Source organism: Bradyrhizobium sp. Y36 (assembly GCF_002531575.1).
Classification (GTDB): domain Bacteria; phylum Pseudomonadota; class Alphaproteobacteria; order Rhizobiales; family Xanthobacteraceae; genus Bradyrhizobium.
Genome location: NZ_NWTI01000010.1, coordinates 57,672 through 115,342 on the forward strand (window position 1 = coordinate 57,672; position 57,671 = coordinate 115,342).

A 57,671-nucleotide genomic window follows, 5' to 3' on the forward strand; every position below is an offset into this window, starting at 1 on the left:
TGGTCGCCGTCATGGTGATGTGCGCGGCGCCGTCGTCGACCGATACGTCATAGATGAAGCCGAGATCGACGATGTTGTGGCCGAGCTCGGGATCGATCACGACCTTTAGCGCCTGCGTGATCCGGGCAACGAGATCCTCATCATCGATCGTCATGCCGGCACCCTCACCGTCAGCTGATAGGAGTCCTTCTGCGGTGTGAAGCCGCCACGCCATTGATGGCCGCGCCGGGTCAGCTCCCGAAACAGGAAGACCGGCTCCCGGCTGAGCAAGGCGTGCAGCGTCTGGCCCGGCGCGAGCTGCTCCAGCGCAGCCAGAATCCGAACCATCGGTTCCGGCGGATCGAGGTCGCGATTGTCGAGGCGAACCACAGGCTCCGGCCAATCGCCGTCGCTCCGTGCAGCCGGAGCCGGCTCGGCCGCCCCGAGCGAGACATTCTCCGGCATGAAGCGGATCTCCCATTCGCCGCCCTCCAGCTCGGCTTCGCGATGCGCAAAGCCCTTGCTCGCCATGACGTCGAACAGAGGAACCGGCTTGAAGGGCGCGTAGAGCCGCAGCCCTTCCCCGGGCGCGAGCCGCGCGAGCGCGGCCATGATGATCGAGAACGGCTCGCCGCCTGCGCGCAGGATCGGCCGGACATCGACGTCGACGAATGCGGTCATTGCAGTCTCCCTTTTCAGTTCCGCGTGACCAGGAGATGGGGCAAGGCAGCTCCCGTCGGCAGGCGCAGCGGCTCGGCCACGTCCGCAAGCCGCCGGGCCCTGATGAATTCCTCGCTCAAGCCAAGCGTCGCAAACGTCACGACAGCGACGGCGAGGCGGAAGCCGAGCGCCGCGTCGATCAGGAGCATCAAGGTCGCCATTCCGCTTCCGGCAAAGAACAGCACGAACCATTTCAACGCGCGGCGCTCGGCAACGAGATCCTGCACGCGCGGCGTCGGCACCCTGCCCATCACCGGACCGTAGGTCTCGAGCCAGGTCAGGAACGGCACGATCTTGTAGAGATTGGCGAGCACAAGGCCTGAGAGCCAGCCGAACGCGACGAGAAAGGCCAGCGCTCCGACATGGGGCAGGAAAGAGCCGGCCGCAACGAACGCGGCACTGAGGATTGCAGCGACGACGAGGTTCGCCAGCGCAACGAGGCTCATGCGGGTGTTGAGCTCGAGCGCACGGCGCTTGCGGGCTCTGTAGAGGCCGAGCACGTCACGGCCGTAGGCGGCCAGCGACAGCAGCGCCGCTGCGGCCGCCAGCAGAAACGACAGATCGAGCCCCGTCATGCGCCAGGGCGCGAGCACGCCGCCGACGAGGCCAACGGCCAGCGCAATGACGCCGGCCATCCAGGCAAACCGGCCGAGGCGCGCATCGCTATCGGGCGCGAGCATGAACATCGCGAGCAGGCGATAGCTGACGCCCATGGCCGTGAATGTCAGCCAACCGCCAAGCCCCGCGAGCGCATGGATCGGCACGCCCGAGACCAGCAGGTCCGGCCATTGCGCACCGACGGCGGTTCCGGACAGCACCAGCGAGAACAGACCGCCGAAACTCGCCGTGACACAGATGCAGGCAAGCCCGGCGGCGACGAACCGCGCCGGCGCCGGCAAGGGACGCGCCGACCACAGCGTCATGCCGAGATTGGCAACGACCAGCGCGAAGCCGGCAATCAGCAGGCCGGCTCCGACGGGAAGCAGCCAGCGCGGCCCGTTCAAATGTCCGCCAAGCGCGAGAAAGCCTGCGAGCAGAACCGTCAGGCCAAGCGTCAGCAGCACCAGAGCCGGCAGCGTCCAGCGCTCCGCATAGAGCGGCCTTGCAACCAGCACCGGCACGAACTGGAGCAGCGCGCCGCACAGGACCGTGCTCAGCCAGCCGATGGTCACGATGTGAACGACGACGAGCGTGTCCGGACCGTCGATGTCGTGGTTCGGAAAACCGAAGCCGGCGACGATCAACACCTCGGCGAGCAGCAGCCACGCGATCGCGACCGCGAAGTAGCTGATGGCCCATCTAAAGAGACTGGTTCCGATCACGGCCTGCTTCCCATCGCCCGCGCACAACGCTTCATGCCGGCACGCGACAACGGTAAGTGGCTGCAGTCACAACCACTTTGTCGAGGCGCAAACTCCGGCGCCTTTCACGACAATGGGATCGGCGCCGGCGCGGAGGCCCTGGAAGCATTGATGCAGCGCAAGAGAACAGCCCGCGGCGCTGATATTCAAGACGTGCAATTGACAGGGAATTGTCGGATGACGCTGAAGAATTGGTGTGCGGTGCTGGCGTTTCCGGCGATCGCGGCGACGTCCGCCATGGCCCAGTCCAACGCTCCGCCGTCTTCAAACGCGAAACAGGATGCGCCCCGTCTCGTCGAGGTCATGAGTCTGGCGCAAATTCAGCACCTCAAGCTTTGGTATGCCGGCAAGGCGAAGAACTGGGACCTCGCCGCGCACGAGTTGCGGCAGTTGACCAACAGCCTGGCGCAGGCGGCGATCTTCTACCCGTCCATTCCCATCAGCAACGTGACCACGATGAAGGAGCCGCTGCTCTCGGTCGCCGACGCGATCGCGGCGGGAGATGATCGCAAGTTCGCCGCGTCGATGCGCGGACTGAGCGATGGCTGCAACGCCTGTCACAGCTCGATGGACCGCAGCTTCATTGTCATCGGCGTTCCGAGCGGCGGGCAGCCGCCCGCCAATCAGATCTTTGCGCCGTCCGGACACGGCCGGAAAAAGTGATGCGGCCTGCGCCTGACGACTATTAAGCATTGCGCCTCGCCACCACCTGACCACGCCGGGTGAGACTGGATTGAGTTGCATCAATCCAGGGAGCGAGCCGCCGCGTACCTTGGCCTCGCCTCCAGTGTCAGCGATCGCCGAGCCCTTGCATGATCGAACAATCCATCCCGGCCAAGGCTTTGGCCGCGGCGTTCTGGCAAATGCCAAAGGACGACCTTTATCGCGCGCTCGGCTCCGGCCCGGAAGGCCTGTCGCAGGGCGAAGCCGTCAGGCGACTGGGGATCCACGGGGCCAACCGCGCCGACGCCTCGCAGAGCCGATCGGCCTGGCGCAAGCTCGGCCAGCGCCTGTGGAATCCGCTGATCGCGATGCTGCTGGCGGCGGCGATCGTATCCGGACTGAGCGGCGACATCGGCAGCTTTGCCATCATCGCAACCGTGCTGTCGCTGTCCATCACGCTCGATATCGTCCAGGAGCATCGCGCCGAGCTCACCGCCGACGCGTTGCGGGAATCGGTCGCCATCCAGGCCGACGTCGTCAGGGACGGCAAGGACATGACGATCTCGGTGACGACTCTCGTCCCGGGCGACGTCGTGAAGCTCCGCATCGGCGATCTGATACCGGCCGATGGCATCGTGCTCGATGCGCAGGAATTGCAGATCAATGAAGCCCTGATGACGGGCGAGCCGTTTCCGGCCTTCAAGACCGACCGTCCCTGCTCCGCGGCCTTGCCGGCGGATGCCACCAACGCTCTGTTCGCGGGAACCAGCACGGTCGGCGGAAGCGGCCGGATGCTGGTGGTGACGACCGGAGGCCGGACGCGCTTTGGCGCGATCGCCTCCGCGATGGCGGCCAACGCACCGCCGACGGCTCTCGAACAAGGTGTCCGGAAGCTCGGCCTGCTGATCCTTCGGCTGACGCTGTTCCTCACGCTTTTCGTGCTGATGGCGCATCTCGTCGCGCAGCGCAACGCGATGGAATCCTTCCTGTTCGCGATCGCGCTCGCCGTCGGCCTGACGCCCGAGCTGCTGCCCATGGTGATGACGGTGACGCTCGCCCGCGGCGCCCTGCGCATGGCGAAGCGAAAGGTCATCGTCAAGCGGTTGTCGGCGATTCACGATCTCGGGGCGATGGACACACTCTGCGTCGACAAGACCGGCACGCTCACCGAAGCCAGGATCACGCTGGCGGCTCACATCGCGCCGCAGGGGCAACCCAGCGACCGCGTTCTCAGTCTGGCGCGCCTGAACAGCACGTTCCAGGCCGGCGTCCGAAGCCCGCTCGACGACGCGATCCTGTCGGCGAGCCATGACGGTCCGGGCGGCTGGGTTCGGCTTGCGGAAGTGCCGTTCGACTTCGAACGGCGATGCCTGTCGGTTCTGGCGGTCCGCGACGGCGAACACATGCTGATTGCCAAGGGCGCACCGGAATCCATCCTGTCGCGCTGCGTGGCCGTGGAGATCGATGGCCTCGCCCATCCGCTCGACGCCGCCTGGCAACAGAAGATGGCCGAGATCCAGATCCGCTATGCCCGCGACGGCTTCCGGCTCCTTGCCGTCGCCATCAGGTCCATTCCGGCGGGGCAACAGACCATTACCGTCGGCGACGAGGCCAATCTGACCATGGTCGGCTTTTGCGTGTTCGCCGATCCGCCGAAGCAGGACGCGGCCGCGGCCATCGGCGCGCTAAGCTCGCTCGGTGTGACCATCAAGATCATTTCGGGTGACCATGACGCCGTGGTCGCCCATGTCGCGCGTTCCGTCGGCCTGAAGGCGGACCGGATCATGACCGGCGCCGAGATCTCCGAGCTGACCGATGCCGCGCTCATCGCCCGGGTCGAGCACGTCGACCTGTTTGCCCGGATCGATCCCGACCAGAAGCGGCGGATCATTGCCGCGCTCCGCCATCGCAATCACGTGGTCGGCTTCATGGGAGACGGCGTCAACGATGCGCCGGCGCTCCACGCCGCGCATGTCGGCATCTCCGTCACCGGCGCGACCGAGGTCGCCCGCGCGGCCGCCGACATGATCCTGCTGGCGCCGGACCTGTCCGTGCTCGCGGCCGGCGTGCGCGAGGGCCGCAGGACCTTTGCCAATATCCTGAAATATGTCCGGATGGGAACCAGCTCGAATTTCGGCAACATGCTGTCGATGGCGCTCGCCTCGATCGTCCTTCCATTCCTGCCATTGCTGCCGCTGCAGATCCTCTTGAACAATCTGATCTACGATCTCTCCGAGATCGGCATTCCCTTCGACGACGTCGATCGCGAAGACATTGCCCGGCCCGAGGCCTGGAACATGGCGAGCATCCTTCGCTTCACCATCGTCATGGGGATCGTCTCGTCGCTGTTCGACGCCATCACCTTTGCCGTTCTCATCAAGCTGTTCGACGCGGATGCGGCACTGTTTCAAACCGGCTGGTTCGTGGAATCGATCGCGACCCAGATCCTGGTGATCTTCGTGATCCGGTCGCGGAAATTGCCGTGGCGCGCGAACCGCCCGCCCAACATCCTGATCGCGACGTCGTTCGGGGCCCTGCTTGCGGGCGTGGCGCTTGCGCTTCTTCCGTGGCGAGGCGCGTTCGGCTTTACCGTGCTGCCTGCGGGACTGCTCGCGACGATCGTCGCCATCGCCGCGGCCTATCTGATCTCGGCGACCATCGCGAAGCGGCTGGCGATCTCGGATCCATGATGTCCGGGACCGGAGCCGAGTTCATGGAAGCACGCAGGCCAATGCTCAGGTCGCGTTCGGATAGATCGGCTCGCGGTGGATTTCCCGGCCGCTTTCGTCGAGCACGACGATGCGGAGGTCCGGATGGCCTTTCGGCTTCTCCCTGCGCACCTTCTCGGCCAGATCCTTGCTGTACGCGATGGCGGCGCCGTCGCTCACGAGCTCCAGTCCGGATTTGTCCCGGACGGGCACGCCGTCCTTGAGGTCGAAATAATAGGTGCGCATGGATTCATTCCCGCGGTCTCGCGCGGCTCGGTTGAAACTATCATCCCGGAAAACGAGGGGCCGAAGCGGGGGATGATCCGCGGCGACGTCGGGACCTGCATCTTAAGGAGGCAGGGGATTCGAACTCTTGACCCGGATCAAACGCGGGATAATCCGGCAAGTTTCCGACAAGCGGGCTACCCATGTCGTCTGACGACGGGGACCGGGCTTAACGCGCCCGGCGCCGTCATGCGGCGGCCGGCTCGCTTCCACCACCGCGCTTGCCGATCAGTGGCGCGAACTGCTCGGCCGTAACCGTTTCGTTCGCGATCAACATCTCAACACCGGCGTCGAGGTCTCCACGCCTTCGCTGCAGGATCTCGCGGGCGCGGCGGTCGCCCTCCTCGATCAAATTGCGCACCGCGAGGTCGATCTCGCGGCCGGTTGCCTCGGCCGCCGCGACGATCTTGTCCTGCGCCGCCACGAGAAACGCCTGCGGCTTGGCCGCATAGGTGCGTTGTCCCACCGTCTCGTCCATGCCGTATCTGGTCACCATCTCGATGGCGATCTCGGTCGCGCGTTGCAGATCATCGGCCGCGCCGGTCGAGATCGCACCGTCGAAGATCAGATGCTCCGACGCGCGTCCGCCCATCAGCACCGCGATGCGGTTCTTCAGCTCCTCGACTGTCAGCAGAAACCTGTCCTCGGTCGGGCGCTGGATGGTGTACCCGAGCGCACCGATCCCGCGCGGAACGATCGACACTTTCTGCACGGGATCGACGCCCGGCAGGCTGGCGGCGACGAGGGCATGGCCCATCTCGTGATAGGCGACCCGGCGCCGTTCGTCCTTGCCGAGCACCCTGCTCTTCTTCTCGATGCCGGCCACGATCCGCTCGATCGCGCTGACGAAATCGTCGAACGTGACCTCCTCGCCGCTTCGCCTGGTCGCAGCGATCGCGGCTTCGTTGATGAGGTTTGCAAGGTCGGCCCCGGTAAAGCCGGTCGTGAGACCCGCCACCTTGTCGAGGTCGACGTCCTTGCGCATCCGGATCTTGGGGGCGTGCACCTTCAGGATTGCAACGCGCCCGATCTTGTCCGGCCGGTCCACCAGCACTTGCCGGTCGAAGCGACCCGCGCGCAGCAGCGCGGGGTCCAGCACTTCAGGGCGGTTGGTGGCCGCCAGCAGAATGACGCCGGCGCTGGGGTCGAAGCCGTCGAGCTCGGACAGGAGCTGATTGAGCGTCTGCTCCTTCTCGTCATAGCCGCCGAACGATTGCGGCCCGCGGCTGCGTCCGAGCGCATCGAGCTCGTCGACGAAGATGATGCAGGGCGCCGCCTTGCGGGCCTGATCGAACAGGTCCCGAACCCGCGCGGCGCCGACGCCGACGAACATCTCCACGAATTCCGAGCCCGAGATCGAGAAGAAGGGAACGCCGGCCTCTCCCGCCACGGCGCGAGCCAGCAGGGTCTTTCCCGTTCCGGGCGGTCCGACCAGCAGGATTCCCTTGGGAACGTGCGCACCGAGGCGGCCATAGCTCTTGGGATCCCTGAGGAACGACACCACCTCCTGGAGCTCGAACTTCGCTTCGTCCACGCCGGCGACGTCGGCGAAGGTGACCTTGATGTCCTTCTCGACGTAAACCTTCGCGCGGGATTTGCCGATCGACATCAGCCCGCCCAAGCCCTGGCCGCCTCCGATGCCGCGGCCGAGCCAGAACCAGATCAGGAAAAAGGCGATGACCGGGAAGATCCAGGACAGCAAGGTCTGCAGCGCGCCACCGCTGGGAACGCCGGTCACGCTCACGCCCTTCGTCGCGAGTTTCTCGGCCAGAGCCATATCGACTCGGGCCGTGATGAAGGCGGACTTGCCGCCCGGAAGCGGCTCTTTCAATTTCCCCTGAATCGTGTCCGTGCCGACCGAGACCTCGGTGATCTTGTCCTGGGCGAGCAGCTGCTCGAACTGGCTGTAGGGAATGGTTTCGGTCGAACTGTAGGTGGCAAGGCCGAACTGCAGCATGACGAGCAGCAAGCCACCCGCGAAGATCGCAGCCATCGCGAGGCCCGGCTTCCGTGAACCTTGATCGGACTCCAACTTGGCTTCTCCCATCACCATCAGCGCCAAGCCGAATGGTAATGAGGAACAGGCGGCATCTGCTTGATTCAGCTCAACCGCGGCCGGCTCATATACGCGCGAGCGAAACGGGGGCAAAGCCACGGCCCTGCCCCAATTTCCTCCGAAATCGCCATTCGGCGCGGCAGGCCGGTGGCGTCAGGCGAAATAGTCCATCGGATGCGTCGCCGCGTCCTTGCGCCAGGTGAGGTCTGCGGCGCCCGCATTGGTGCCGAACGCGGACATCTCCTGCCGCATCAGCGCGAGCAGCGCCGGAGCCTGGTCCGTCCCCACGCCGTTCGCGACCTGTCCCACCCAACTGTCCGCGTCTCCGCCAAGGTGCGACGGACCGGCGGCGCCCGCCGCTGCGTCCGGCCCCGTCATCGCATCCATCGCGCGCCAGAACTGCTCGCCGATCGAGGGCGCGGGATCTGCGGACAGGATTGCGAGTGCCGAGGCCAGCGTTTGCGCCGAGCTCGCGGCGTTCGCGTCGGCGGCGGCGAGCGGTTGCGGCGCCGTCGCCTGCGTCAATACGGCATCGGCATAGTCCATCGTGCGCCCGTCGGCCCGGGTGTAGCTGCCGCGATTGACGATCACGGTGCTGCCGAACTCCCAGGATCCTTCCGTCGCCGATGCCGCCAGATCGATCGAGCGCACCCCTGCCGCGGCCAGCGACAGGATCTCGCCGTCCTCAACTGTGCCGTCAGCATTGCGGTCCTGCCACAGATTGAAGTCGGAGAAGCGAATGTCGCCGGCCGACAGCATTCCGTCGCGATTGCTGTCGAAGGCGCGCAGCCCTTCAAGATCGGAACGGGCACCTGCCACGTCGTCGGCGAAGCTCAGCTCCGAGATGCCGCTCACGGTTCCGTTGCGGTCGCGATCGAGGAACAGGAAGGCTTCCGTGGTCCCGATCCAGCTGGTGTCGTCGGCGGTGCCGGTGCCATCGATGTCGAACCGCGCCGAGGACTGGCTGGCCGTCGTGGTCTCCACACCCCGCCCGTCGAGATCGAGGATGATTGGCGCTGCCAGTGTAACGGTCTCGCCGTTGCGGAAGATGAGCCTTTCGATGCTGGTGAGCGTGTCGACGCCGTCGCTGCCATTCGCCGTGGAATTGTCGGTGACCTGAACCGACCCCGCCGACGTGACGATCGAATAAGTCGACATCACACCGTTGTAGTAGGCGGTGTCGGTGCCGTTGCCGCCGTTGATCGTGTCGTTGCCGGCCATGCCCCAGAACGAGTCATCGCCGTCATTGCCGTTGAGCGTGTCGGTGCCGATGCCGCCGGCCAGACGGTCCGCGGCAGCGCCGCCGGTGATGACGTCGTTTCCACCGGCGCCATAGATGCTGTTCGGAGCAACCGCGTCACCGGTCAGCGTCTCGGAGCTGGCGGTCCCCACCACCCAACCCTCGAAGGCATTCGTGATGGTGAGGCTGACGGTGGCGGTCGCCGTCGCGACGCCATCGCTGATCGTATAGGTGAAGCTGTCGGCCCCCTCGTAACCGAAATCGGGTGTATAGCTGACGCCTTGCCCGTCGATGACAACGGTGCCCTTGGGCGGCGCGCCGACCGAGACGATGGTCAGATTGTCGCCGTCGATATCCGTGTCGTTGGCGAGCAGGCTTGCGCGCGCGATGGCGAGCGTGTCGCCATGAGTGACCGAGAACGGACCGTCATTGGCCGCGACCGGCTTGTCGTTGACGGGTGTGATCGTCAGGGTGAACACGTCGCTGGCCGTGAGCGAGCCGTCGCTGGCGGTGACCTTGATGTCGATCGCCCCATTGAAGTTGAGCGGCGGGGTGCCGGCGAACCTGGTGCCGGTTAGCGTCAGCCAGGACGGCAGCGGGCTGCCATCCGCCAGCGTAGCGGTATAGGTGAGCGCATTGCCGTCGGGATCGGTGAAACGGCCGGCCGGGATCGTGTAGGAGATCGCGGTATCCTCCGCCGAATTGACGTCGGATAGCGGCACCGAAACCACGGGCGCATCATTCACCGGCGTGACGGTCAGCGTAAAGATATCGCTCGCGGTCAGCGCGCCGTCGCGGGCGGTGACCTTGATGCTGACCGTGCCGTTGTAGTTCGCCGGCGGCGTGCCGGTGAAAGTGGTGCCGTCGAAGGAGAGCCAGGCCGGCAGCGCGGCGCCGGTGGACAGAGTCGCGGTATAGGTCAGCGTATCGCCGTCGACATCGGTGAAGCTGCCGGGCGGGATCGCAATCGCCAGCGGCGTATCCTCCGGCGACGTCACGTCAGGCAGCGGCACGGACAGCACCGGCGCGTCGTTCTTCGGCGTGATGTTGAGGGTGAAGACGTCGCTGGCCGAGAGCGAGCCGTCGCTCGCGGTGACCCGGATGTCGATGGCGCCGTTGAAGTTGAGCGGCGGGGTGCCGGTGAACTTGGTGCCGGTCAGCGTCAGCCAGGACGGCAGCGGGCTGCCATCCGCCAATGTCGCCGAATAGGTCAACGTGTTGCCGTCGGGATCGGTGAAGCGGCCGGCCGGGATCGTGTAGGAGATCGCGGTATCCTCCGCCGAATTGACGTCGGACAGCGGCACCGCGACCACCGGCGCGTCGTTCACCGGCGTGATGGTCAGCGCAAAGGTGTCGCTGACCGCCAGCGCGCCGTCACGCGCCGTGACCTTGATGTTGAGCGTACCGTTGTAGTTCGCCGGCGGCGTGCCGGTGAAAGTGGTGCCGTCGAAGCTAAGCCAGGCCGGCAGCGCAGCGCCGGTCGAGAGCGTCGCGGCGTAGGTCAGCATATCGCCGTCGACATCGGTGAAGCTGCCGGCGGGAAGCGCGATCGACAGCGGCGTATCTTCCGGCGACGTCACGTCAGGCAGCGGCACGGACAGCACCGGCGCATCGTTCTTCGGTGTGATGTTGAGGGTGAAGACGTCGCTGGCCGAGAGCGACCCGTCGCTCGCGGTGACCCGGATGTCGATGGAACCGTTGAAGTTCAGCGGCGGCGTGCCGGCGAACTTGGTGCCGGTCAGCGTCAGCCAGGACGGCAGCGGGCTGCCGTCGGCCAAGGTCGCCGAATAGGTCAGCGCGTTGCCGTCGACGTCGGTGAAACGCCCGGTGGGGATGGTGTAGGACACCGCGGCATCTTCGGCCGAGCTGACGTCGGACAGCGGCACCGACAGCACCGGCGCGTCGTTCACCGGCGTGATCGTCAGCACGAAGATGTCGCTGGCCGACAGCGCACCGTCGCTGGCCGTGACCTTGATGCTGACCGTGCCGTTGAAATTCGCCGGCGGCGTGCCGGTGAAGTTCGTGCCGTCGAAGGCAAGCCAGGTCGGCAACGCAGCGCCGCTGGAGAGCACCGCCGTATAGGTCAGCCGGTTGCCGTTGGCGTCGGTGAAGCTGCCGGCCGGGATTGCGACCGAGACGGCGGTATCTTCCGGCGAGGAAACGTCGGGCAGCGGGATCGAGACCACCGGCGCGTTGTTCACCGACGGGATCGTCAGGCGGAACACGTCGCTCACCGTGAGCGACCCGTCGCTCGCCGTGACCTTGATGTCGATCGCACCGGTGTAGTTGGTCGGCGGCGTGCCGGTGAGGGTGGCGCCGTCGAAGGCGAGCCAAGACGGCAGCGCGCTGCCGTCGGACAGCGTTGCCGTCAGGGTCAGCGCGTCGCCGTCGAGATCGGTGAAGCTGCCAGCCGGGACCGGGATGGTGACACGGACGTTCTTCGGCGAGACGATATCGGCCAGCGGCTGCGCCAGCGCCGGTGCGTCGTTCACCGGCGAGATGGTCAGGCGGAACACATCGCTCACGCTGAGCGTGCCGTCGCTGGCGACGACCTTGATGTCGATCGCGCCGCTATAATTCGACGGCGGGGTACCCGTGAATGTCGTGCCGTCGAAACTGAGCCAGGTCGGCAGCGCACTGCCGTCGGCGAGCGTCGCGGCATAGGTCAGCGCGTCGCCGTCGACATCCGCAAAGCTGCCGGCCGGGATCGTGATCGACACCGGAGTATCCTCCGGCGACGACACATCCGCCAGCGCCTGCGCCACGACCGGCGCATCGTTCACCGGCGTGATGGTCACGCGGAAGACGTCGCTTGCTGCGCGCGCGCCGTCGCTGGCTGTGACCAGGATATCGAAGCTGCCGTTGAAGTTCGCCGGCGGCGTGCCGGTGAAATTCGTGCCGTCGAAGGCGAGCCAGGACGGCAGCGCACTGCCGTCGGATAGCGTCGCCGAATAGGTCAACGGATCGCCATTGGGATCGGTGAAGCTGCCGGCGGGGATCGCGATCGCGAGCGGCGCGTCCTCGGACGAGGACACATCGGCCAGCGGCACCGACAGTTCCGGCGCCTGGTTGACCGGGGCGATCGACACCAGCAGCTCCCGCACGGTCTGCACCGTGCCGTCGGTCGCTGCGATCTCGAGCTGGATCGTGCCGTTGAAATTGGCGGGCGGATCGCCGCTCAGCAGCCGCGCCTGCGGATCGTATTGCAGCCAGGCCGGCAGCGCCGTGCCACCCTTGCCGCGGATCTCGACCAGCAGCGCGTCGCCGTCGACGTCACTGACGAAGCCGGCCGGCAGAGTCACGCTGAAGCGCTGATCCTCGATGCCCTTGAGTACGGGAACCGCGGAGATGACCGGCGCGTCGTTGACCGCCGCCACGTTGATGTTGACCCGCGTCGTCGCGCTCAGGCCGGTCGAATCCTCGATCTCGTAATCGAACCACGCCGGTCCGTTGAAATCGGCATTCGGCGTGATCCGGAGCTGGCCGAAGCCGAGATCGGTGACCGCCACGCCCGAGGTCGCGACGATCCGGGTCAGCACGAACGCCTGCTGGTCGGCATCGCTGTCATTGGCCAGGAGCTGGCTCGCAAACAGCGTCAGCGGCGAATCCTCACGCATGTCGAGCGTATCAGGGCGCGCGACCGGGGCATCGGCGACCGGCAGCACGTTGATCGTGACAGTGGTCGAGACCGCGAAATCCTGCTCGTTCTTGACCGAATAGTGCAGCACCAGCTCGCCGTTGAAGTTGGTGGCCGGCGTCACGCGATACTTGCCGTTCGCGAGCAGTTCGGCGCCTTCGAGCCCGACGAAGGTCAGGGTCGATCCCTCGGGCGTGACGTCGTTCGCCATCAGCGCGGCGGGGTCGATGTCGATGAAGCCATCCTCGAGCACCTCGAAGCCGGCATCCGACACCGGGATCGGCAGCGGCACGTCGGGCGCGACCAGCAGCGTCACGAAGCCGACGCTGGAGGCGCCATGGCTGTCGGTGACGCGGTAGTGGAAGCCGGCATCGCCGATATAGCCGGCATTCGGCGTGAAGACCGCGGTCGAACCGACACGAACCACCGTGCCCTGGTCGCCGTCGAACACCTCGACGATCTCGAAGCTGTCGCCTTCGACGTCGCGGTCGTTGGCGATCAGCGCGGCGAAGTCGATGGTGATGGCCTGGTCCTGGGTAGTCCTGAACACACCCAGGGGATCGTTGGCCGTCCCGGCTCCGTCCGGATTGGCGATCGGCGCATCGTCCACGGCAGCGACGTTGAACGTCACGGTCCCGGTCGAGGTCTTGCGTCCGTCGGAGATCGTGTAGCTGAAATTGACCGCACCGCTGATGTTCTCGTTCGGCACGAACTGCCAGCGTCCGTCGGGGAGCTCGACGATGCGGCCGTTGCCGGCGCTGCGCGAGAGCGACTGGAACGTGATGGTGTCGCCGTCGGCGTCGCTGTCGTTGCCAAGCAGATCGGCGGTCGTGAACTCGAACGGCGTGTCCTCGACCGTCTCGAACACGTCGGTCGCGGCGATCGGCGCGTGGTTGGTTGAGGCGACGTTGACCTTGACCTTGCCCGTGCTCGATCCGTTGGTGTCGTCGGTCACGATGTACTCGAACGTCGCCACGCCCTCGAAATTGTGGTCGGGCGTGAACACGATACGGGTGCCGTCGAAGCTGACGGTGCCATGCGAGGCGTTGGCAACGTCGACGAAGCGGATCGGGTTGTTGTCGACGTCGTAGTCGTTGGCGAGCAACGTCGCCGGATCGATCAGCAGCGGCGTGTCCTCGATCGCCGCGACAGTGTCCTCGACCGTGGTCGGCGGATCGTTGACGGCGGCGACGTGCACGATGGCCGAGCCGGTCGAAGGACCTTCGTGGTCGTCGGTCACGACATAGCTGAAGCCGTCATCGCCGGAGAAGGCATCCGCCGGCGTGTAGACGACGAAGGCCCCGGAATTGCCGTCGAGACGCTGGCTCAACGTCGCGCTCTGGCTGTCGCCACCGAGCGACCGCGTGAAGCGGATGTCGAGATTCGCAGCGAACGCCAGCGGCACGTCGCCCGAGAGCGCGCCGGTTGCGCTGTCGATCGTGAGCCAGCCCGGCAGCGCCGAGCCGTCCGCGAGCGTCGCGCTCCAGACCGCACCTTCGAGCTGGCCGAGGCCGGCCGGCGGCGCGATATTGGCATGGGCGAGCTCGATGACGAGCGAGCCGTTGGCCGGCTGCCCCAGCGACAGGATGCGCAGCGCATCGCGGTCGCGGTCGAAATCGTTGTGCAGCAGGTCGGTCACCGCAAAGCGCGTGGACTGACCCTCGCGTCCCGTCAGATTGTCGACCGCTGTGTCCGGCCGCTCGCGCGTCGGCTTCACGTCGTAGAAGATCAGCGCCGGAGTACCGGACACGCCGCCCTTCTCGTCGGTGGCGTCATAGCTCAGCACCACCGTGCCGTTGAAGTCGGTGGGAACGGTGACGTTGATCTGCCCGGGCGAGACGACCGTCGAGGCCGGGAACGGCGCGATCTTGAAGGTGTCGTCGACCACGGCCTCGGTGATGATCGACATCGCCGGATGGCCGTTGCCGGCGGCGATATCGAGGCGCACCGGCACGGCGCCGACCCAGTTGGCCGGCGGCATGCCGGAGAAGCTGAAGGTGGCGGGGTCGAAACTCAGCCAGTCCGGGAGCGGCGCGCCGCTCTCGCGGGTCGCGGTGATGGCACCGGCGCCCTTCAGGTCGAGCGCGAACAGGCCCTGGCCGGCGAAATAGGAATCGCCTTCCAGCGCGTGGTTGATCGCCGTCATCTGGCTTGCGAGGTCGCCGTGCGGGTCGACCACGAACTCCAGCGTGAAGCCGCGATTGCTCGACGCATAGGTCCCGTCGGGAAGCACGCGTGGCGCCGGCGTGAACACGACCTGCAGCCGTGCCAGCTGCGCATCCGCATCCGGCGCGAAACCGCTCAGGCTGACCGTGCGCGTCGCGGCGTCGAAGGACAGCCAGTCCGGCAACGGACGGCCGCCGATGATCGAGGCCGAAACCGTCCCGCTCCTGGTGTCGAGCAGCGCGAGCTGGCTGTCATAGGTGACGCCGGCCGGCAGCGCCGCCGGATCCAGCGTCATGCTGTCGGTGAAGGTCCTGGGATTGCCGCCGCCTGCGGCCGGATGAGAGAAGGTGAGCTGGACGCTGATCGGATCCGTCGTCCCCTCGGGCGGCGTTCCCGTGAACTGCAGCGTCTGGGCGTTGAAGCTGAGCCAGGACGGCAGCACGGAGCCATCGGCGAGCTTCGCCGTGACGGTCGTGTCCGCATCGAGATCGGAGGCATCGAATTCGTAATCGACCGCAAAGGCAGAGCGGATCTCGTAGCCCTTGAGGACGTCGGTCCTGGCATCGAAGCCACCCGAGATTTCGCCTGCCGTCAGCTCGAACCGGGTGTTGAAGATCCGTCCATTGGAGGGATCGCGCAGCCAGACGTCGACGGAGAGCGGGTCCATTCCGGCCGGCGGCGATCCTGCGAACCGCATGGTGGCGGGATCGAACTGCAGCCAGGCCGGCAGCGCCGAGCCGTCGGCCAGGGCCGCGCTGACCTCGTAACCAGCCGACAGATAGCGATGGTCGACCACGCCGAGCACGGTGGAGCGCTTGAAGAACAGCACGTCGCCGTCCGCGTCGATGTCGTTGCCGAACGCCTCGCCGGGGATCACGAACAGCGGACCGTCTTCCAGGCCGCTGACATAATCGTTGCGCAGGATCGGAGCTTCGTTGCGCGGCAGCACCGTGATCGCGACATAGGCGGTCGAGGTGCCGCCATGGCCGTCGCTGATCGTGTACTGGAAGCCGGCGGCGCCGTTGTAGTCCGGCGTCGGACGGAACTCGATCATGCCGTCGTCGCGCAGGCGCACCTTACCGCCATCGGCGAACCGGGCGATGCTGTCGAGCACCAGCGTGTCACCGTTCTCGTCGGTGTCGTTGGCCAGGATCGTCGCCGGGTCGATCACGAGGATCTGGTCCTCGAGCGTCCGGTAGCCGTAGTCGTTATAGGCCTTCGGCGGGTCGTTGAGCGGCTTGACCTTGAAGTCATAGGTCAGCGTCGCCGCCGCGCCGCGCGCATCGATCACGTCGTATTCAATGCTCGCCTGTCCGAGGGAGGCCGGCGTGAAGGTGATGGTGCCGGTCGCCTGGTCGAACACCAGGGTGCCATTGTTGGCGGGGTTGTCGTCGAGACCGCCGTGCAGACCGACGAAGGTGAAGCCGTCGCCCTCGATGTCGTAGGTGTTGGCCAAGAGGTCGGCGACCGTGACGGTGGTATCCTGGCCGAGGCGGATCCAGCGATAGGTGTCGCGATCGCGCGGTGCGTCGTTGACCGGGGAGATCGAGATCTCGACCTTGGCGGTCGAGGTCGCGCCGCTGGCGTCGGCCAGCGTGTAGACGAACCCAGCCGCGCCGAAATAGTCCGGACGCAGCTTGAACTGGATATAGTCGCCATCCAGCCGCGCGCTCACGTTGCTGGCTTCGAACTGGTAGTCGTTGTCCTTGTAGCCGTCGATCGCATGCCCGGAAATGTTGGTCAGCGGCGCAATCGAAACGATGTGCAAGCCTTCGAGACCCGCATCGCCATCGACGTCGAAATCGTTGGCGAGCAGCGTGTCGATCCGGATCCGCAGGATCTGGTCCTCGACGGCATAGACCAGCGGATCATCCACCGCCGTCGGCGCGTCGTTGACCGGCGCGAGATCGACCTCGACCCGGGCCGTGGACTCGCGGCCGAACTGGTCGCGGACGGTGTAGTTGAAGAAGGCATCGCCGTTGTAGTTCGGCGTGCCCAGGAATTCGATCTTGCCGTCCTCGCGCACGCGCACGGTGCCGTTCACGGCATTGCCGACGCCGGCGAGCGTCAGGTTGACCGCGCTGTCGGCGTCGTTGGCGAACAGGGTCGCCGGATCGATCACCACCGGCTCGTCCTCGACGCCGAGATGCACGATGTCGTCGGCGGCATTGAAGCGGCCGAGCTGCTGCAGCTGGTCGATGCGGTCGCGATTCCAGACCGTGCCGTTGGCGAACACGACCTCCTCGATGCCGCTCTGGGCGCCGAGGAAGTGGTCGGTCACGCGCACGGTGTCGATCAGGAAGCCGTCCTGCCGCTCGAATTCGAGCAGGAGGTCGTTGCCCTCGCGGATGACGGAGACGTCCTTCGGCGCGATCGCCGACGACAGCACCAGGCGGTCGGTATCGGTCTCTGCGCCCTGCTCGGCGATGACGTCCTGGCCGTCGTCGAAGCCGAAAACATAGGTATCCGAGCCGGCCCCGCCGGCGATGGCGTCGTTGCCGCGCAGGCCCTGGAACCGATCGTCGCCGGCGCCGCCGGTGAACTGGTCGTTCCAAAGCGACCCGACCAGCATCTCGATCGAGGTGAGCTGATCTCCGGCCGCCTCGCCGGCGGTGCCGAGGCCCGTCGCCAGATTGACCGCGACGCCCTCGTCGGCACGGCTGTAATCGGCGATGTCGAAGCCGCCGCGTCCGTCGATGATGTCGGCGCCACGGCCGCCCCTGATACGGTTGTCGCCGCCGTCACCCCTGATCGTGTCGTCCTGATACGAGCCCTGGACGATCTCGATTCCAGAGAAGGTATCGCCGAGCGCATCGCCGCCGCCGGCGGCGCCGTTGGCCATGTCGACGGTGACACCTTCGGTCGACAGCGTGTAGTCGGCCGTGTCAATGCCATCGCCGCCGATCAGCTGATCCGCACCGCGACCGCCGATCAGGGTGTCGTCGCCGGCATTGCCGATCAGAATGTCGTTGCCGCGGCCGCCCGACAGGATGTTGGCGAGCAGATCGCCTTCCAGCGTGTCGTCGGCATCGCTGCCGGTCAGGTTCTGGATATTGGTCAGCACATCGCCTTCGGCGTCGCCGCCATGGGCGGTGGCTGACGCCAGCGAGATCGACACGCCGGTCGCGCCAAAACTGTAGTCGGCCGTGTTGTTGCCGAGGCCGCCGTCGAGCACATCGGCTCCCGCCCCGCCGGTCAGGACGTCGTCGCCCGCGCCGCCGAGCAGGATGTCGTTGCCGCCGCGGCCCTCCAGGATGTCGTTGCCGTCACGGCCTTCGAGCCGGTTGTCGCCGGCATCGCCGCCGAGCTGATCGGCATATTGCGAGCCGATCAGCGCCTCGACGCCGATATAGACGTCGCCTTGGGCATAGCCGCCCTGGCCGACGCGCGACTCGAGGTCGGCGCGCACCAGGAAGTCGGAGTTCTCGAAGCTGACGGTGTCGTAGCCGTCGCCGCCCGTGATGCGGTCGGCGCCGTCGCCGGCGTCGATCCAGTCGTCGCCGGCTCCTGCATCGATCTGATCGTCGCCGCTGCCGGCCTCGATCCGGTCGTTGCCGCCGCCACCCAGCACGAAGTCGTTGCCGCCGAGCGCCTGGATCAGGTCCGCGCCCTCGGTGCCGACGAGGTAGTCGGCCTTCGCCGTCCCGCGCAGCAGACCGTTATAGCTGTCGGCCACCGACGCCATCGCAAAGCCGGTGTCGGTCGCGCCATCGGTATCGGCGATCCGGTATTCGACCGCGACCTGGCCGGTGAAGCCGGCCGCGAAGTGCACGACGATGAACTTCTCGCCGTTCCAGTCGACCACCTCCGCGGTGCCGCGCGGCACGCGCTGGCCGAGCGCGAGCGCATCCGCGTCATAGACGCCGTCGACGCCGACGAAGGTCGGGCGGGCGCGGTTCGGATTGTCAAGATCGTCGTCGATCACGCCGTCGCCGTCGTGGTCGGCCTGCTCGATGTCGTAGTCGTTCTTCAAGAGATCGGTGACGCGCAGCACCAGCGGTGCGTCGAGCGGCGTGACGAAGCCCTCGTCCTGGCCGACGGTCGGATCGTCGTTGCTCGGGACGATGATGATGTCGACATAGCCTTCCGCCGAGCCGTCGGCGTCGTCTGTCACCCCGTAGACGAAGCCTGAGCTCTGGCTCGCGTCCCGGTTCGGCGTGAACACGAGGTTGCCGTCGGCATCGAACTCGATGGTGCCGTTCAGCTTCTGGCCGGCATCGCCGCCGAACACCAGCGCATCCAGCGTCGTCGACAGCCGCCAGCCCAGGAAGCGCAGCGGGTCGCGGTCCACGTCCGTGTCGTTGGCGAGCAGTGCCGAAATCGGAATGACGGTCGGGATATCCTCGTTGACATAGATGACGTCGCGATGCGCGACCGGCGGCGCGTCGCCGACGTTCTCGAACCACATCGTGACGGTGGCGCCGTCGACCGCGCCCTCGTTGTCGCGGACGAGATAGCTGAACGACGCCTCGCCCCAAAAATCGGCATCCGGCGTGAAGATGATCGTGCCGTGGTCGGTGACCTCGATATCGCCATGCACCGCGTTGCCGGCGCTCTCGAACTGCACCGCGAAGCCTTCGATGTCGCTGTCGTTCTTGAGCAGATCGATGATCGGGATCTCGATCGAATGGTCTTCCGTGCCGCGCAGGATCGGCAGGCTCTGGTCGGTATAGCTGTCGTTACGGGCATCCGGCAGGTCGTTGACCGGCTGATAGGCCAGCGTCGCGCGGGCCCAGGCGGTTCCGCCGTGACCGTCGTCGACCTGATATTCGAACCAGGCATCGCCGTTGAAATTGGGCGTCGGCGTGAACAGGACGGTGTTGTTCTCGAGCAGAACTGCGTTGCCGCCATGGCTGTTGCGGACGGCGGTGAGCGTCATGGTCTCGCCGTCGTGCTCGATGTCGTTGGCGAGCAGCCGATCGGCACCGATCACGATCGGGTTGTCCTCGCGGATCGGATCGCCGTTGTCGGTGGTCTCGAACCGGTCGTCATGCAGCTCCGGCGGGTCGTTGACCGGCGTGACCGTGAAGTTGACCCGGCCCGTCGAAGTCGCCCCGCTGGGATCTGCGACGACATAGTCGAAATGCGCGCTGCCCCAGAAATAGGCGCGCGGGGTCACGTGGATCAGGCCGTCGGCGCCGATCGCCACGGTGACGTCCGCATTGGAGATCACCGACTGCACCGAGAGCCCGTCGTGATCGATGTCGGTGTCGTTGGCGGTCAGCGCGCCCGGATCGAGCGTGAAGGCGGTGCTTTCGAGCGTCGCATCGACGGTATCGTCATGCGCCACCGGGGCATCGTTGACCGCGGTGACCTGGATCGTCACCTTGGCCTCGGCCCGGCCGCCTTCGGGCGTGTTCGCGACATAGCTGAACTCGGCGGTGCCGTTGAAATTGGCGTTCGGCGTGAAAGTGATGTTGCCGTCGCTGGCCAGCGCCACCGTCCCGTTGACGGCCTGATAGACCTGACCGACGATCATGCGGTCGCCGTCGAGGTCGTTGGCCAGGAGCCGCTCGACGCGGATCACCAGTGAGCCGTCCTCGGCGACGGTAAAGCCCGTATCCGGATAGGCGGTCGCGACCGGGCGCACCTTGAGATCGACCGAGGCCGTGGCAAAGCCGTTATGGCCATCGGAGATCGTGTAGCTGATCGAGGCGGAGCCGTAATATCCGTTGGTCGCGGTGTAGTGGATGTTGCCCTGGGCATCGATCGTGGCAACGCCGGAACTGCCGGCATCGACGCCGACGATGGTCAGCGCATCGCCGTCGGCGTCGAAGTCGTTGCGAAGCAGGTCGGTCGCCTTGATGACGAGCTCGACGCCTGTCGTGACCGAGAAGAAGCCGTCACCGAGGGCGGTCGGGGCGCGGTTGCCGAGCAGCTCGCGCAGCGTCTCCTTGGTCCAGACCACGCCGTCGGCGAAGACGTAGCTCTCGATGCCCTTGGCGTCGGTCGAGAGCGCATCGAACACGGTCAGGCTGTCGGCACTGTTGCCGGTGAAGCGGATGACGACGGCGTCCGAGCCGCGATAGAGCTGCTCGACATGGGCTTCGGCCGAGGTGAAACCCGCAATCTGGATCCGGTCGGTGCCGCCCGTTCCGGAATCGACGACCGTGTCGTTGCCGGCCCCGCGCCCGAACAGATAGAGATCGTCGCCGGCAGCGCCCGAGAGCAGATCGTTGCCCGCCCGCGCGGCGAAGGTGTCGTTGCCGTCGAAGCCGTAGACGTTGTCGTTGCCGCTGCCGTCGATATCCGACAGCGCGCGGGCGCGCATCGCGTCGCGATTCCAGACCGTGCCGTCGGCGAAACGGACCGACAGGCCGAACGCCGGATTGTTGGACGGACTGAGGGCGTCGATCAGCACCACGCGGTCGCCCGCCCCCGCAAAGGAGAGCACGAGATCGTTGCTGTCGGGACCGGCGCGGACGGCGGAGACGACATCGGCGACGTTGTAGTCGGTCAGGCTCAGGACGTCCGTGCCCTTGCCGACCGCGTTGATGCGGTCGTCGCCGTCGCCGCGGCGATAGAGATAGGTGTCGTTGCCGTAGCCGCCGTCGACGAGGTCGTTGCCCTTGCCGCCCATCAGCGTATCGGCGCCGTCGGTGCCGATGATGATGTCGTTGCCGTCGGTGGTGAGGCTGGCGAGGATCGCCAGTTTCATGTCGGCGACGGTGTATTGCGTGCCGTCGGCGAGCGCGATCGTCTCGACCCCGGCGGAGTTGGCGGCGAGCGCGTCGACGATGACGATCTGGTCGGTCGTGCCGGCAAAACGGATCGCGACGTCGTCGCTGTCGGCGGCGATGCGGTGGAAGCTGACCTCCGCGGCGGTGTAGCCGCTGATCTCGAGGCGATCGGCCGCGGACGAGGCCTTGTCGTTGACGACATCGCTGCCGTCGCCACGGGCGAAGCGGTAGGTGTCGTTGCCGGCACCGCCCGACAGATGGTCGTTGCCGAGACCGCCGATCATGACGTTGTTGCCGGCATCACCGGTGAGCACGTCGTCGGCAAAGCTCGGCGCGCGCGCGATCAGATCGCTCGTTCCCCACACCGTGCCATCGGCAAAGCGGATCGATTCGATGCCGCCTGCGCCAAGCGCGCCCTCGAGGGTGATGCGCGCGCCGGTCGACTTGACGATCAGCGTGAAATCGGCCCCGTCCTCGCTCTGCGACACCGTGATGTCGTCGGGGACGATATCGGCCGCCAGCAGCAGCGTGTCGTTGCCGGATGTATCGGCAATGCGATCGTGGCCGCCATGCGCCGCGAAGCGGTAGGTGTCGTCGCCGGCACCGCCTTCGAGGCGGTCGTTGCCGGTGCCGCCGTCGAGGTCGTCGGCGCCGCCATTGCCGATCAGCAGGTCGTCGCCGGCGCCGCCCGCCAGCGTATTGTCGAGCTCGTCGCCGCGAATGACGTCGTCGCCATCGGTCGCCGCGCGGGCAAGCGCGATCAGGGTCGGCGCGGTCCAGACCGTGCCGTCGGCGAAGGTGACGCGCGAGACGCCCATGCCCGGCGTCGCCGGAGATCCGAGATCGACCCGGTCACCGCTGCCGATGATTTCGAGCACCAGATTGGCAGGCCCCCGCACGACGCGGATGTCGCTCGCAAGGATGCCGGCCGCGAAGCTCAGCGTGTTGGTGCCCGAGGTGTCGAGAATGACGTCCTGGCCGTCGCCGCGGGCGAACACATAGGTGTCGTCACCGCCGGCTCCCTGCAGCACATCATTGCCGGTGCCGCCGATCAGCGTATCGGCCCCCGCGCTGCCTTGCAGGGTGTCGTTCCCCGCCTTGCCGTCGAGGGTGACGGAGTTGCCCTGGAAGCTTGCGGGAACCGCGAGCACGTCGTCGGCGCCCGATCCCTGCAGGGATCGCGTCAGCACGTCGTTCCAGGTCCAATTGGTGCCGTCGGCAAAGGCGATCGTCTCGATGGCGCTGGCGCCGTCGAGCGCGCCGGTCACGCGAATCCGGCCCCCCTCGTTGTTGATCCGCAATTCGACGTCGCGGCCGATCTGCACGACGCTGACGTCGGCCGCCGCGATTCCAGCTGCGAATTCCAGGCGGTCGCTGCCGCCGAGATCGGAGATGCTGTCGCGGCCGTCGCCGCGCGCGAAGCGGTAGACGTCCGCGCCGGTGCCGCCGGACAGCTGATCGTCGCCCAGGCCGCCCTCGAACAGGTCGATGTCGGTCGTAAAGCTGCCGTCGCCGTAGCCGGTGATGACGTCATCGCCGGAGCCGCCGGACATGATGTCGCTGCCGCCGCCGCCGATGATCTGGTCGTTGCCTTCCTGGCCCGCGATCAAATCATTGCCGAGGCCGCCGTCGATCACATCGTTGTCGGCGCCACCGGCCAGCCGGTCATTGCCGCCGAAGCCGCTGATGACGTCATTGCCGCCATTGCCGAAGATGCGGTCGTCGAGCGCGCTGCCGTTGAGGACATGGCCGGCATCGTCGTCGTTGATGCTGATCGAATTGTCGATCGCGATCGGAACGCCGTCGAAATTGGCCGCGGTCAGCGTCGTGGCATTGACGCCGAGCAGGCGTACCAGCTCCTGGTCGGGCCCGGAACTGGCCCGCATCATGACGACCGCATCGCTGCCCGATCGCGCCAGGAAGATGCTGCCGCCCTCGAACGGATTTGGATTGCTCGTCATCAGGCGGATGACGTCGCCGCCGGCGCCCGCCTGGAAATCGGTGATGACGTCGGCGACGACCGGCGCCGCGCCCTGCCGCACCGGCAGGTAGTAATAAGTGTCGCGCCCGGCGCCGCCGGTCAGCGTGTCGACGGAGCTGTCGGCGGAAATGTCGCCGAACTGATCGTTGCCGGCACCGCCGGACAGGGTGTCGGCCCCCTCGCCGCCCCTCAGGTAATCGTCGCCTGTGCCGCCGGTGAGCACATCATCAGACGCACCGCCGGCCAGGAAATCGCCGGTGACGGCGACATCCTCGACCAGACGGCCGCGCACGTCGGCCAGCGACAGCGTCACTCCGTCGGCTGCAATCTCGAAGGCGTCGACGAGATCGGCGACGCCGCTGCCGAGACCATTGCGCACGATGATGCGGTCGGCGCTTCCGGCGAAGCGGATGACCAGGTCCTGGCCGACCGCGCCGAAGCGGATCTGCGACAGGCCATAGCCTTCGATCCGCAACGTATCGTTCGTCGCGTCGCCGCCGTCGGTGATCGTGTCGTTGCCGTCGCCGAGCGCGAACACGTAGGTGTCGGCACCGGTGCCGCCCGACAGCGCATCGCTGCCGAGGCCGCCGACAAGACGATCGTCTCCCGTCCCGCCATTGAGCGCGTCGTCGCCGGCGCCGCCGAGCAGCAAATCGTTGCCGCCGAGGCCGGCGAGATTGTCGTTGCCGCCGCGCCCGTCGAGACGGTTGGCGTCGCTGGTTCCGGTCATGGCGTCGGCGACGTCCTCGCCGATATACGACTGGTCCCTCAGGTCGTTCAGCGACCAGACGGTGCCGTCGGCGAAGGCAATGCTTTCGATGACGTTGCCCGTATTCGCGATCACATCGGTGAGCTTGAGCTCTTCGCCGGTGTCGCGAATCCGCAGGACGAAGCTGCGCCCGTCCGGCGAGGTGACCTTGATGTCGCCGGGCGCGACGCCGGCACCTATCTCGACGCGGTCGGTCCCGCCGGTGTCGGTGAGCGTGTCGCTGCCGTCGCCGCGGCCCCAACGATAGACATCGTCGCCTTGTCCGCCATTCAGCGTGTCGTTGCCGGTGCCACCGACCAGAATGTCGGCGCCGTTGGCTCCGGTCAGGATGTCATCGCCGGCTTCGCCGAGCAGCGTGGCCGCGCCGAAGGCGATCAGGTTGTCGTTGCCCGCTCCGCCCGCGAGGGTCTCGCCGTTCGTGGTGCCGAGGATGATGTCGGCGCCCGCAGTCGACGTCTTCCAGCGCGCCGCGATGTCGGCGAAAGTCCAGACGGTGCCGTCGGCAAAGGTAAATGTCTCGATGGCCCTGCCGTCGCTGGCCGAGCCGTTGTTGATGGTGATGCGGTCGTCGCTGTTGCGGAAGGTGACGACGAGCGTCGAGGAATTGCCGACCAGCGCGACCTTGACGTCGGCGGGGCTGATGCCGGCGCCGAATTCAATCCGGTCGGTTCCATTCGCGTCGGTGATGGTGTCCTGACCATCGCCGGCCGCGAAGCGATAGACGTCGTTGCCCTGGCCGTCGACCAGATTGTCGTTACCCTTGCCGCCGACCAGGATGTCGTTGCCGGCATCGCCGTTGATGGTGTCGTTGCCGCCATTGCCGTTCAGCGTATCGTTGCCGTTGCCTCCGGAGATCACATCGTCGCCGGCACCGCCGCGGATGAGATCGTCGCCGTCGAGGCCGGACAGGACGTCGTTGCCGATCGCCGAGCTCGGAACGGCTTGCGTACGCGTGAGGCTGACATTGTCGAGGGAGGCGCCGACGCCGTCCTGGTTGCCGGTGCCGCGGAAGCTGAGCTGATTGGTGCCGGCGGCTGCCGTCACCAGAACGCTGGAGCGCACCATCGCGGGGCCGGTGCTGTTGAAGCTCGCGACCACCGTGCCGTTCCACAGCACGTCGAACGAGCCGTTCCAGTCCCAGGTGCGGTTGGCGTGGTCGAACTGCAGCAGGAGCGTCTCGCCCTCGGTGAGACCGGTCACATCCTGTGCGATCTGAACGTTGGTGCCGCCAGAGCCCGTCCCGTCGAGATCGAGCCAGTAATTGCCGTTGGTCGCGGTGACGCCATTGTAGCCGGACGTCATCTGCTCGATGCCCAGCGTCGTCCCCGGCTGCGTGCTGTTGATCCGGCTCCAGCCCGGCAACGTCGTTGCCGAATAGCCCCAGCTTTGCGGGCTGGCATCTGCGGCAAGCTGCTCGAAGCTGCCGTTGACGAGCAGGTTGGCGCCGACCGGCTGCCACTGCACCGATCCGCCGCCGTTGATGTCGTCCGCGCCGGCCGTGCCGGTCAGGTTATCGCTGCCGGCGGTACCGACCATCTGCGCGCCGGAGGCCGAACTCGTGATCGTGGGCCGGTTCGAATAGGTCAGTTGCGCCTCGATGTCGGCGGCGCTCCACACTGTGCCGTCGGCAAAACGGACCTGCGAGATCACGGCATCGTGGGCATAGCGCGAGACCCAGACGCGATCTTCACTGCCGGCAATGGACAGATAGTAATTGCCCGAGAGATCGGAGGCGTCCGACAGGACTCTCACCTGCGCCGGATCGATCGTCGCATCGAACTCGATGACGTTGACATCCGAGCCGTGGACGGAATCGTTGATCCAGTCCTCACCGAAGCCGGCAGAGAAGCGGTAGGTATCGCTGCCGAGGTCGCCATACAACTGGTCGGAGCCGGTCCCTCCGACCAGGACGTCGCCACCGTCATAGCCGATCAGGGTGTCGTTGCCCCCGCCCCCTTCGATGACGTCGGCGTTGATCGAGCCATACATGGTATCGTTGGTCGCGCCTCCGACGATCGGAATGCCGCCTTGATAGGGATGCTCGATCAGGCTCCAGCGCGCCCTGATGTCGTTGGAATTCCAGACCGTGCCGTCGGCAAACGTGATGTCGAAGTCGGCGGAGCCGAAGCCGCCGCCCCAGGTGATGCGGTTTTCGGTCCCCGCGACGCGCAGGATCACGTCGGCATAGGTAATGTCGCCGTTATAGCCGGCCTCGTGCTCGATGATGATGTCGCTGGACGAGATGGAGGCGTCGAAGACGATGTGGTTGACCTCGGAGCCCCACTCGTAGATCTGATCCTGGCCGAAGCCGGCCGAGAAGCGGTAGGTGTCGGCTCCCTGGTTGCCCTGCATCTGGTCGTCGCCGGTGCCGCCGTCCAGGATATCGTCCCCGGTGGAGCCGTTGAGGATGTCGTCGCCGCCAAAGCCCTTGAGGGTGGACGCGACGCCGTAATTGGGCTCGAGCTTGTCGGAGCCGCTGGTTCCGAAAACGTCGGTGCCCTGGTCGCCCTGCAAGTTGACGCCCAGCCACGGCGCGGCGAGCGAGGCCATGTCGTCATATGTCCAGATCGTGCCGTCCGCGAAATGGATCTCGGTGGTCGCATGCAGCCCGTTCAGCATGATCTGGTCGGTGCTGCCGTCGATCGTCAGCAACATGCTCGGCGGGTAACCGTCTCCCTCGAAGGTGAGATGGACATCCGCCGCGGCAATCGTTGCGTCGAACTCGATGACGTCGGTGTCGTCCGCATAGTACGGCGTGACGTAAACCGTGTCCGAGCCAAATCCAGCCGAGAAGCGATAGATGTCGTTGCCGTAGCCCGCGTCCATCTCGTCGTGGCCGGCACCGCCGATCAGGATGTCGGCGCCGTCGCCACCGTTCAGGATATCGTTGCCGGCGCCGCCGATGATGGTTTCGTTTCCGGCGTCGCCGTCGATACGGTCGTCCAAGGCGGTGCCGGTCAGCGTCTGATCGGTCGTGTCGCCCTGGATCACGCTGCCCGGCAGCGCCACGGCGGCGGCAACGAGCTGGTCGCGGGTCCAGATCGTCCCGTCGTCGAAACGGACCTCATCGACACCGGCGGTTTCATCGGCATAGGCGCTGCCGATCGTGATGGAATCGTCCGAGTTGACCGATCTCAGGATCAAATCGCCGTACTGCGAGAAATAGACGGCAATGTCGGAGACCGCGATGGTGGAATCGAAAACGATCGCGTTGGTCGCGCCAGCGTCGCGGAAATCGTTGATGACATCGTTGCCGAAACCGGAGGAGAAACGATAGGTGTCCGAGCCGGTATCGCCGATCAGAAGATCGCTGCCTGCGCCGCCATCGAGGATGTCGTCGCCTTCCGCGCCCCACAGGAAATCGTCGCCGGCACTGCCGGTCAACGTATCGTTGCCGCCACCTCCATTGAGGGAATCGCCGTAGGACGTGCCGATCAGCGTGTCGTCCGAGATCGCACCCTGCACGTTGATGCCGGGCGCCGGCACCGCGGCGTTGATGATGTCCGCCAGCGTCCAGGTCGTCCCGTCCGCGAAGCGGATGCCGGCAATGCTCTGATAGGGATCGGTCGCCAGCGTGTATCGGACCTCGATGACGTCCTCGGTGCCCTTTACGTGCACCAGCAAGTCGTCGGTGAGACCGCCGCCCTCATACCGGTCATAGGGACGCAGCAGCTCGATGTCGTCAGGAGTCAGGCTGGAATCGAACTCGATCCAGTCGAGGCCGATATCGCCGGTGTCGATCGTGTCGTGGCCGAAGCCAGCCGAGAACCGATAGACGTCGGCGCCCGCGCCACCGGACAGGAGATCATTGCCGGTCCCGCCGCTCAGGGTGTCAGCGCCGTCGCTGCCATAGAGGCGATCGTTACCCGCGCCGCCGAGGAGCGTATCGTCGCTGCCATGGCCTTCGAGCAGGTCGTCCTTCGCCGATCCGTTCAGCGGGTTCGGAATCGGCATATTCGACGGGGAGATGGACGTGTTGTCGGGGATGCTGACGGCGCGGGCCAGCATCTGCTGCCTGTCGAGCACGGTGCCGTCGGCGAAACGGATCTGCTGAATCGTATCGAGATCGGCGATCGTGATCCGGTCGTCGCTGCCGGCAAAGCGCAGCCGGGCCTGACCGAAATCGGAGTTGCCGTTGCCGTCGGTCGAAACATAGGCTTCCAGCACGAAATCGTCGATCGAGAGCGAGGAATCGAACTCGATGACGTTGTTGCCGCCGTTCGAGGTCGATTCGTCGATCGTGTCCTGGCCGAAGCCCGCGGAGAACCGGTAGGTGTCCGCGCCGGCACCGCCAGTCAGCAGATCGTTGCCGGCGCCGCCGGTCAGGACGTCGTTATAGGCGCTGCCCGTCAACTGATCGTAGCCGCCGCGGCCATCCAATATGGCGCCAGTCGCATAGGCTGACGCATTGAGGAATTCGGCGGCGTCGGTCCCGACGATGCCGTTGCCGAGCACCGCTCCGATCTGGGTCAGTCCGCTGCGGTCGTTGGCGTCGGCCAGAGCGAGCATGTCGGTGTAGTTGAGCGTGCTGCCGTCGGCGAAGCGCAGCAGCTCGATCCGGCTCCAGTCGGTATCGATGCCTCGCTGGACCGTGATCCTGTCCTCGGTCCCCACGATGGCGATGATCAGATCCTGACCGTTGCTGGCGCGCGTCAACGAGAGGTCGGCGGCGGTGATGCCGGCCCCGAACAGAATCGTGTCGTTACCGTAGTTCCAGTCGCTGATGACGTCCTGGCCGTCGCCGCGGTTGAACACATAGGTGTCGTTGCCGGTGCCGCCCCGCATCCAGTCATTGCCGGTGCCGCCGATCAGGATATCATCGCCGTCGCGGCCATCCAGGATCGTGTCGTCGCCGGCACCGCCCGATATCGTATTGGCGAACTGGTCCCCGGCAAAAATGTCGTCGCCGCTGGTCGGCGCCAGCGAGCGGTCGAGCAGTTGCGCATAGCTGAGCGTGCTGCCGTCGCTGAAGCGCAGCAACTCGATCCGGCTCCAATCGGTATCGATACCGCGCTGGATCGTGATCTTGTCTTCGGTTCCCGCGATGGCGATGACCAGGTCCTGGCCGCTATTGGCCTGCGTCACCACCACATCGGCGGCCGTGATGCCGGCACCGAGCTGGATGGTGTCGTTGCCGTAATTCCAGTCGCTGATGGTGTCCTGACCGTCACCCCGGTTGAAAACATAGGTGTCGTTGCCGCTGCCGCCACGCAGCCAATCGTTGCCGACCCCGCCGATCAGGGTATCGTCGCCTTCACGGGCATCCGAGATCGTGTCGTTGCCGACCCCGCCCGAGATCGTGTTGGCAAACTGGTCGCCTGCGAACGTGTCGTTGCCGACCGTCGGCATCAGCGACCGATCGACCATCTGCGTGTAGCTGAGCGTGCTGCCGTCACTGAACCGCAGCTGCTCGATCCGGTTGTAGTCGGCGCTGAGGCCGCGCTCGATCGTGATCTTGTCTTCGGTCCCAACGATGGTGATGACGAGGTCCTGGCCGCTGTTGCCTTGCGTGACAACGACGTCGGCGGCCGTGATGCCGGCACCGAACTGGATGGTGTCAGTCCCGTAGTTCCAATCGCTGATGGTGTCCTGACCGTCCCCGCGGTTGAACACATAGGTGTCGTTGCCGCCGCCGCCGCGCAGCCAGTCGTTGCCGGTCCCGCCCGTCAGGGTGTCGTTGCCGTCACGGGCATCCGCCACCGTATCGTTGCCGGCGCCGCCCGACAGCGTGTTGGCCGAATTGTCGCCGTTGAGCGTGTCGTCGCCCCAACCGCCTTGAACGGGGGTCGCACCGGTGGCGGCCAAGGTCTGGTTGGCGACCACGGTGAACGCAGCACCGGCAAAATTGACGCTGGTGAGGCTCGCCGGCGAGACATTGTCCAGCCGCAACAGCAGCCGCGCGTCGGCAAAGCTCTGCGTGCCCTGCTCCGCGAAATAGATCAGCGTGTCGGAGCCGGCCGCGCGCGCCAGCAGCGTCCCGGACATTCCCTCGGCGATGGCGATGTTGAGACTGTCGCCGGCGTCGCCGCTCTTGAAATTGGTGACGACGTCGACCCGATCACCCCAACGCGACAGCGGCACGAACACGTCGTATCTGTTCTGGGCGGCTGCACCGGCGAGCTCCCGCGCGAACAGGCCCGAGCCGATCTGCTCGACCGTCCCGACCGTCGACGGATCGACGCCGGAGCCTTGCAGAGTGGCGACCGAGAGGATCTGGACCCGCTGGTCGTTGGTCGCGCCGCCCGTGGCCGCGCCAAAGCCGTACCAGACGTCGGAATCGCCTCCGAAAAGGCTGCCGACGACGTCATAGGTCTTACGTCCGATCAGCGTGCCATCGACGTTGTAGCTGAAGGTCTTGCTGGCCGCGTCCCAGCTGATGACGACATCGTGCCAGGCCGCATCCTCGAGCTGGCTGAAGTCGTGCCGCGGATCGAAATTGTCGTCGCCGGTCTGGCCGTTGACGACGAACTGGCTGAAATCGGTCGCCTGCCCCCAGGTGTCGAAAATGATGCCGAACGAGCCGGAGACCAGCGCGCCCATGCCGCCGCCGCCCGACCCCGTCAGCTCGCTTGCGCTCTTGTTCTGGACGGCGAAGGACAGGCCGTCGGCGCCGCCCTCGTTGGCGCCGAAGAACATCTTCGTGGTCCAGACCACGTTCTGCGCGAGGTCGATGCTGCCCCAGACCGCACCGGCCCTGCTGCCGACTTCCGGCGTCAATTGATAGGTGCCGCTGCCGAGCTCACTGGCGGAGCCGACCACGGCAAGGCCGGTGGTCGGCCGCGAGACGGCGTCGTAACGGGCAAGGCCGATAGTCGAGGATCCCTGCGATCCTCCGCCGCCGGAGCCCGAGCCTGCGCCCGCGAACACCGGGTCGGCGAACGGATCCGCCGACGGATTGCTCGGATGCAGCACGTGCTCGGCCGCGTCGGGCGTGAGCGCACGCGCGAGCAGTGTCGCCGCGCTCCATTGCGTGCCGTCGTTGAAGCGTACGACGTCGATCGGCGGCGCGCTCGCGATGGCCTGGCCGACGATCGTCAGCCGGTCGTCGCTGCCGACGAAGCGCAGCACGAGATCGTTGCCGTCCCTGACGACCACGACGTCGCTCGGCACGATCCCGCTGTTCAGGCGCAGCGTGTCGCTGGAGGTGGTTGCGTTCGCGGCCTCGCGGATGGTGTCGCGGCCATAGCCACGGCCGAAGACGTAGGTGGTGTCGCCGATGCCGCCGGCGAGCACGTCGTCGCCCGCGCCGCCGTCGAGGGTGACCGCGACGTCGAGCTGCGGACCGAAATCGATGGAATCGGCGCCCGCACCGGTCGACGCCGCCGCGTGCGAGACGATGTCGGCGAGCTGCCAGACCGTACCGTCGGCGAACTCGAACTGCTCGATCCCATAGTCGGTCGCGCTGTTGCCGGCGCGGAACATGTCCTTGATCGTCAGGCGGTCGTCGCTGCCGACGAGGCCGATCACGAGGTCGTTCGGCCCGACCGAGAGGAAGCGGATATCGCTCGGCAGGATACCGGCCGCGAAATGGACCTTGTCGACCTTGGACGCATCGCTGGTCTCGACATCGGCGATCGTGTCCTGTCCGTCGCCGCGGCCGAAATAATAGAGATCGGCGCCGCTGCCGCCTTCGAGCAGATCGTCGCCCTTGCCGCCGGTGATGACGTCGGCACCGCGTCCGCCTTCGAGGTGGTCGTTGCCGAGACCGCCGGAGATCGCCGTGCCGATGTCGGGACTGGCGAGATCGGAGGGAACGATGATGTGGTCGTCGCGGTCGGTCGAGGCGATCGCAGCGGCCAGGGTCCGGTAGCTGAGGCTGCGGCCGTCGGCAAAGACCACTTTCGCGATCACAGGATCGATGTCGCCGTCGGGATCGACCAGCGTGACGCGGTCGTCGGTGCCGTTGATCGACAGCACGATGTTGCCGTCGGCATCCCGCGTCGCGACGATGTCCTCCAGTGCGATACCGGCGCCGAAGACCAGCGTTCCCTTGCCGTCGGCCGAACCGTTGCTCTCGATGCGATCCTGCCCGTCGCCGCGTCCGAACCGGTAGACGTCGTCGCCGCCGCCGCCGACGATGACGTCATCGCCCGCGCCGCCGCTGAACGTCTCGCTGCGTGCGGAGCCGACGATGCGGTCGTCCTGCCAGGTCCCGAAATCGGCCGCCATGTCGCGGAGCTGGTCGAGCGTGAACGAGGTGCCGTCGCTGAAGCGAACCGCGTCGACGCCGTTCCAACCCCAGACGTAGCGCAGCACGATCTGATCGGTCGAGTCAGCGAAGGACAGCACCAGCTCGTTCCGCGCCGGGTCGATCTGCGAGACGCGCAGCTCGTCGGGCCGGTAGCCGGTGATGGCGAGCGTGTCGTTGCCGGAGGCGTCGTCGATCACGTCGCGGCCGTCGCCGCGCGTGAAATTATAGGTGTCGTCGCCGGCCCCGCCGCTCAGCAGGTCGTCTCCCGCGCCGCCGGCGATGATGTCCGCACGGCCGCTGCCGACGATGATGTCGCTTCCCGCGCTCGACTGCCCCGCGATCGCCGCCTGCACCAGCGCGGCGCCGCTCCAGGTGACGCCGTTGGCGAATTCGATGTTCGGCAGGCTGCCGTTGCCAAGCGCGCCCCGGACGATCAGCTGGCTTCCCGACGAGAAGGAGACGATGAGGTCGGTCGAGTCGGTCGCGACCAGCCGTACCGTGGCATCGCTGGAAGCGTAGGCCGAGAACACGACGGTCGCGCTGGTCACGCCAGGAGGCATCTCGACGCTGTCGATGCCTTCCGAGGCGCCGATGACGACGTGGGAATCCTGAGCCAGGATGAGGCGGTCGTGGCCGGCGCCGGGATGCAGCGTGCTGGCGGCCGGCAGCTCCCGGAGGTCGACGAGGTCCTGGCTGGCGTTCGACAGGCCGTCGCGGATGATGCCGCGCACGTCCTCGATCGACAGCGTGGTGCCGTCGGCGAAAACGAAGCTCTCGACCGGCCTTGCGCTATAGCCGGACAAAATGGCGAGCCGGTCGGTGCCGTTGCCGATCGAGATCAGCAGATCGCCGTCGATGTTGCTGAAATGGACGAGGTCGGAGGTAATGCCTTCGCCGAACACGACCTTGTCGACGCCGCCGGCGTCGTCAACGCTGTCACTGCCGTCGCCGATGCCGAACTTGTAGGTGTCGTTGCCGAATCCGCCCTCGAGCGCGTCCTGGCCGGCCCCGCCCGACAGCGTATCGTTGCGATTGTCGAAGCCGATCAGATGGTCGTCGCCGGCGGTGCCGGTCAGCATGCGATCGATGATGGCTTCAATGGACAGAATCCGCCCGTCGGCGAACTCGAACTGCTCGACACGGTTGGTCGACAGCCCGTTGACGATGGTCAGGACATCGAGGCCGCTGCCGAGGTCGATGACGAGATCGCTGCCGTTGCGGCTGACGACGATGTCCTCGAAGCGGACGGAGGCGCCGAACACCACGCGATCGACGATGCCCGCCGTGTCAGGCCGCTCGATGATGCGATCGAAGCCGTAGCCGGCCGAGAAGGCGTAGGTGTCGGCGCGGTTGCCGCCGTAGAGCGTGTCGTCGCCCTGCCGCCCGTCCAGCACGTTCTCCTGCTCGAGCAGGCCCGTAATGATGTTGTCGCCGCGGTTGCCGCCGGCGATCTGGAGCAACTGCTCGACGTCCGAAATCTTGATGGTCGAGCCGTCGAAGAAGCGGAACAGCTCGACGCCGTCCTCGGCGTCGCGGAACTGGTTGCGGATGCGCAGCGTGTCGCTGCGGCCGGTGATCGAGATCAGGAGGTCGTTGCCGTCCTTGGTGAAGACGACGTTGTCGCGGGTGATGCCGCCGCCGAACTGGACGACGTCGTCCACCGGCACGTGCACGCCGCGCCGGTCCGACCAGCTCGCGCGCACGCGGCGGTCGACGATGACGTCCTGGCCGTAGCCGGCGTCGAACTTGTAGATGTCGCCGCCGTCGCCGCCGATCAGCGTGTCGTTGCCGCCGCGCCCGTCGAGCGTTTCGGCGAAATTCGAGCCGGTGATGGTCTCGTCGCCGTTGGTGCCGACGAGATCGATGTCCTCCGGGTTGACGTCGAGGAACGACACCGTGCGGTCGGTGAAGACCAGGCTCTCGACCGCATTGGTCTGGCCGTCGTCGCGCACATACTGGTTCTCCAGCACGAAGCGCTGGCCGGTGGCGCGGACGGTGATGATGAGGTCGAGCGCGGTGCGGGAGAAATCGACGTCGGTCGAGGCGATGCCGGAGAGCACGAGCTGATCGTTGCCCGAGCTGTCGAGGATGGTGTCGTTGCCCTCCCCGACCGCGACGTAATAGACGTCGTTGCCGCCGAAGCCGACCAGGCGGTCGTCGCCGGCGCCGCCGTCGATCGAATCGGACAGTTCGTCATAGCCGTAGATGGTGTCGTTGCCGGCGGTCTTGGCGATGTCGACGTAGTGCTGGGCCAGCTTGAATCCGGTCCACACCGTGCCATCGCCGAACTTGATGTCCTCGATGACGTTGATGAAGCCGAGGATCGGAACGGTGGCGAGGAAGTCCTGCAGCACGATTTCGTCGGTCGTGCCCTTGATGCGCATGCGCAGCGTATCGGTTGCGCCGTCGCGCAGGAAGTCGAGGTCGGTCCAACGGATCTCGTCGATGAATTGCAGCTTGTCGTGCTGCGGCGGATCGAACAGGCCGGGAATGGAATTGTCGAGCACGACGTCGCGGCCGTAGCCGCGGCCGAAGATGTAGGTGTCGTCGCCCTCCTTGCCGGACAGGAAGTCGTTGCCGGCGCCGCCGTCGAGCGTATTGGCATTGATCATGCCGTAGATCGCGTCGTCGTTCGCGGTCTTGGCGTTCTCCAACACCATCTGCACGATCGCGGTGAAATCGAGGCTGGAGCCGTCGTCGAAGACGAAACGCTCGATCAGGTTCGGCGCGACATAGTCGAGCCCGTCGCTCGACCCGAGCGCGTCGGAGAACAGGCCGAGGCCGGTCTTGATGCCGGCGAACTGGCCCTTGATGACCAGTGTGTCGCCGGTCGGATTGCCGTTGTCGTCGAGGAAGACGATCAGCAGATCCGGGCTTTCGCCGTCGCGGATCAGCTTCAGGTTCTCGAGCTTGATACCGCCCTTGAAGCTGAGCACATCGATGCCGGCCTTCACAGGCCCGAACGAGAAATTGCCGAGATCGTCAATGACGTCCTGCCCGTCGCCGGCCTGGAAGACGTAGATGTCCCCGCCGGCGCCGCCGCTCATATAGTCGTTGCCCTTGCCGCCCCAGAGGATGTCGGCCGAGCCCGAGCCCATCAGGCTGTCGTTGAACTGGCCTGCGGCACGCTCCCTGTCGAGCACCTCCATCGACATGCGGAAGCGGTCCCAGGCGACGCCATCGGCGAACACGATGGCGCTAACGCCGGAATCGACCCGCTTGCCGTTGCTCAGGAGCTCGTTGTTCTCGCCGAGGAACTGGTCGGTCAGGCGGATGGTGTTGGTACGGCCGCGGATCTGCAGGATCAAGTCTTCGCCGTCGCGGATCGCCTTGACGTCGGTCGACAGCACGTCGGTGAGACGCAGCTCGTCGCTGTCGCCAAAGTCCTTGTCGTCGATGACGTCGTCGCCCGAATTGCGCCCGACGAAATAGTAGTCGGCACCTTTGCCGCCGCGCAGTGTCTGGTTGCCCGCGGTCATGTAGAAATAGTCGGTGGAATCGGTGCCGTTGACGATGACGTCGCCGGCGGCATGGGTGATGATGCGCTCGTCGCTGATCCCGAGCGCATGCGCCACGCCGCGGATGTCGAGATCGACGCCGACGGTCTCGAAGGCCGGCAGCATCATCTGCATGATGAAGGCCTGGTTGACCGCGAGCGTGGAGCCGCCGAGATTGCCTTCGCCGGAGGGATGATAGTCCGGATAGACCTGCGCCAGGATGCCGTTCCACTGCGCGAGGTAGTCGAACACGGCATCATCCGTGTTGGCCGCCGGCGCGCCGGCGAAGATCGCCTCGAACATCGGGGCGAGCTCGCGATTGGTCGTCGGCTTGTAGCCGTCTGTGGCAGCGTCGTAAGTGACCCCCTGGAAGAAATCCTTCAGGCCGCCCTGCATCGCGATGCGCACCGCGTAACGGCGCGAGGTCGCGATGTACTCGGTCATGACCGGCTGCAGCATGTCGATCATGGTCGCGATGCCGGAGACGTAATGCGCCGGGTCGGTGGACAGGTTGGCGCTGCCGCCGGGTCCGACCGCATAGGCGATGTGCCCGGTCGCATTGTCGAGCTGCGCCGTCAGCATTTCAGGATGGAAATCGATGCCGCCGAGCGAGGTCGCGAAGTGGAACTGCGCCGGCGTCAGCATCTCGACGCGGTAGGTCGAATTGTCGGTCGAGTTCACCTCGTCGAGCGTCGCGAAGTCGATCGCGTAGTTGCGCAGGTTGAATTCGCGGCTGTCGCCGGTCTTCCATTCCAGTTGCAGCGCGCGGTCGAGATTGCGCGCCCAGACGTAGAACGTGCCGTCCTGGTCGGTCACCTTGACGGTGTAATCGACGGCGATGCCGTCGGTGAAGCGCACGCCGATCTTGTCGACGGGAAGGTTGGCATAGGGGTTGAAGCCGAGCTGCTCGGTGCGCCACGCGGTGCCGGTGGGATGGGCGAGCGCGAGGATGGCGTCCTTGCTGGCGTAGCTGGTGGCGGCATCGGAGGCGAGCTTCCAGCTGCCGTCGGCCTGCTTGATGCCGTAGTCGAGGATGACGGCGCGCCCGTTGACGACGCTCATCAGATAGGGCGCTGCATCGCGATCCGTCAGCGCGGCGTCGCGGTCGGACGGCGACCAGGTCTGCTCAACGCGCCAAGCCGCGCCCGAGGCGGCGGCCTGCGCCAGCACGTCCTGCATCGTCGCGCGCGCGATCGGCTGTCCCTGCGCGTCCAGCACCGGCGCGCCGGAGGCGAGCGTCCAGTAGCCGCCCTGGGAATCCTCGACATAGACGCCGCGGTCCAGCAGCACGGCCTTGCCGGCGGCATCGGTGCCGACCAGCACCGGCGTCAGCTCGCGCGTCTGCTCCAGCGCCTCGCCCCAGGCGCCGAGCACGTCGCCGACCTGCGCCACCAGCGTGCGCAGCTTCGGCGTCGTCATCGCTGCCGCCGTGGAGCTCACGAGCTCGCCGAACGCGATGTCGTTGGCGGCGGCGACTGCAAGGTTGGTCACGCGCCCAAAGCCCTTGACGTCGAGCGTCGAGCTCGACTGCCAGGCCGCCCGGCCGGCCTCGCCGGCATATCTGGTGTCGGTGTCGTTCGAGGCCAGGATGGCGTCGAACATGTGCCTGACGGGACCGCTCTGGAAGGTGACGTCGCCGACGCCGGTCAGCCGCGCGCCGTTGGGCGTGGTGATGTCGATCGCGGTGACGCCGAGATCGATTGTGATGATGCCGAGCTGATCGAGCGTCTTCAGCTCGCCCGTATCGGTGATGCCGTCGCGGTCATAATCCTGCCAGACCTTCAGCTCGGACCACAGCACGTCCGCGGCCGTGATCTTGCCATCGCCATTGGAGTCGAGCTGCGAGAGCTGGGCGAAGCCAGACCGCCCGACGCCACCGAACATCTCCGAGATGTCGTCGATACCGCCATTGCCGTTGACGTCGCGAACCAGGAAGCCGTCGTCGCCCTTCAGCCAGCCGGTGCGCTCGGCGAACAGGTCGTTGTCAATATCGAAATAGACTTGCCCGGTGGCAAGCTCGGTCGTCTCGATGCCATCGCCGTCCAGGTCGATCACCAGCGGATCGGCGTCGTTGGACCATCGCATGCCTTCCGCAAACCGCGCCGCCGCCGCGGACAGCGTCAATGCCTGGTCGACCAGCGCCATGCCGCCATACTGCGCGGCCAGCGCCATGCCGATCACGCCGACCAGCGGCTGAACCTGCTCCATGAGGTCGGCGAGCGGATTGACCGCCTTGAACACCATGCCGAGGTCGCCTTCGCCGGCAAGTTCGGCCTGGTGCTGACCGATGAAGCTGCCGACCAGATCGAAATTCTCGACCTTCATCCAGCCCTTCAAGATGCCCTGCGCGTCCAGCGCCTGCTGCGCCTTGTAGGCATCGCTCGACGTGCCGCCGAACACCGCCGTGAACAGCTGGTCGAACTGGTTGGTCACATACATGTCCAGCCCGCCATTGGCGTTGGGCCGGAACACGTAGGTCATCCAGGGGAACAGATCGTCGAAATACACCGAGCGCGCCGGATCGTATTTTCCGTTCTCGTCCAGGGAGTTGTAGAAATTGGCCATGCCGATGGTGGCGCCGAGAAGTCCGCCGAACGCGGCAAGACCCGCGATGCCGCCTTCGGCGTCGCCGCCCGTGAGCGTCAACCCATAGAATTTGAGGACGTCGTGGTGTTGCGCGTCCTTGATGACGGTATTGGCCGAATACCAGAAATTGTCCGCATTCTCCGCCGTATCTTCGACCTGGGTCGGCGTGGTCTTCTGGCTGCCGTCCGGATTGAGCACCGGATTGCCATCCTCGTCGAAAACCGGCTTTTCATAATAACCGCCGACGGCGTCGCCCCAGATGATGCCGCCGTTCGAGGTGTTGTAGATCCAGTCCTTGCCGAGGCCGCCGGCGGCGATGCCGCGGTCACCGCCGACGAGCAGAATGTCGTCGTTGCCCGCTCCGCCATCGACCGTGAGCGACAGCTCCTCCGCCGCTCTCGGCCCGTCCGGCTTGGAGGGATCGATGAGCTCGCCTGCGTCCTTGTGCCCGGCCCCGTAGTAGACCAAGAGGTCCTTGCCGTCGCCGCCCGAGATCTTGCCGAAACCGTCGTGATTGGCGGTGCCGAAGAAGCCCTGCTGGACGCCCAGGAGATTGGACAGATTGCCGCCGAAATAGACGTCGTCCTTGCTGGTGAGGATGACGTTCTCCGCGCCGCGGAAATGCAGCTCGGCCTCGGGCTTGAAGAACGCTCTCAAGAGCTTCAGCGCGACCGAGTTCGTCAGATCGACGATGCCGCCGGCGCCGCCGGAATTGTCCGCGACCGAGCCGTTGATCGTGATGACGCCATTGGTCCGCGCCTCGAACGAGACGGTGTCGAAATCCTGCTCGCCCAAAACCCCGCTCTTGGGAGCGCTGAGGTCGACGATGACAGGCAGCTTGCTGAGGTCATCGCTGATGGAGACGAAGTCGGCCCGCTCGCTCAGTTCCACGATGTCGATATCGATCATGATATCGCTGCTGACCTGACCGGTATTGAGGTCGCGCACGGTCAGCTTGATGCCCTTGCTCGTTCCGTAAGTGACGAGCTCGCCGGAGACGATCTGCAGGCCCTTCGCGGCGAGCTGATGCGTAACGGGATCCTCGACGCTGTAGTGAACCTTGTCGATATCGCCGGCTCCGATGAGACCGCGCAGATAGTCCAGGAAGCCCTGCACCATCGACTTGTCGAGGGTGTCGCCGACATAGATGTCGCTGCCGTCGTCCTGCGAACTGTGTACCTCGCCGATCTGGTCGACGAATTCGTCGTTGCCGGTGCCGCCGAGCACCATGTCCCGGCCGCCGCGGGAATAGACCACGTCGTTGCCGGCGCCGAGGATCAGCAGGTCGTTGCCGGACGTGCCGTGCACTTCGTCATCGCTCTGCGTGCCGATGTAGACATCGACATGGACCTGATCACCCTTGGTCGCGGGGATCTTGTCCTTGTAGGAGCGCTCGCTGAGCGTGATTTCGTCGTCGGTTGCAGACGTTGCAAGGTGATAGCGATCGAAGATCGATCCGGACGACGCTTCCCAGAAGGCGGCAAGCTTCTTGAGCGCCTCCTCGTCGACCTTGGAAGCCGCAAACCCGGTAATCCCCGTGATGAGCCGGGATATCACCGATGGGTTCGTCTCGGCGGACTGGCCGAAAAATGCCGCACGGAACGCGTCTTCATCAGTCGGGTTGACGCGATCAGGAGCATTCGGGACCCCGCCTGCCTTGATGACGTCGCCCCAAAGAATGCTGGAGAGATCAAGCGCCAACGCCGTCCTGTCGTCGGAGAGCGATATCGCGCCGTCCTTCGCACTGCCGTCTCCGCCCAGGACCCCCTTCGCTTCTGAATCCTCGACATCATAGATGGCCAACGCACCCGCATATTGGGTTGCGATGCGCGTCAACAGGGCGGTGACGTCCTTTGTGAAAATGCCTGCTGCCGCGTTGAGAAACCCGTCGAGAAACGAGATCGGCATGTCGAAGAAGGCATTGTGGTCGGGAAGGTTGATGACATAGCCAAGTTGCGACCAGTCATTGATCATGGCGCCGACGCCGGTATCGCCAAACGGCTTGGCGGCGTCAGTCCCTTCGTCGACGGCGGAATAAGCGATCGCGGTCTGCAGGATCGTCGTGTAATTCTGCTTGTCGTGCGCCAGACCGGAGATGTGGTTGCCGGCGGCTCCGGCCGCCTCGGCGAGTTTGTCGTCGTACAGTGCCCACAGACCGGGATTCGCGATCCGCTGGATCTGCCAATTCGCGGCAAACGAGTGAGCCTGCTTCGCCAGATCGGCAAACGTTAAGATCGTCAGCACCGATTGGCTGTGACGTGCGATCGGGTCAGGGTTGGTCCAACCAAACGTTTCCATGACCGTTTGATCGATATTCGCCTCGGCCGCCACCTGCCCGCCCGCAATCGAGCCTCCAAGTAGAGCAAGCAGCGAGCCCGCCAGAGGACCGACGAGGAAGCTGGCCAGAACGCCGAGGCCGATGCCCAATGCACCGGCGATGAGGCCGTTGCGAAGTCCGGCGTTGATCTCGTAGGCTGTAGAGATACCTTTGAAGACGTCGAAGCTCGGCTGGTGGATTTGCAGCTTGTTGAGAAGATCGAGCGTGAGAGTCGCGTCCGGCGGAATCTGGTCATCGGCATTCGCGGGATCAGCGTTCCAGTCAGCAACGGCTTTGGTGACGTGGTAAGCCAGCGTCGCGAGCGCGGCAACGCCGAAAGGCATATGGTCGAATCCGACGCCTGTCGAACCTGACAGGTAGGCCGCAAGTCCGGCCAATCCGCCGCCCAGGGAGTGACCGGTGACGATCGGCTTCAGTCCGCCGGTGTCGAAGATAGAGGCGTTGGCATTGCCGGTCTGCTGACGAACAAGCAACTCGTAATACTGGATGGTCTGGCCGGCCTGGCTGCCGAGCGCCCACCCGTTTCCAGTGGCGCCAGCACCGACGCCCCAACCGTTCCAGATGTCTCGCAGCGAGCTGTTGCCGCCCGTCTCGTCATAGTCTGTTCCCCGGTAAGCGATGACGATCTTGTTTGGGTCAGTTATCCCGGAAACACCCGAAACGTTATAGCTGATCGCATAGAAGCCGGTTGCTTCATCGACGTGGGGGCCAAGCAGCTCGCTGCTGTCGCTGCCGATCGTGGCATTTCCCAGCTTTGTCTCGGACCGCCCCTCTGCAACGACCTGTCGACCATAACCGCGCTGGTAAGAGTCCATCGAAAGGATCGCAAGGATCAAATCCTGCCGCGTAATGATGCTGGTCATTTTGCTGCACCGGTAAAAAAGGAAGATGCGCCGAGAATGGCGTCGAGATCTTGATCGCGCGGAACGGTGGGCGGCCTCGTGCGGAATACGCCACGATGGTTCGCGATGGCCGGAAAGCGTTCTTGGAACCCGGTCGTCAGCGGCGTCTTTTCATCGACCGCCTCGAAGGTTATTCTCTTGAGCGAGTAACCCGCTCCGAAACTGCCTGCCAGATTGTCGGGAGACACCTCGGCAATCGAACTCGGATTGTTGACGTCGGCGAACGTTACCAGCATCGGATAATTCTGGCGGAGCAGGACGGCGAAGGATCTGGTCTCGGCGGCCCTCTTCATGCGCTCCATGGTGCCTTCATCAGAAGGGCCGAGCCTCAATTCGGGATAGGCGAGCACCTTCGAGACAATTGAAAACAGATCGCGCCGGTAGAGCGGATCGGCGAGCACCGCGAAAAGAAATCGTCCGCCGCCCAGGTCCACGGTCGGCGCTTCACCGATGTTGCCGGAGCCGCCGATATCACCGGGAAGCGGGATCATCGACGGCCCGTAGAGTGTGCATTCCAGGACCGATGAACCGGTCCTGACGCCGCTCGGCGTCTCCACTTCGAGCGTCAGGCGATAGCGCAGCCGCACCCGCGGCCTGCCGCAGCCGGAGAGCACTGACGCCAGACCGCCTGAGAGAAGCGCCATCATGCCGCGTCGTCCCATCATCCTGCGATTTCCAGCACCGCCGTTAGCGACCAAGATCTGCGTCGCTCGCAGATTCATAAGGCCGTAGCCCCTTCACCGACTTAGCTGCGCTCTTCCTTTGGCTGCGCTTCGCTGACCGGCTTGACCTTCATCTTCTCCAGCACCTCCGGATCGACCAGCTGGCTCACGATCGGGTGGATGCGGATGGGCTTGTCCTTCACCACCTGCTTGAAATTCGCCAGCACGGCGGTGGCGACTTTCTGCGAGGGAGCGATGACGTCGAGCAGCCAGGTGGTCTCGCCGCTGTTCCAGTCCTCAGCCTTGAGGCGGACCGGGAATACGCGTGCCTGAATCTGCTCGCGGATCTTGGCATCGACCTCGTCGGAGACGCTGGCCCAGATCGCGATGCCGGCGGTCTCCTCGACCTTGCCTTCGCCGCCGGCCTTGGCGATGGCGATGCGGTCGCGCGTCATCGGCTCGACGACGAGGTGCATGACGTCGGCCAGGGTCTGGTTGCGGTAGCGCGGCAGGTTGAGCATGGCGAGGACGACCTCGCCGACGCCGGCCTGGATCCGCATCTTGAACGCGGCGATCTGCGCCAGCACTTGCGGATCGAGCGCGCGCTCTTTCGCTTCCGTCGGCCCGGCCGAGGCCCCGCCCTTGATCCCGTTCAATGCCGGCTTGCCGGCGGCCGCCGTTTCGTTCGCGCTCTTTGCCATGGCTCTCGCTCCCTAGTTTCGATCCGCCCAACGGGCGTATTGCGATCATGAGGAAGTGAGCCTGCCGTGGCGGCCTGCAGCCCGTCAGGGCCGCACGTCTGCCGACGCAAAAAGACCGGTCATCTGCATACTACCCGCTCCAGTTGCACAAAAGTGCACACGAGAGAGCGGATGTATAGTTCTGGCGCAGATAATCGGAAGCAGCCCCACTGCCCTCCTTCGGCATTCATAGAACGTTAACCCGCATACAACTTCAAGACGAAATCGCGATACGCCCAAAAAAATGTTTCGCGATGTGTCTATCCGTTGCGATTGGTAACGATCGCCAGTTCAGGAGAATGGAACTCGGCGGCGCCGGGCGCGATCGGCGCAGGCTGGTCGCGCAGAAATCGGTGAGCGCGCAAGCGCGAGCAATAGTCGCAAAAAAGCTGCGGCATCCTCTCGCCGTCATACAAAGAGCTCGACAGCTCGCCCTTGATTAAGCCATTCGCCCGTACTCATTCAACGATGGATACAAGGCCGCCGCGCTCAGCGCGAGGTGAATGCACTGTCAAAGTAGTCAGACCGCCTCCCCTTTTCCAAGCCCAATCCCAGTGAAGCGCTCGGCCTCGAGAGCAGCACCCAACGCATCCGATAGAAAGGGTCCGTAGAGGGGCAGAAACATATCGCTCCACGCGTGCTTGTCGCCGATCTGCGCATTGTTGAAGACGATCTTGGCCGGTGCGTTGATGTCGATTCCGGGCGGGATTTCTTCCTTCCGCCTTACCAGGTCACGCGGTGGAATCCACATCCCTTTGGCCAAGAGCATCGTGGTGTGCACGCGATCGACACTGTCAAGCCGGTTACAGGCAACGAAGAAAAAGCGCTTTGCAATAGCAGCTGCTTTCCGGTCGAGATAGTCGACAGGCAGGAATTGGTGGACGCCGGGTTCAAACTGCTCAATGATCACACGAAATCGCGGAGGAACCGCCAGCAGGCCGCACACTGTGTCCACATCGGGGACGGGAGCGCTTTCCTGCCATTCCACCACGGTTGGAACATGCTCGGTCAGGATGGGTCGGCCTTGATTGGCCGGATAAGTCGAAGCTGTGTTCAGATCAAAACCAGCATCAGGGCTCTTATCCGCCACCTCGATCTTCGACACATCGCCATCGAGCGTCTGCGTGTTAGCGTAATGTCCTAACGTCGGCTTCGATCCCAGATAGTACATCAACCGCCTCTGTGTTTGCCGCCTTCCCCATTCGGCCGCACCTTCATCTTGTGCGGCAGCGGACCGGGAAGACGCCCGGGCGTGTGCCCCCTCACCGCTCCCGCCCGGCCTCATCGAGCGACTGCGTGATCGGCGACAGCAGATATTGGATGATGCGCCGCTCGCCGGTCTTGATCTCGGCCTGCACGGAGAGGCCGGGGCCGAGGGTCTGCTGGCGGTCGCGGATTCGGATGCTGGTCTGCAGCAGGCGGATGCGCGCGGCGTAGACGAGGCCGGGCTGAACCGGCCTTCCCTTGTCGTCGCGCTGCGGCTGGCCGTTCGATTGCGACAGGTCGATCGCGTCGCGGCTGATGCTCTCGACGATGCCCGGCACCAGCCCGTAATCGGTGAAGGGGAACGCTTCCAGCTTGACGCGGACCGGCTGGCCCTCGCGGACGAAGCCGATGTCCTTGTTGAGGACCTGGGCTTCGACCTCGATCTCGGCGCCATCGGGAACCACGGTCATCAGCGGCTGGGCCGGCTGCACCACGCCGCCGATCGTCGCGACCACGAGCTGCTGCACCGTTCCGGCGACGGGCGCGCGCAACGCCAGCAACTCGCGCCGCCGCGTGGTCTTGCGCAGGTCCTCGGCCGCGAGCTGCGCCTTGTCGCGGGCCTGGACCATCTCGGTCACGGCGGTCTTGCCGAACGTCTCGCGCAGCTTGCGGATCTCGGCTTCGAGCGCCGTCATCGCCGCGCGCGCCCGCGCCGCATTGGCGAGCTGCACGTCGACGTTCTGGACGTGCTCGATACGCTGCTGCTCGTATTCGAGCAGCCGCAGCCGCGCGAAATTGCCCTGCTCGGTGAGCTGCCGGCGCGCCTCGAGCGATTGCTCGACGAGCGGGAGGGTGAGGCGCAGCTTGTTGATCTCGACCTCGGCGGAGGTCAGCTCGGCCGCGCGCTGCGCGATCTGCTGCTGCAGGCTGGCAACCTGCGCCTCGTATTCGGCGATGCTGGCGCGGACATATTGCTCCTCCACCGCAACCATCGCCGCCGGCGCGTCGTCCGGCGCGACGAAGCCGGTCTGCCGGCCGTCGAGATAGGCGAGGAGAGTTGCGTTGCGGGCCTGGATCAGCCGGGAGGCCTGCAGGTTCTGGCGCGCCTGCGCCTCGTCGGCGGTCGCGAGCGTCGGGTCGAGCTCGACCAGAAGCTGCCCCTCCTCGACATGCTGGCCGTTGGCGACATGGATGGCGCGCACCGAGCCGATCTCCATCGGCTGGATGGTCTTGACCTTGCTCGACGGAATGATCTTGCCGCTCGCCACCGCGACGACATCGACGCTGCCGATGACGGACCAGACCAGTGCGGCCGTGAAGAAACCGCAGGTCATCAGCAACAGCATGCGCAGGCCTGGGCTCGGCGGCTTCTCCATGATCTCGAGCGCGGCCGGCAGGAACTCGTGGTCGGAGCGCGGCCGCCGGTTGCGGTCGGCCTCGTTCTGCATGCTCCAGCTCGCCCGCAGCACGGCCCAATGCCTGGCGAGGGTCGGAAAACGCTCGGCGACCCAGGCCGTCACGTCGAGCGCCCCATCTGCTTGGTGTAGAGCTGGGCATAGCGGCCGCCCGAGCGCAGCAGCGTCTGGTGGTCGCCGGTCTCGGTGATCTCGCCGGCCTCGACCGTGACGATCCGGTCGCACTGCCGCACGGCGGAGAGGCGGTGCGCGATGATGATGACGGTGCGGCCGCGGGCGATGCCCGCGAGATTGTGCTGGATGATCTCCTCACTCTCGGCGTCGAGCGCGCTGGTCGCCTCGTCGAGGATCAGGATGCGGGGATTGCCGATCAGCGCCCGCGCGATCGCCATGCGCTGGCGCTGCCCGCCCGAGAGGTTGCCGCCGCGCTCGTCGATCACCGTGTCGTAGCCGTGCGACAGGCCGAGGATGAACTCGTGCGCGCCGGCGAGCTGAGCGGCGGCGATGACCCGCTCCATCGGCATCGTGGTGTCGGCCAGCGCGATGTTCTCGCGTACCGAGCGGTTGAACAGGATGTTCTCCTGCAGCACCACGCCGATCTGCCGGCGCAGCCATGCCGGGTCGACCAGCGCGAGATCGACGCCGTCGACCAGCACCCTGCCCTGCTCGGGAACGTAGAGACGCTGCACCAGCTTGGTCAGCGTCGACTTGCCCGAGCCGGAGGGGCCGACGATGCCGATCATCTCGCCCGGCTGGATCGCGAGCGAGACGCCGCGCAGGGCTTCCGGCGCGTCGGGACGATAGCGGAAACGAACCCGATCGAAGTTCACCGCGCCCTTGATCGGCGGAAGGCTGGCGCGGTTGGGGTTGTGGTCGGGCTCGGCCGGCGCGTTCAAGACGTCGCCGAGCCGGTCGACCGAGATGCGCACCTGCTGAAAATCCTGCCAGAGCTGGGACAGCCGCAGGATCGGCTGCGCGACGCGCCCGGAGAGCATGTTGAAGGCCACCAGCGATCCGACCGAGAGGTCTCCGGCGATGACCGCCTTGGCGCCGAAGAACAGGATCGCAACCGTGGTCAGCTTGGACACCAGCTGGATCAGATGGCTGCCCCAGTTCGCAAGCGTTGCGACCTGGAACCCGGTGCTGGTGTAGCCCGCGAACTGCTTCTCCCATTTCGCCCGCATCTGCGGCTCGACCGCCATCGCCTTCAGCGTGCCGATGCCGGTGACGCTTTCGACCAGGAACGACTGGTTCTCCGCGCCGCGCTTGAATTTCTCGTCGAGACGCGCGCGCAGCGGCGGCGTCACGATCACCGAGATCGCCACATAGAGCGGGATCGACAGCGTGACGATCAGGGTCAAGAGCGGACTATAGGCGTACATGACGCCGAAAAACACGATGGTGAAAAACAGATCGATCACCACGGTGACGGCGTTCGAGGTCAGGAACTCCCTGATACGATCGAGCTCGCGCACGCGGGCCACGCTGTCGCCGACGCGGCGCGCCTCGAAATACGACAGCGGCAGGTTGAGCAGGTGCCGGAACAGCTGTGCCGAAAGCTCGCTGTCGACGCGGTTGGTGGTGTGCGCAAACAGCCAGTTGCGCAGCGCCGACAGGCCGGTCTCGAAGATCAGCACCGCCGACAGCCCCACCGCCAGCACGTCGAGCGTCGTCAGCGATTGATGGACCAGCACCTTGTCGATGACGAGCTGGAAGAAGATGGGTGAGATCAGTCCCATCAATTGCAGGAAAAACGATCCGATCAGCACGTCGCGCAGCGGCCCGCGGTATTTCACCAGCGCCGGGATGAACCAGCTGATGTCGAACGGGCGCGTCGCCCCCGCCATCAGCTCGCGCGTCGTCATCAGCAGCAGCCGCCCGGCATAGCGGCCGCCGAAATCCTCCGCCGTCCACACTTCGGGACGCCCGCCATTGCCGCGCTGGATCAGGAACCGGGATCCAGCCTCCTGCTGGTCGATCTTGAGCAGAACGACGGCCTCGCCGTCCTGCAATTCGGCGAGCGCAGGCAACGGCACCTTGTGAAGCGCATCAGTGGCTACAGGCTTCACCTTGGCGACGATCTTCAGCCGCTTGGCGATGCGGGCGAGATCCTCGAGCCGATACCCTTCGCCGGGCGAGCCATGGTCATGGGCGATCTGGCCGGCGTCGGCGGGAACACCGAGGAATTTTGCGATCAGGATGAAGGAAAGCAGCGACGCCGGAAGCTCAGGATCGCTGCCGCCGGGCGTGCCTGCGGCCTCGTCAGGCGCTTTCGCAATCGCAATAGTCATGACCCAAGCTTCAAACCCGGCCGAAACAGGCCGGGATCCCAACCGGGAACCACGCAGGATTTGCCGGATCCCCCAACTCGCACAACAGATCGAGACAACAACTTAACCACGGATTACACGATCGCCTACATCTAACGTTGTTCAATGGGCAAGCCAAGCCCCTCCTTCGTCACTCCCGACGAAGGTCGTGGCCTCGATCCGCCTCGGGCCGGGCGAACGCGCGTTTCGGACAATCCGCTTCGGATTCTTCAGCGAACAAGATGTTGCGCGGAGGCGCACAGACGATCGGTCTTGCTCGCGCCAATATCCCGGCCTGCGAGAGGACCCGTGACATCCGGATCCGGGCATTGTGAAAGCCGAGCAGCGATCAGGCCATCTCCGGCCGCACATTGCGACGCCCGACCACAAGAACACGAGGCGCGCGCTTTCTGACTGGCATGAAAAACCCATGCGCCTGCAGGGCCTTGGGATGGTGGGCGCACCAGGGCTCGAACCTGGGACCTGCTGATTAGGAGACCCGTGCCAGGGTGAAGGCAGCGTCTACCGCTCTCGACCTCGCAACTTCACCTCGGCCAGACCAGCAGAACCCTTGATCCAACCGAACACCTCTTCGATCCGTTTGCGGCAGCGCTGGCTGATGTCGTAGCCGAATGGAAGTTGCGCTCACTGTTGCGGCCCCGACCCGGGCCGTCATCATCACCTCCGCCCTTCCTGCGGAAACTCTTGATCGCCCATGCTTCGACTGTGACCACAAGCCATCGATCGATGGGGTCAAGCCTTGCCTGAGTTTAGAGTTTAGGCTTCTTGGCCTCCTTATATTAGGCGACCGTCGCTTCAGCTGGCGTAGGGTTGCTCAAGAGGCGTGTATGGACGGCTCTAGGTTGGCGGAGCCGTCCACAGCCTCAGTAGCGGACGTCACTCGATCGCGATTTCGGAGCTGTTTGAAACTCCAACACCGAACCAAATGCACCTCACCTCCTGCCGCTCCTGCACCTGGCGCAGCGCTCGGTGTTCGTCGAATCCAAAACGTTATCGCGTCGAACCGCGGGGAACGGCGCGGTCCATCCAGTTCGAAATCCACTTCGCGATCTCCAGGCTATTCTTGTCCTGCATGATCATGTGAGAATTTCCCTTGAAGCCAAGGTCCGGCAAGACGGCCAGCTCTGCCTTCGCTCCAGCCTTGCTCGCCGCCGCGACGAAATCGCGGCAGGCAGGCAGGCGTGGTGCCCAAAGCGGGGATTTGTCGACATTGTCTCCGAACATAACCAGGATCGGCATGCCGACATATGGTGTCATGTCGCTAGTGGCAGCCGGACAAGCCCCAGGTTCGATCGATACGATGCCTGCAATATTCTTGCGATCCAGCGCGGCCGCCTGAAAGGGGTAGATGCCGGATTGCGAATGGCTGATCAGGATCGCGCCCTTCAGACGTTGCGAGAGATCGACCAGGGCGGGAACCGTCGGGTTAGGCGTCGGCAGCGCGGCGAGCCAATCAGGCACCATCTGTTTCCAGAACTCCGCCTGAGCCTCCAGCGGAAACTGCATGCCGGGATACGTTTGCGGGTATTCTGGCCCGAACCTGAAGGTCTTCCACGCGCTCTCCTGCCCGGCTGCGAAGACAGCCGGTAACTGGTCGGGCGGAAGCTTTCCCGCCTTCACCGCGTTGCTCATTGCGGGGCTGGTGGCTGAACGGCCGCGCCAAGCCTGATCGATCGTGTACGTGGGGTAGCCCGTTCTCAGAAAAAACTCGTCCCAGCCCATCCTGCCATCGGGCGTGGTTTCCCACGTCTTCCCTGTAAGGCAGCAGCCGTGGATCAAAACTATTGGGTACCGGCCGTACGTATTGAGCGGCGTCTGGTATCGAACATAGACCTGATCGACGACGATTGTTCCAACCGGATCTCGTCTTGCTTCCGTTGCGAGGGAGTCGGAATGTACCTCGCGTCCGCCGACGAAAAAACTTCCCTGCGAGGCTATCGTCAATGGGGACGACGCTTCCTCGCTGCGAGACGCCGATATTGCGGGCTCATTCAAGCTTACCGCGACGACGACCGAGCATAGCAGCAGAGTATTGAGCAGCTTCAACCGCACCTTACACTCCTATTGATAAAGCTAGATGCAAGAACAGACTATGGTTAGTGAGCTTTTGAACGACGTTGCAGACGCTAATTTCCCGGACGGCTCGCGAGTTGGGGCACGAACATATCGCTCCACTTCGTCGGTTTGAGTTTGATGGACCCTGCACGGTGCATGAATTCAGAGAACTGCATCATACCTGTCGGTATGGCCGAGAAGCGCGTATCCGGATCCTCGATCATTTCTTGAATTTCGACGGGATCAACCTTGATTTTTGAACTCCTGGCGTAGATCTCGGCGGCAAGTTTCTTGTCCTTGGCGATGAGAGCAGTCGCATCATCCATCGCATCTATGAAAGCCTGGGTCATCTTCGGATTCGCGTCTACGAACTTTTTCGGAGCGAAGGCGACGTCAAGAGTGATATTGCCGAGATAGTCGACCGAGTTCAGCACACGATGGATTCCAGGCGCCTTTGCTTCGATGTATTGAAATGGCGGCGAAGTGAAATGCGAGTTGATCTCGGTTTTGCCGCTCAGAAGCGCCGTCAGGGCTTCCGGATGGGGTAGGCTCACGGTCATCGGATCCATCCTGGCGAAGTTCGCATCTCCAAACTCCCTGGCCGCGATCATCTGAAGGACCACGGCGGCAAGAGACGTCTTGATGCCCGGCAGCGCAATCTTGTCCTTGCTGGTAAAGTCCTTCAGCGACCCGAGTTCAGGCTTGTTGGTGTTGAGCCATAGCGAGGTCGAGCTCATGCCGGACACACCGACCACTTCGACATTCGGGATGCCCTTGGCCTTGGCCCAGAGTGTGATGAATCCGGGCGCGCCGGTGCCCGCGAAGTCGAGCGTACCCGCCATCATCGCATCGTTGATGACGTTGCCGCCATCCAGCATGAGCCACGTCACCTTGATGTCGCCGAGACCGGCGGTCTTGGCCCGCTTCTCCAGAAGCTGCTGATCCTGCATGACGATCAGCGGCAAATAGAGGATGCCGAACCCCTTGGACACGCGGACCTGGCTCACCTCCGCGCGGACGATGCTCGAACAAAACACTGCGCAGAGCGCGGCGGCAGCAAACGCGCCCATAAGGCGGCTCTTCGACATCTGATATCCTCCCGTAGTATGCCGGTTCGGCTTTGATTTCTGCCTGGTTCTAGTGCTGCATGCCCCAGCGTCGGATTGTCTTGCGCTCGATCGTAGCGAAGATGACATTCTCGACGAAGAGCCCGATCAGGATCACCGTGAACAGCCCTGCGAAAACGTTCGCCGTCTCGAGCTGGTTGCGGTTCTCATAAATGAACCAGCCGAGGCCGCCGGAGCCCGACGAGACGCCGAAGACGAGTTCGGCCGCGATCAATGTACGCCAGGCAAAGGCCCAGCCGACCTTGAGACCCGTCAGGATCGCCGGGAAAGCCGCAGGGATGAGGATCAGGCGCACCAGCTTGAGGCCGCGCAGCCCGTAGTTCTGGCCGACCATGCGCAGCGTGTTGGAAACCGAGCGGAAGCCGGCATGGGTGTTGAGCGCGATCGCCCAGAGCACGGAATGCACGAGAACAAAGATCACGCTGCCTGAGCCGAGGCCGAACCAGATCAGCGCAAGCGGCAGCAGCGCAATCGCGGGAAGCGGGTTGAACATCGAGGTCAGCGTCTCGAGCAAGTCGGCGCCGATCCGCGAGCCGATCGCCAGCGTCGTCAGCAACGCAGCCAGGCCGATGCCGATACCGTACCCGATCACCAGAGTCTGCAGCGAGACAAGCATGCGTTGTGGGATAACGCCGCTTGCAATATTGCTAACAAAGGCCTCGATGGTCTGGCCAAAGGTGGGGAACAGCAGCGGGTTGCCGAGCCAACGGCCATACGCCTCCCAGGCGATGGCAAGCCCGGCAAGGATCAAGGTCTTGCGGACGAAGCCGTAGCCATAGACACGCTCGGCGACGCCAAGCGACTTGGCGATGACCGGCGCGTCGCCGGAATGGACTTCGTGGACAATTTCGGGGCGGAAGGCGAGAAGATCGGTCATGTTGGTCGGTCCCCTCAATGCGCTGCGAAAAGCATGTCGTTGATGCGGGTTTCGAGCGCCGCCTGCGTGCCGGTGCCCATTTCCCGCTGCGGTATGCTGTTGAGCTCCGCCTTGACCTCGCCGGGATGGGGCGACAGCAGCAAAATGCGCGTGCCAATGCGGATCGCTTCCTCGATCGAATGCGTGACGAAGAGCACCGTAAAGCGCGTGTCGTCCCAGAGCCGCAGCAGTTCGTCCTGCATCTTGCGACGCGTCAGTGCGTCGAGCGCGGCGAAAGGCTCGTCCATGAGCAGGACGTCGGGCTCCATCGCCATGCCACGCGCGATCGAGACGCGCTGCTTCATCCCGCCCGACAGCATATGAGGATAACTGTCGATGAATTTCGTCAGCCCGACCTTGTCGATATACGACTTTGCGCGCTCTTCGGCTTCAGTCCCGGTTGCCCGTCCGCTCGCGGTCAGCGCGAATACGACATTCTCCCGCACCGTCTTCCAGGGAAGGAGCTGGTCGAACTCCTGGAACACCATCATCCGGTCGGGGCCGGGACCCGTGACCTCGCGGCCCTTCAGGCTGATGCTTCCCTCGACCGGGCTGAGATAACCACCGATCGCCTTCAGTAAGGTCGACTTGCCGCAGCCGGACGGGCCAAGCAGCACGAACCGGTCCGATGGATACACCTCGAAGGAGACGCGGCGCGTCGCCGTGACGATGGCACCGGGAGTCTTGTATTGCAGCGTCACGCCGCTAACCGAAAGCAGCGGGGAGACTGTACCGGTACTGAAGGGGGCGTTCATGGGCCCTATCCTCTATGCGTTTCCTTGCGCGCTATGGCGCTTGATGTGCTAGTAAACCGCGAAACTGACTTTTACCTGACTCCAATACGAGTGCTCCTGGGTGCGCATACTCGTCGTTGAAGACACCAGCGATATCGCCGAGGCAGTGGTGGCACGTCTCGAAGCGGCGGGTCACGCGGTCGATTGGGGCGCCGATGGCAGCGCAGCTACAGAGCTGCTTGCTGTGCAGACCTACGACCTGATCATCCTCGACCTTAATCTTCCGGACGAAGACGGCTTGACGGTGCTCAAGGGGCTGCGAAGGCGTCGCGTCAAGACGCCCGTCCTGGTCATCACGGCACGCTCTGCCGTCGACGAGCGGATCAGCGCGCTCGATCTCGGGGCCGACGACTACCTCACGAAGCCATTCGACTACCGCGAGCTGGAAGCGCGAGCGCGCGCCTTGCTGCGGCGCAGCATGGGCCTTTCGGATAACCTATTGCGCGTTGGGCCGTTAACGATCGACCGAGCAGGACGAGTTGCGAGCATCGAGGACAGACCGCTCAATCTGACGCGCCGCGAATTGACAGTACTCGAGATCCTGGCCGTAAGACCGGATCGTATTGTTCCGAAGGAGGAGCTCGTAGAGCAGCTCTTCAACTTCGACCAAGAACCCAACGCAAATGCCATCGAGCAGTTTGTGGCGCGTTTGCGCCGGAAGCTCGCTGATGCACCCATTGAGATCAGGACCATGCGTGGTTTGGGCTATCAGCTTGTCGCGACGTGACCTGCAGCTTTCGCTCCGCACCCGCATCATCGCGACGCTATCGGTGGTGCTTGCCGCCGGTGCCGTCGTCCTCGGTTTTGCAGCCTGGAAATACTCTTCGGTCGCTGCGCAGCAGGCCTACGACCGCCTTCTAAGCGGGGCAACGATCCAGATCGCGGAAAACGTCTACGTACAAGGCGGCGTCGTCGCTCTCGACCCTCCGGTTGCTGCCATCGCGACGCTCTCGGCCTATGATATGGTCTTCTATAAGGTCGTCGATCCACGCGGAATTGTCGTGGCTGGGTATGGCGACCTGGCCTCCACGGCCACTGAGTCTGCGGCAAGAAGCGGCGTTGTACTGGAGGATGGCGTCTATCAAGGGCAAATCGTACGCATTGCGACGATGGCCCGGCACATCGAGTCCCCTGCTCAGGCTGGATGGGTAACGATCGTGGTCGCCCAGACAACGGACGCGTCTTCGGCTCTTGCGCGCGAACTGACGCTGAAGGCACTGACCGTCATCGCGGTCATGAGCGCGCTGGCCGTGCTCGCGGCAAGCTTCGCGATAGGTTTCGCCCTGAAGCCGCTCACCAAGATTGAAAGCGAGATTGCGAACCGGCGGGCGGACGATCTTAGCCCCATCCATGCCGAGCCGCCCTTCGAAATCCGTAGCCTCGTGTTCGCGATCGATGGCTTCATGCAGCGCCTTGCGGACAGAATGAATCTGATGCAGCGCTTCATCGCAGATGCCAGCCATCAGATTCGTACGCCGCTTGCGGCGCTCGATGCCCAGGTGGAGTTGCTCTCAAGTACGAAGTCACCGCAGCGACACGCGGAATATCTGGCTCGCATCCGCGACCGGACGACGCAATTGGCGCGTTTGACGAATCAATTGCTTGACCATGCGATGGTCATCCATCGCGCCGATGCCGCGCAAGCCGCGCCTGTCGGGCTCAACGAGTTGGCAAGGTCAGTCCTTGCAAACTCCGTCCCGCTGTCGATGTCGCGCGAAGTCGAAATCGCCTTCGAGCCGGCGGATCCGGCGCCGGTTATCATGGGCGATGCGATCAGCATACGCGAGGCACTCGGCAATCTGATCCACAATGCGCTCGTCCATGGTGCGCGGAGTCAACTAACCGTTGTTGTCGGCCAAAATGGAGACTCTGCCTGGGTCGAAGTACGGGACGACGGTAACGTCTTTGATCCGACGACAGCCGAGCAACTCGTTGCTCCCTTCGCAAAGGGTGAGAGCTCGTCCGGCTCGGGGCTCGGGCTCTCGATAGCCCGCCAAGTTGCCCAAGCCCATGGCGGCTCGCTCAATTTCGCACGCTCCGATGGCTTGACCACGGTGCGATTGTCGATGAGACGAGACGCGGCTTAATACAAAACCAAGACCACACGCGGACGCGGCAGAAGATCGATACGCCATCCGCCAGTGTGCTTAAAGCTAAAGGGCCGTGAGAATTAAGGGCCTCTGATTTCCGCAATGCCCCAAGAGCGGGTACAATGTGGGCCGAAGCTGACAGTCGCCTTCGCGATATGCGGCGTGACCGATCGATCTCTCAAATCGTGCACGACCTGATCGACATCACATGCCTTGTCCGCACCAAGTGTGATCGGCCGCCTTCTGCGATGCCGGGCATCAGTCAGAGCCAGCGCCGTCTTCCGCTGGGCGGTGCCGGTGGCCTGGCTGATGCCACCGCCAACCGCCAGGCCATGACGGTTCAACTCCGGTTGGCTTTGATCTAGAGGACGCGATAATTCACAATCTTGGATAGGTCCGGCGAAAGGTCGAGCCCCGGCCCCTCGCCCAGATTTATCGTTCCGTTCTTTACGCAGGCGACAGGTCCACAGAACAGATCGCGTAGCGGATTATCGTTGGTATCTATCTCCAGCCAACCATCTCCTGCTATGCCCGCCAGCAGGTGCGCCGAGGCGAGCAGACCGATGCCGCCACCGAGGTAATGCGGGCAGAACGTCTTCCCAGCTTTGCGAATGTCGCTTGCCAATCCGACGCAGGCGCTGAACCCTCCCCATTTCGCGATATCAGGCTGGACCACGCCAAGCACGTCCCCGGCGAGGACTTGCTTGAAACCCTCGACGCTTGCGATGTTCTCACCGGCGGCGATCGGCATTTTCGCGCTCGCCCGCAGCCTGCGCCATTCCTCCCACGGCCGGTCGGCGCGGATGGGCTCTTCCAGCCAGCGCAGGTCGAATTCGGCAAGACGCGGCAGCATCTCCAGCGCCTGATCGACCGACCAGCCCTGATTGGCATCCGCAGCGAGCATGCCCGTCCCGGCGATAGCACGAAGCGCGGCGAGATTGGCCAGATCTGTCTCGGCGCCGAAGCCGACCTTGAGCTTCAGCGCGCGATGACCGCGCTCGAGCGCGGCTTCGGCCGTGCGAGCCGCCCCGCTGGGATTGATGCCGCTGGCATAGACCTTGATCCTGCTCGACTGACCGCCGATCAGCCGCCACAGCGGCAAATGCCGGCGACGCGCGAAAAGGTCCCACAGCGCGAGATCGATGCCGGAGATCGCTTGCGCAAACGGCCCGGGCTCGCCGCATTGCAGCGCCAGCACCTCTGTGCCCTTCGTCAGGTTCTCGAAGGCCTGAGCCGGGTGATCGAACTTTCGCCCGACGAGGCCCGGTGCGAGCACCTCGTTGACCAGCCGGGCGCGATGCTCCGCACCCGGTGCCGGAAAATTAGACCAAGCCTCCCCCCATCCCTCGACGCCGTCCTCATCGACGGCGCGAACGAAGACGGCAGGACGGTTGAGCATCTTGCCAAACGAGGTCACCACCGGCGTCGCCAGCGGGTAGCGATAGCAGAGGGCTTCGATTGAACGGATGGTGAAGTCGTCAGTCGTCATGTTGCTCACCCTGCGATCGAGACCGGACCACGCGGAGCTGCCACCATCTCAGTAAGCGCGCGCGAAGTCTCCCTCCTGCTTGATATCCGCGAAGACGGGAAAGCGCGCCTTCCAGGGTTTACCCTTTGCCGTAGTCAGCTTGTTGAGCCGCTCCAGCACGCCGAGGCCGTCCTTTCGCAGGCTTGCGGAAACTGCGGCGCGGTCCGGAAAGTTCTTTAGGACGGCGTCGAGCCAGATGGTGCGGCCGGCGAGAAAACCGCTCGCGCCTGCGGCATACGAGTAGTCGAGCACCCGCTCGAATTTGTCCGGCGAGGCGCCGCCCGACAGCAGCACCCAGGGAATGCTCCGCTCACGGCAGATATCGCCGATCGTATCGAACTCCTTCTGCGCGGCTTTCGCCTCCGCGCTGCCATCCGGGACCGGCAGGCTGTTGGCGGCAAGCGGACTCTCGAGCTTGAGAAGATCGACGCCATATTCGGGCTTGGCAAATTCGCGGACGCTGTCGATGACGAGAGCGGGCAGCTTGCCCGGCGATTCCACGTAGTCGGCGGTGTGGTTGGCGCTGCCGAGGAAAGGATAGACCAGCAGCTCGAGGACATAGGGAATGTCGTGGCGGGCGCAGTCCTCGCCGATCTCACGCACGAAGCGCTTCTGATGCTCGTTCACGGCCGCATCGGCATCCGGACGATACCAGGCCAGCACCTTGACTGCGTCGCCACCCATGGCGCGGATCTTCTCGACGCTCCAATTGGTGATGGCGCGCGACTTGCGGCCGCCGGCGGTTTCATCGACGCGGTGCTCTTCCAGAGTCATGATCAGGCCGCAGCGTGGCGGCAACAAGTCGATCGCCGCGGGCACCGCGAAATTCGGATCGAACAGCATCGAGCTGCAATGCGGCGCGAGGTTCTCCACCAGAAGCCGCTTCGCGGCGGTGACGTCGGAATATTCCACCTGCTCCCGCGTGATCCCCTTCGCCTTTGCGATGGCATCAAACAGCGGCGGCCGCTGATCCAGCGCGACCATGCGAAAGTGGCCGTCCGCGTCAGCAAGCCGGGCCAGCCCGCGGTTCTTTCCAATCGTTCTCATGG

22 protein-coding genes and 2 pseudogenes (2 of these 24 cut by a window edge) are annotated in these 57,671 nt (G+C 64.9%); 4 read left to right on the forward strand and 20 right to left on the reverse strand.

From position 1 onward, the window contains the following. The 3 genes in view from CO669_RS18315 to CO669_RS18325 are tightly spaced (at most 14 nt apart) and all read right to left on the reverse strand, a layout consistent with a single transcriptional unit that may run on beyond the window. Positions 1-154: the beginning of a metal-sulfur cluster assembly factor gene (locus tag CO669_RS18315; RefSeq protein WP_097661293.1), read on the reverse strand. Its footprint begins 170 nt before the window's first position; only the first 154 of its 324 coding nucleotides appear in the window; its start codon is at positions 152-154; its stop codon lies beyond the left edge, outside the window. Continuing rightward, positions 151-660 (reverse strand): DUF2249 domain-containing protein, encoded by a 510-nt coding sequence (locus tag CO669_RS18320; RefSeq protein ID WP_097661295.1) that lies wholly within the window; start codon positions 658-660, stop codon positions 151-153. Before CO669_RS18320 ends, CO669_RS18315 begins: the two co-directional genes overlap by 4 nt. Positions 661-674: 14 nt before the next feature. After that, positions 675-2,021, reverse strand: a complete 1,347-nt coding sequence (locus CO669_RS18325; RefSeq protein WP_198964090.1) for a hypothetical protein — start codon at positions 2,019-2,021, stop codon at positions 675-677. A 33-nt stretch (positions 2,022-2,054) separates the two neighbouring features. On the opposite strand from CO669_RS18325, the gene CO669_RS18330 reads away from it, so the two are divergent. Both CO669_RS18330 and mgtA read left to right on the forward strand, forming a co-directional pair. Next, the gene (locus CO669_RS18330; protein WP_245444352.1) at positions 2,055-2,723 is read left to right on the forward strand and encodes a hypothetical protein; all 669 of its coding nucleotides are present in this window, start codon (positions 2,055-2,057) and stop codon (positions 2,721-2,723) included. Positions 2,724-2,872: 149 nt separating this feature from the next. After that, on the forward strand, positions 2,873-5,413 hold the full coding sequence (mgtA, locus tag CO669_RS18335) for a magnesium-translocating P-type ATPase (protein ID WP_097661298.1): 2,541 nt from the start codon (positions 2,873-2,875) through the stop codon (positions 5,411-5,413). A gap of 45 nt (positions 5,414-5,458) precedes the next feature. On the opposite strand, the gene CO669_RS18340 is transcribed toward mgtA, so the two are convergent. From CO669_RS18340 to CO669_RS18400, 13 genes and pseudogenes are all read right to left on the reverse strand, one after another. Beyond that, complete coding sequence (locus CO669_RS18340) at positions 5,459-5,677, reverse strand: DUF6894 family protein (protein ID WP_097661300.1); 219 nt, start codon at positions 5,675-5,677, stop codon at positions 5,459-5,461. Positions 5,678-5,903: 226 nt separating this feature from the next. Further along, the gene (ftsH, locus tag CO669_RS18345) at positions 5,904-7,748 is read right to left on the reverse strand and encodes an ATP-dependent zinc metalloprotease FtsH (protein WP_097661462.1); all 1,845 of its coding nucleotides are present in this window, start codon (positions 7,746-7,748) and stop codon (positions 5,904-5,906) included. 177 nt (positions 7,749-7,925) lie between these two features. Further along, positions 7,926-41,720: a tandem-95 repeat protein gene (locus CO669_RS36535; protein ID WP_097661302.1), complete on the reverse strand. Its 33,795-nt coding sequence runs from the start codon at positions 41,718-41,720 to the stop codon at positions 7,926-7,928. Then, entirely contained in the window at positions 41,717-42,406 is a 690-nt protein-coding gene (locus tag CO669_RS18355) for a hypothetical protein (RefSeq protein ID WP_143278686.1), read from the reverse strand. Before CO669_RS18355 ends, CO669_RS36535 begins: the two co-directional genes overlap by 4 nt. 98 nt (positions 42,407-42,504) lie before the next feature. Beyond that, on the reverse strand, positions 42,505-43,122 hold the full coding sequence (locus CO669_RS18360) for a toxin-activating lysine-acyltransferase (RefSeq protein WP_097661305.1): 618 nt from the start codon (positions 43,120-43,122) through the stop codon (positions 42,505-42,507). Positions 43,123-43,681: 559 nt separating this feature from the next. After that, positions 43,682-44,332, reverse strand: a complete 651-nt coding sequence (locus CO669_RS18365) for an imm11 family protein (protein WP_143278687.1) — start codon at positions 44,330-44,332, stop codon at positions 43,682-43,684. 91 nt (positions 44,333-44,423) lie between these two features. Then, positions 44,424-45,887 carry an HlyD family type I secretion periplasmic adaptor subunit gene (locus CO669_RS18370; protein WP_097661309.1) on the reverse strand — a complete coding sequence of 488 codons (1,464 nt, stop codon included), beginning with the start codon at positions 45,885-45,887 and terminating at the stop codon, positions 44,424-44,426. Next, positions 45,884-48,073: a type I secretion system permease/ATPase gene (locus CO669_RS18375; RefSeq protein WP_097661310.1), complete on the reverse strand. Its 2,190-nt coding sequence runs from the start codon at positions 48,071-48,073 to the stop codon at positions 45,884-45,886. The genes CO669_RS18370 and CO669_RS18375 overlap by 4 nt, the downstream gene beginning before the upstream one ends. Before the next feature lie 508 nt (positions 48,074-48,581). Next, positions 48,582-48,721, reverse strand: a pseudogene (locus CO669_RS18380) (IS5/IS1182 family transposase); the annotation flags it as partial. A 381-nt stretch (positions 48,722-49,102) separates the two neighbouring features. Then, positions 49,103-50,164, reverse strand: a complete 1,062-nt coding sequence (locus CO669_RS18385) for an alpha/beta hydrolase family protein (protein ID WP_097661312.1) — start codon at positions 50,162-50,164, stop codon at positions 49,103-49,105. Between the two features lie 74 nt (positions 50,165-50,238). Then, complete coding sequence (locus CO669_RS18390) at positions 50,239-51,255, reverse strand: ABC transporter substrate-binding protein (RefSeq protein ID WP_097661313.1); 1,017 nt, start codon at positions 51,253-51,255, stop codon at positions 50,239-50,241. A 49-nt stretch (positions 51,256-51,304) separates the two neighbouring features. Next, positions 51,305-52,171, reverse strand: coding sequence for an ABC transporter permease (locus tag CO669_RS18395; protein ID WP_097661315.1), 867 nt, complete (start codon positions 52,169-52,171; stop codon positions 51,305-51,307). Positions 52,172-52,185: 14 nt separating this feature from the next. Then, positions 52,186-52,965: an ABC transporter ATP-binding protein gene (locus tag CO669_RS18400; RefSeq protein WP_097661317.1), complete on the reverse strand. Its 780-nt coding sequence runs from the start codon at positions 52,963-52,965 to the stop codon at positions 52,186-52,188. Positions 52,966-53,065: 100 nt separating this feature from the next. Here CO669_RS18400 and CO669_RS18405 point away from each other — a divergent pair, with 100 nt between their 5' ends. Next, positions 53,066-53,731, forward strand: coding sequence for a response regulator transcription factor (locus CO669_RS18405; RefSeq protein ID WP_097661319.1), 666 nt, complete (start codon positions 53,066-53,068; stop codon positions 53,729-53,731). Beyond that, the gene (locus CO669_RS18410; RefSeq protein ID WP_245444354.1) at positions 53,718-55,091 is read left to right on the forward strand and encodes a sensor histidine kinase; all 1,374 of its coding nucleotides are present in this window, start codon (positions 53,718-53,720) and stop codon (positions 55,089-55,091) included. The genes CO669_RS18405 and CO669_RS18410 overlap by 14 nt, the downstream gene beginning before the upstream one ends. Positions 55,092-55,243: 152 nt before the next feature. Here CO669_RS18410 and CO669_RS36070 read toward each other — a convergent pair. From CO669_RS36070 to CO669_RS18430, 4 genes and pseudogenes are all read right to left on the reverse strand, one after another. After that, a pseudogene (locus CO669_RS36070) lies at positions 55,244-55,435 on the reverse strand (IS5/IS1182 family transposase); the annotation flags it as partial. A 20-nt stretch (positions 55,436-55,455) separates the two neighbouring features. Continuing rightward, positions 55,456-56,583, reverse strand: coding sequence for a mandelate racemase/muconate lactonizing enzyme family protein (locus CO669_RS18420; protein WP_097661322.1), 1,128 nt, complete (start codon positions 56,581-56,583; stop codon positions 55,456-55,458). 48 nt (positions 56,584-56,631) lie between these two features. Beyond that, complete coding sequence (locus CO669_RS18425; RefSeq protein ID WP_097661324.1) at positions 56,632-57,669, reverse strand: tagatose 1,6-diphosphate aldolase; 1,038 nt, start codon at positions 57,667-57,669, stop codon at positions 56,632-56,634. Continuing rightward, a protein-coding gene (locus CO669_RS18430; RefSeq protein ID WP_097661326.1) for a sugar kinase crosses the window boundary here: on the reverse strand, positions 57,666-57,671 show its 3' end. It continues 954 nt past the right edge of the window; the window shows 6 of its 960 coding nt (coding positions 955-960); its start codon lies beyond the right edge, outside the window — the gene reads right to left on this strand; it ends in the stop codon at positions 57,666-57,668. The genes CO669_RS18425 and CO669_RS18430 overlap by 4 nt, the downstream gene beginning before the upstream one ends.

Bases quoted from the DNA above. Each gene is read 5' to 3' on its own strand.
- CO669_RS18375 (WP_097661310.1), bottom strand. From the start codon at position 48,073: ATGACTATTGCGATTGCGAAAGCGCCTGACGAGGCCGCAGGCACGCCC.
- CO669_RS18360 (WP_097661305.1), bottom strand. From the start codon at position 43,122: ATGGCAAAGAGCGCGAACGAAACGGCGGCCGCCGGCAAGCCGGCATTG.
- CO669_RS18400 (WP_097661317.1), bottom strand. From the start codon at position 52,965: ATGAACGCCCCCTTCAGTACCGGTACAGTCTCCCCGCTGCTTTCGGTT.
- CO669_RS18365 (WP_143278687.1), bottom strand. From the start codon at position 44,332: ATGTACTATCTGGGATCGAAGCCGACGTTAGGACATTACGCTAACACG.
- CO669_RS18355 (WP_143278686.1), bottom strand. From the start codon at position 42,406: ATGATGGCGCTTCTCTCAGGCGGTCTGGCGTCAGTGCTCTCCGGCTGC.
- CO669_RS18320 (WP_097661295.1), bottom strand. From the start codon at position 660: ATGACCGCATTCGTCGACGTCGATGTCCGGCCGATCCTGCGCGCAGGC.
- mgtA (WP_097661298.1), top strand. From the start codon at position 2,873: ATGATCGAACAATCCATCCCGGCCAAGGCTTTGGCCGCGGCGTTCTGG.
- CO669_RS18425 (WP_097661324.1), bottom strand. From the start codon at position 57,669: ATGAGAACGATTGGAAAGAACCGCGGGCTGGCCCGGCTTGCTGACGCG.
- CO669_RS18420 (WP_097661322.1), bottom strand. From the start codon at position 56,583: ATGACGACTGACGACTTCACCATCCGTTCAATCGAAGCCCTCTGCTAT.
- CO669_RS36535 (WP_097661302.1), bottom strand. From the start codon at position 41,720: ATGACCAGCATCATTACGCGGCAGGATTTGATCCTTGCGATCCTTTCG.
- CO669_RS18395 (WP_097661315.1), bottom strand. From the start codon at position 52,171: ATGACCGATCTTCTCGCCTTCCGCCCCGAAATTGTCCACGAAGTCCAT.
- CO669_RS18340 (WP_097661300.1), bottom strand. From the start codon at position 5,677: ATGCGCACCTATTATTTCGACCTCAAGGACGGCGTGCCCGTCCGGGAC.
- CO669_RS18330 (WP_245444352.1), top strand. From the start codon at position 2,055: ATGCCGGCACGCGACAACGGTAAGTGGCTGCAGTCACAACCACTTTGT.
- CO669_RS18390 (WP_097661313.1), bottom strand. From the start codon at position 51,255: ATGTCGAAGAGCCGCCTTATGGGCGCGTTTGCTGCCGCCGCGCTCTGC.